Raw genomic sequence first — 57,671 nt, 5'->3', positions numbered from 1 at the left:
AGGCCGGCGCCCTGCAACGCGGCAGCGAACACCCCTTGGCCAAGGCGGTGCTGGACGCCTGTAATGATCAAGGTTTGCCGGTTGCCGATGTGAGCGCCAGCCAATCCCTGACCGGACGCGGCATTGCCGGCACCCTGGACGGTCGGCAACTGGCCCTGGGCAATCGGCGCATGCTCGATGAAACCGGCTTGAAGCCAGGTGACCTGGCCGCCAATGCCAGCGCCTGGGAAGCCGAAGGCCGCACCTTGTCCTGGCTGATCGAGCAAAGCCCACAGCTTCGCGTGCTGGGCCTGTTCGCCTTTGGCGACACGCTCAAAGAGGGTGCCCTGCAAGCCGTGCAACAGCTCAAGGCGCGGCATATCAGCAGCCATTTGCTGACCGGTGACAACCGCGGCAGCGCCCGCGTGGTGGCACAAGCGCTGGGCATCGATGATGTGCACGCCGAAGTATTGCCCGCCGATAAAGCCGCCACCGTCGCCGAGCTGAAAAAGACCGGCGTGGTGGCCATGGTCGGCGACGGCATCAACGATGCGCCGGCCTTGGCCGCAGCAGATATTGGCATTGCCATGGGCGGCGGCACCGACGTCGCCATGCACGCGGCCGGCATCACCTTGATGCGCGGCGATCCGCGCCTGGTGCCCGCGGCCCTGGAAATCAGCCGCAAGACCTACGCGAAAATTCGACAGAACCTGTTCTGGGCCTTTGTGTATAACTTGATCGGCATTCCGCTGGCCGTATTCGGCCTGCTCAACCCGGTATTGGCCGGCGCCGCCATGGCCCTGTCCAGCGTGAGCGTGGTCAGCAATGCGCTACTGTTGAAAACCTGGAAACCCAAGGATCTGGAGGATCACCGCCAATGAACATCGGCCAGGCAGCCCGGCAAAGCGGCTTGAGTGCGAAGATGATTCGCTATTACGAGTCGATCAACCTGCTCAAGCCGGCCCATCGCAGCGACAGCGGCTATCGCCTGTATAACGACGACGACCTGCACACCCTGGGCTTTATCAAACGCTCGCGAGACCTGGGGTTCTCCCTGGAGGAAGTCGGCAAGTTGCTGGAGTTGTGGCAGGACCGGCAACGGGCCAGTGCCGACGTGAAAGCGTTGGCTCGCCAGCATATCGAGGAGCTGGATCACAAGATCCGCGAACTGGGGCAGTTGCGCGATACGTTGCAGGACCTGGTGGAGCACTGCCAGGGCGATCACCGGCCCGATTGTCCGATTCTCAAGGAATTGGCGTCGGGCAGCTGTTGCGGATCTAACTGACCGAACGCAAAACCCAATGTGGGAGCTGGCTTGCCTGCGATGCAGGCACCTCGGTACATCAGTTGCACCGAGGTGATGCTATCGCAGGCAAGCCAGCTCCCACACAAGCCAGCTCCCACATTTTTAACCCCCAGTATGCCGGGCGATCACTGCATCCAAGGCGGCGGCGGTTCTTCCGCCGGTTTGCCCGGTGGTGCATCGTCCGCTGCGCGGATCGCCTGGCGCCGCTCTTCGTCGAGCCGCGCCGCTTCGATCTCACGCATCACGCCGCCGACGTCTGCCAACTCTTCCGGCTCGTCGAACTCGCCAGTCAACACACTGGCCGGGTGCAAGGTGCCGGCTTCGTACAGCGCCCACATCTCCTTGGCGTACTTGGTGGTCTTCAATTCCGGGGCAAATCGCCCGAAATACGAAGCCATGTTGCCCACGTCCCGCTCCAGCATGGTGAATGCGTGGTTGTTGCCCGCCGCGTCCACCGCTTGCGGCAAGTCGATGATCACGGGGCCCGTCGGCGTCAACAGTACGTTGAACTCCGAGAGGTCACCGTGCACCAGGCCGGTACACAGCATCAGCACGATCTGCGAGATCAGGAACGCGTGATACTCACGGGCCTGATCCGGCTCCAGCACCACGTCGTTGAGCCTTGGCGCCGCATCACCGTATTCATCGGCCACCAGTTCCATCAGCAATACGCCTTCAAGGAAGTCGTAGGGCTGGGGCACGCGCACACCGGCGCCGGCCAAACGAAACAGAGCCGCAACTTCGGCGTTCTGCCACGCGTCTTCGGTTTCTTTCTTGCCGAACTTGGAACCCTTGGCCATCGCCCGAGCCTGCCGGCTGTTGCGGACCTTGCGGCCTTCCTGGTATTCGGCCGCCTGACGAAAACTTCGTTTATTCGCCTCCTTGTAGACCTTGGCGCAACGTAACTCGTTGCCGCAGCGCACCACATAAACAGCTGCTTCTTTACCACTCATGAGTGGGCGCAGCACTTCGTCGACCAGACCGTCCTCGATCAGGGGTTCAATGCGTTTAGGAGTCTTCATCAGCTTTTATTGTGGGTCCTTTATTACCAAACACGCGTATGGCACTCGTTATACGGCAATCCTCGCACAGCGGGGAGAGGGTAACGAGCCTTGATCTGCTAAAGAATGCATCCAATATGCCAGATTAATCCGACAAAGCCGCTATTGCCCGAGGCGTTCGGATAATAGCCGAGATCAGCGCTCAATGATCGCCGTCACGCCTTGGCCCCCCGCCGCGCAGATCGAGATCAGCCCGCGCCCCTTGCCCGCCGCGTCCAGCAGCTTGGCCAGGTTGGCGACAATACGTCCACCGGTGGCGGCAAATGGGTGCCCGGCGGCCAGGGAGCTGCCCTTGACGTTCAGGCGGCTGCGGTCGATTGAGCCCAGCGGCGCATCCAGCCCCAGGCGGGTCTTGCAGTAATCGGCATCTTCCCAGGCCTTGAGTGTGCACAACACTTGGGCAGCGAAGGCTTCGTGAATTTCGTAGTAGTCAAAATCCTGCAAGGTCAGGCCATTTCTCGCCAGCAAGCGTGGGACGGCATACACCGGCGCCATCAACAGCCCTTCGGCACCGTTGACGAAATCCACCGCCGCCGCTTCGCCATCACGCAGGTAGGCGAGAATCGGCAGGCCACGTTCCCTGGCCCAGGCTTCGCTGCCCAGCAACACCAGGGAGGCGCCATCGGTCAGTGGCGTGGAGTTGCCAGCGGTGAGAGTGCCCTTTTCACTGCGCTCAAAAGCCGGTTTGAGGCTGGCGAGTTTCTCCAGGGTCAGGTCCGGGCGCAGGTTGTTGTCACGGGTCAGGCCCAGGAACGGCGTGAGCAAATCGCTGTGCCAGCCCTCGGCATAGGACGCGGCCATTTTCTGATGGCTTTCCAGGGCCAGTTGGTCCTGCTCGGCGCGGGGAATCTGCCAGGTCTGCGCCATCAATTCGCAATGCTGGCCCATGGACAGGCCAGTACGCGGCTCGCCATTGCGCGGCAACTCCGGCTTGAGGTGCTGGGGACGAAGTTGTAACAGGACTTTTAATTTATCCGCCATGGATTTGCTGCGATTGGCTTGCAGGAGGATTTTGCGCAGGCCCTCATTCACTCCGATGGGCGCGTCGGAAGTGGTGTCGACACCACCTGCGATCCCACATTCGATCTGCCCCAGGGCAATCTTGTTGGCCACCAGCAACGCCGCTTCCAGCCCGGTGCCGCAGGCCTGTTGAATGTCGTAGGCCGGGGTTTGCGGCGACAGGCGCGAGCCCAGCACGCACTCACGGGTCAGGTTGAAGTCCCGCGAATGCTTGAGCACCGCACCTGCAGCCACTTCGCCCATGCGCAGGCCGTGCAGGTTGTAGCGCTCGATCAAACCTTCCAGGGCAGCCGTCAGCATCGCCTGGTTACTGGCCGTGGCGTAGGGGCCATTGGAACGGGCGAAGGGGATACGATTACCGCCAATGATCGCGACACGGCGCAACTGAGTCATGGAAAGCTCCCTGTTAGGTGGTAGGTGCAATCCTGAGCCTAGACTAGGAACGACTGTCACCTATTGATGGTCCACCCTTTGAACCCCAGCAGCCGGAGAGCGTTCCATGTCTGACCGTTATATCGACTTCGCCAACTCAAGCCTTGGCCACCGCGTGGTCTCGGCCATTGGCCTGCCGTCCCCGGTACGCCTGGAGCGCTGGCAAGCCGGGCGCCTGCGCCCGGTGGAAGGCGCCCTGCTGTTGGGTGGCGGCCCGCTGGCGGCCCAGGTGCTGGGATTTGCCAATAAACTCACCGAGGCCATCTACAGCTACGGGGCCGAGCCGCTCAAGGCCACGCCCTGGATCCCCGGGCATGGCCCCAAGCTCAAGGCGGTGCTGTTCGATGCCAGCCATTTGCAACACACCGACCAACTCAAGCAACTGCGCGAGTTCTTCCAGCCGCTGCTGAAAAATCTCGATCACAGCGCGCACCTGGTGATTCTCGGTCGCGCCCCGGAAAGCCTCAGCGATCCATTCGCCGCCAGTGCCCAGCGGGCCCTCGAAGGCTTCAGCCGGTCGCTGGCCAAGGAGCTGCGCAACGGCGGCACCTTGCAGTTGCTGTATGTCGGCGAAGGCGCCGAAGCACAGTTGGAAGGCGCGCTGCGGTTTTTCCTCTCGCCGAAAAGCGCCTATATCTCCGGCCAGGTGCTGCGCCTGAGTGCCTGCCCGACCCAAGTGCATGACTGGACGCGCCCACTGGCCGGGCTCAAGGCCCTGGTGACCGGGGCTGCCCGAGGTATCGGCGCTTCAATTGCCGAAACCCTGGCCCGGGACGGTGCCGAAATTGTGTTGCTGGATGTGCCGCAGGCCAAGGCCGATCTCGACGCCCTCGCCGCACGCTTGGGCGGGCGTGGCATTGCCCTGGATATCTGCGCCGATGACGCCGCCACGCAACTGATCGAACAATTGCCAGATGGCATCGACATCGTGGTGCACAACGCCGGGATCACCCGCGACAAGACCCTGGCCAATATGACCCCGGAATACTGGGACGCCGTATTGGCGGTCAACCTCAACGCCCCACAAGTGCTGACCAAGGCCCTGCTCGACAGCGGCACCCTGCACGACAACGGCCGCGTGGTGTTGCTGGCTTCGATCAGCGGCATCGCCGGCAACCGCGGGCAAACCAACTACGCCGCGAGCAAGGCCGGGCTGATCGGCCTGGCCCAGGCCTGGGCGCCGCTGCTGGCGCAACGGGGCATCAGCATCAACGCCGTGGCCCCGGGCTTTATCGAAACCCAGATGACTGCACATATTCCTTTCGCCTTGCGTGAAGCCGGGCGGCGCATGAGCTCCCTGGGCCAGGGCGGTTTGCCGCAGGATGTCGCCGAAGCGGTAGCGTGGCTGGGCCAACCGGGCTCAGGTGCGGTCAGTGGCCAGGCGTTGCGTGTATGCGGGCAAAGCCTGCTGGGAGCGTAACTATGCTGTGGTACACATTACCTCGCAGCCCGGCACTGCCGCCGCTGTATTGGCGCGCCGCACTCAAGCGCAAGATCACCGGCACCACGCTGCCCGACTCAGGGTTGCATTGCCGGGTGCAGGTCAATCCTGCGGCAGTGACGGCCTACCGCAAGGTCTGTGGGTCTGCCGAGAGCCCGATGTTGCCGGCGACTTATCCACACATCATGGCGTTCGGCCTGCAGCTGCAACTGCTGACGGCACCGCAGTTCCCCTTCCCGCTGCTAGGGCTGGTGCACTTGAGCAACCGTATCCGCGTGTTTCGCCCCATGGGCGGGGTCAGCGATGTGCGGGTCAGTGTGCATACGCGCAACCTGCAACCCCACGCCAAGGGCGCGACCTTTAACCTGATCACCACCGTCGAGGATTCCCTGGGTTTGCTGTGGGAAGGTGAAAGCCAAATGCTCTGTCGCGGGGTGAAACTCGATGGCGAGGTACCGGAGCAATCCCTGCCAGCGCCCAGTACGGTCAGCGAGCTGACTCGCTGGAAGGCACCGTCCGACATCGGTCGGCGGTATGCCCGGGTATCCGGCGACTACAACCCGATCCACTTAAGCGCCCTGACCGCCAAGTTGTTCGGCTTCCCCCAGGCGATCGCCCATGGCCTGTGGAACAAGGCGCGCACTGTGGCGGCCCTGCATGAACATCTACCCGCGGCGAACATCGAGATCTACGTGGAGTTCAAGAAACCGGTACGCCTGCCTGGCGAGGTCATCTTGTTGAGCAGTGCCCCCGGTTCCAGCGGCGAGTTGCAACTCAAGGGCGCTGGCGATATCGAGCATATGCTCGGCAAGTGGCAGCCGATTGCCTGAAAACGGGTTAACCGGCTGATTAATTGTATATATACAACCTAAGTTATAGCGGGCTATCGATAGCCCGCTAACTTATTCAAGTCATTGATTTACATCGCATCACATTTAACAGAAACCTCACTTATATACCGTTGGTATTAATCACCAAGACGCATATCCGTGCCTGTATATAAATCGTTAATACCAAGTTGAGCGTTGCGACAAAGAGTGCCGAGGACTGTTATAGCCACAACGGACGCAAATATTGCCTGCTGAAGAACGGGTGAACTTGCGAGACCAACAAAGGCTGTACCAGGTGCTAAGGAACTCATCATGAAAACTCAAGTCGTGTTGTGGAAGGCAAGTACTGCATTGGCCCTTATCTTGGCGATGAGCCTGGGAGGCTGCAGCAGTGGTGGTGGCGGTCATAAGAGCAGCGTTGCATCCTCGTCCCCGGATGCTGGCGCCGGTACCGGTGGTGGTGACGGCGGCGGCACGGGTGGCGGCGACGGTGGTGGTACTGGCGGTGGCACGGGTGGCGGCGACGGTGGTGGCACTGGCGGCGGCACAGGTGGCGGCACCGGCGGTGGCACTGGCGGCGGCACAGGTGGCGGCACAGGTGGCGGCACCGGCGGTGGCACTGGCGGCGGCACGGGTGGCGGCACCGGCGGTGGTACTGGCGGCGGCACAGGTGGCGGCACAGGCGGCGGCACAGGTGGCGGCACTGGCGGCGGCACCGGCTCGACTACCAGCCCATTGGTCACTGGTCAGATTGCGGCCAATCTGGGCAGCACCCTCGGTAACGTCGGTACAGCGATCGGTGGCATCGGCACAACCGTTGGCGGCGTTCCGGTAGTCGGCACTGCCGCAGGCGGCCTGGTGACCAGCGTGGGCACCGCGGTTGGCAGCGTCGGCACTGGCGTCGGCACTGGCCTGGGCTCCCTGGGCACCAACAGCAACTCCGTAGGCGTTACCGTGGCCGGTGTGGCCAACGGCGTTGCCGACCTGGGCACGGGTGTTTCGAACACCGGCAAAACACTCTCGACTACCCTGGGCGGTATCCCGGTAGTCGGCGGCCTTACCGGCGGCGTCGGTGGGGCAGCAGGTGGCCTGGTGGATAAAGTTGGCCAGGCAGTCACCATGCTCGGCGATACCTTGAGTACCGCCAGCACCACCGGCCCACTGGGATCGGTCACCAACACCCTGGGCGGCAAAGTGCTGGTGCCTGTGGTCTCGCTGGTGGAAAACACCACCGGCAACCTGGGTAAAGCCACCGGCCTGGGCAACCCGGTCAATGGCCTGTTGGATAAAGTCGGCTCTACCGTCACCGGCCTCGGCACTCAGGTGGCAGGCGCAGGTGGCGCTGGCAACCCAGTGACCGGTGCCGTGGGCAGCGTGCTCAGCGGTGTCGGTGCGGTAGCAGGCACTGCGGGTGGTTATGTGGCACCGTCTGCCGGTACCGGCAGTGGCAGTGCCCCGGCATCCGGTCTGCCTGAACTGGTGGGCGGCCTGGTGGCCAACGTCGGTAACGGCCTGAATGCGGGCAACACCAACGGCACCGTCAGTGCAGGGGGTGTGGCAGGTGGCGCACTGGGCAACACCGTGGCCTCGCTCGGCACAGTAATCGGTGGCAATGGTGTGGCCAACACCGCGGCAACCGCACCGGTAGCAGGTCTGGCGACCAATGTGGGCGCGGCGCTTAACCCTGTGACTTCGGGTGTCAGCAGCCTGACCCAGAACATCGGCACCACCACCGGCATCGGCGCACCGGTCAACGGCCTGGTGACTCAAGTGGGCGGCGCAGTCAGCAGCCTCGGCGGCAACATCACTGCAGCCAATGCCAACCCAATCACCAACACTGTAGGCCAGACCGTCAACACAGTCGGTGGGGTGGTGTCCTCGGTCGGTGGCCTGGTAACCGGCGGCACCAGCGGTAGTGGTGGTGGCTTGCTCGGCGGCCTGAACATCAACGCCAACGCCAATGCCACGGCGTCTGGATCGGCCACTGCAAACACCGGCGTAGGTGGCCTGCTCAAGGGCCTGACCGGCAAGTAGAAGAATTGCACCTGGCCATTAGACGGCCTCCTCTACAGCGCCTACGCTTGGTTGAGACGAGAGATTCCAATGGGTCTCTCGTCTTTTTTATTGGAACTCCCGAACCGTGCCCAAGAACCCGGCGGGAACCTGCGAAATGCCGCTGCAGTTTTGACCATGGAGTGTCCTATGCGCGTTTTGACGCCGTTGTTATTGCTCACCCTCAGCGCTTACGTCCACGCCGAGACCCTACCCAGCTTCCTCAACAGCAACGACACCATCCGCAACCTCCCCGTACCCAACCTGCCGGCCGACGCCTACCGCCCGGTGACGCCGCAGACCCAGCTACCAGAGACCCCGGCCGCACAAGCGCAACCGTTGCTGATGGACACCAAAGTCACCATCCGCAAACTGCAGATCGAGGGCGGCACCGTGTACCCGCTGCAGGAAGTCGCCCAGGTTTTCGAGCCGTTGATTGGCCATGAAACCAACCTTGCGCAACTGATCGAAGCCACCCGCAGCATCACCCGTCGCTATCAGCAGGACGGCTACCTGTTGTCCTACGCCTTCCTGCCCGACCAACGCTTCGAGCAGGGCCTGGTGCGGGTGGTTTTGGTCGAGGGCTACATCAAGGACTACCAAGTGCAGGGCGACATTGGTTCGGTCTCGGGCTACGTCGACAAGCTGGCGCAAAAGCTCCAGGCCGAACGCCCGCTGACCCGCAAGACGTTTGAGCGTTACACCACCTTGATGGGGCGGATTCCCGGCGTGACCCTGCAAGCGCAAGTACCGCCACCGGGCACCACCGACGGTGCCGCGCATATGAATATCCAGGCCAGCCGCAAACCGTTTACCAGCAGCATGAGCATGACCGACGACAGCCGTGGCGGCCTGCAAGCCCTGATCGCCGGCACCAGCAACTCCCACACTGCAATGGGCGAACAAGTGAGCCTCAGCGGCCTGTTCCCGCCGGGGGAAGACAAAGAGCGTTACTACCGGCTCGACTACAGCCAGTTCATCAATGCCGAAGGCACGCAATTGAGCCTGTATGGCGCGCGCTATCGCAGCGACCCGAGCACCCGTATCCGCCTGGACGGCGGCTTTTCACTCAAGCCGCACCGGGAGAACGACCGCTTCTCCATCGGCCTGAGCCATCCGCTGATCGCCTCGCCCAGCGAGTCCCTGACCCTCGGCACCCGCTTCTACGGAGTGAACGACCGGACCCGCTATCAACTGGTGGGTTACCCGCAACGGTTCGACGTAGAAACCGACCTGCGCGCACTGGCCTTCGAAGGAGACTGGCGCAAGGCCGACGATCGCCAATTACGCATCCTCAGTGCCGGCCTGTACCAAGGCATCGACGGCTTGGGGGCCAAGACACGCAGCGACCTGGAAGGGATAAAGTCTGACCTGGACTTCTTCCGCCTGCGCCTGTCCGGGGTACAGAGCGACAAGTTCTTCGACAATTGGCAAGGCGTGCTCTCGGCAGCGCTGTACTGGAGCGACGCCACCTTGCCCGACAGCGAACGCGCAGTGTTCGGCGGGCAGAATTTCGGGCGTGGTTACCCGGATGACCAGGGCTCGGGCGACAAGGGCTGGGGGGTGGCCTACGAGGTCAACTACAGCTACAACCGCAGTGGCGACTGGGTAAGGATCGTGCAGCCCTACATCGTGCTCGACCGTGCCAAGGCGTGGTTCAACAACTTGCCGGTGAAAGATAGCGACATGTCCTCTGCCGCCATAGGCCTGCGGTTTGGCGATGCCAAGTACTACAACATTGCGTTGGAGGCGGCCAAGCCGATGTCGGATATGGCGCTGGACAGTTTTAACCGGCGGCCGCGGTATACGTTGAGTTTCAGCTATCAGTTGTAGGGGTGGTTTGAGCCAATAAAGGCGCGCTGACCTGTGGAGAGGGGGCTTGTCCCCCGTTGGGCTGCGCAGCAGCCCCAATAAGACTTACTGATTTTTATCAGCCACACCGAAGTGGCCGGTTTTGGGGCTGCTGCGCAGCCCAGCGGGGGACAAGCCCCCTCGCCACAATAGCCGCCGTACTCAGGTCAGCGCATCCCCCACCTTGCCAAAGAACGTCGCAATCTGAGGCCCCAGCAACTTCCCGGCCGCCAGTACCACCAACGCAATCACCACAATCAAAATCACATATTCAATCGCCGTCGCACCGTCCCGTCGGCGCACTAACAGCATCCACCACGTGCAAATCCTCAGCAGCAGGGCAGGCAACATAGAACATCTCCTCAGATGGGCGCTACGGACTGGCCAACTGCTCCCTACGCCCTGGGAAACAGATTGTTTAGGGTATCGATCAAACGAACCAGGTAGATGGGTTTGCGAAACAGGTCCAGGACCTGCAAGCGCAACATGTCACTGACGTCATCCATTTCGGCATGACCCGACATGACAATCACGGGCAGGTGCTGGCGTGAGGTGTGCTCACGCAAGCGCTTGATCAGGGAAATGCCGCTTTCCTCAGGCATGCGCAAGTCAGTGATGACCAGCGCAATATCAGGATGCAGTGTCAGCTCCTGTAGTGCATCCGTGACGGAGCTGGCACAGAAGCAAACAAAGCCCTCGTTCCCCAGCGATTCCGCCAGTTCTACGAGGGCATCTTCTTCGTCATCCACCAACAGGATCTGCTGGCGGCTCGTCACAACAGCGTTCATGAGCAATACCTTCCAAGACAATCACTGATGGGCTTGCTCAAAGCGCTGTTGCCAATCAGGTCAAGGCTGCCCCGACTTTAGCGAACATGGCCGCGATCTGAGGCCCAAGCAATTTCCCTGCTGCCAATACGACTAACGCAATAACTGCTACGAGGATCACATACTCGATCGCCGTAGCGCCCTCTTTGCGATGAAACAGCAGTTGGAGTTGAAGGTAGAGCTTCATCATGAAGGTAAGGAACATATGACTTCTCCTTTGCGCTTACTTGCGCAGATCGCGGTACTGCACGGTGATTGCTGCGTGCCACTAGAGCATTGTCAACAAACCCCACATCAACAACTGTAAGAACGGATTAATCACAAAGTAGTAGTCACAACACTGGCGTCATAAACCCGCGTTTTCAGGAGGCATGTCGATAGTTCCAAAATAAATCGTGATGGCTAATGGCATTTTGTCCTAGCTCGGCTACCGTCAAATAGCGAAATCGTTAGATGTTCATAGCTGCCTGGTTGCGAAATAAACTCGTTGGGAAAAACGGGCCCGTAGTGCAACAGGAAAGGGAGAGCCTTCATGAACAGTCGTGTCAGCATGATCCTGGCCGGGTTGTTATTAATCGGTGCGCTATTCGCAGGCTATTGGGGGCTGGTGCTGAGTCGCCCGCCTGAGCCGGTTGTCGAACCGTCGCCATCTGGCGTTTCCGTGGAAAAAACCGTCGCCGCCGTCGAAGACCAGACCCGCCAATCGGTAGTGGTCCTGGCCCATGATGTGCCGCCGTATATCGCCCTCACCGCCGCCGACCTGACCCTGGAAAGACTGCGCACGGCACCGGCCGGCAGCCTGACCAGCCTCGACCAGGCCATCGGCCGCACGCCCTTGAGAGCCCTGCCTGCCGGTACTTGGCTGGATGATTCGAGCTTCAATGCCGGTGGCCCCCTGGCCCGCATGATCCGCCCTGACGAACGCGCCCTGGCGGTCGCCGTCGATGAGGTCATCGGCGCCGCCGGCCAGTTGAGCCCCGGGGATTTTGTGGATGTGCTGCTGTTCCTGCGTCCGGAAGGCACCAACCCTGAGGCCACGGCCCAGGTCATCTTGCCGGCCCTGCGCCTGCTCAGTGTGGGCGATAACCTCGGCCCGACCAACGATGGCAAGCCGGCCGTAGCCCCGCCCACCACCGATGAAGAAAAGGCCCGCCAGGCACAACGCCAGGCAAGCCCGCCACGGACCGTGGTGTTGGCGGTGCCACAACAGTTGATGAGCCGTTTGATGCTGGCAACCAGCGCCGGCACCTTGCGCCTGGCCGTACGCAGTGCCGATGAGCAGTTGTTGAGCCAGTACTGGGCCGGCAACAACGAGGCCCCCGCCAACCTGCAAAGCGCTAATCGCGAGCTGTACCAGTTCACTCAACTGGCGATGCTCGGGGCCCCGAAAAGAGTCGCGCAAGCCGGGGGCGCCAACGAAACCAGGCGCTCCGGCATCGAGGTCATACGTGGTAACCAAGCGACCCAACAAAACCCCTGATTGAGCAAGGATGCCCTGAATGCGCCAACGTTTCGCACCTGCGTTCACTCAAATGGCCTGGGCCTTGATGCTGTCCAGCCTGCCTGTCGGCCTGGCATTCGGCGCCTCGGACACCTGCAGCAACCTGGGTGCTCTGCCGGCCGTGGTCGAGGTCGGCGAAGGCTTGCAGCAAAACCTGCAGTCACCGGTGGCGATCACCCGGCTGGCCATTGGTGACCCCAAAATCGCCGACGTACACCTCAATGGTGACCGCGCGTTCCTGCTCACCGGCGTTGCCTCTGGCGCCACTAGCCTGATGGTCTGGACCCGTTGTTCCAGCGCCCCGCGCCAGAGCATGGTGTTCGTCAAGGGCAAGGCCAGCTCAAGCCTGACCAGCATGGCCCTGTCGCCCTCCGACGACCCGTCCCTGCCGAGCCAGGTGCAGACCGATATCCGCTTTGTGGAAGTCAGCCGCACCAAGCTCAAGGAGGCCAGTACCTCGATCTTTGGCGGCACGCGCAACTTCCTGTTCGGTAGCCCGCGCACCGCCGGGATGAGCCTGCCGCTGGATAACGAAAGTTTTAACATCGGCATTGGTGGTGGGCGTTTTTCGGCGGTGATCAATGCCCTGGAACGCAGCGGTTTTGCCTACACCCTCGCGCGTCCGAGCCTGGTTGCCATGAGCGGGCACAGTGCGACCTTTCTGGCCGGCGGCGAAGTGCCGATCCCGGTGCCCAGCGCCGGCAGCGACACGATCTCCATCGAGTACAAAGAGTTCGGCATCCGCCTGACGCTGACCCCGACCGTGATCGACCGCACGCGGATTTCCCTGAAGGTGGCGCCGGAAGTCAGCGAGCTGGATTACGCCAACGCCCTACAGGTAGAGGGCATCCAGGTGCCGGCCCTGACCGTGCGCCGCACCGACACCACGGTGTCCCTGGCCGATGGCGAAAGCTTTGTGATCAGCGGCCTGATCAGCAATAACAACCGCTCCACCATCAGCAAGTTTCCAGGCCTGGGCGATATCCCGATCCTCGGCGCGTTTTTCCGCGACAGCAACGTCAGCCGCGAGGAAAAAGAGCTGCTGATGATCGTCACCCCGCACTTGGTCCAGCCCCTGGCCGCCAACGCACGCCTGCCGTCCCTGCCCGGGGAAAAACTGCGCACCTACGACCCCAACTGGTATCGCCTGTACTTCCTGGAAAACGGCAACTTCGACCGACGCACAGGACTTTCCCAATGAGCGATAGCCTGAGCCAGACGTTCCTGGCAATCACCCGCAACACCACCGACCTGGAATGGCTGCAAGGCGCCCTGGCGCCCCTGGGCCAAGTGGTCAGTGCCGGTGGTGGCAGCCTTGATGAACTGTTGGCCCTGGTGGACGTGACCTTCGCCAACCTGGTGTTCGTGGGCCTGGACCGCGAGCATGTGGTGGCCCAGAGCGCCTTGATCGAAGGTGCCCTGGAAGCCAAGCCCATGCTGGCCATCGTCGCCCTGGGCGACGGCATGGACAATCAACTGGTGCTCAACGCAATGCGTGCCGGCGCGCGGGATTTTGTCGCCTACGGCTCACGTTCCAGCGAAGTCGCCGGCCTGGTGCGACGCCTGAGCAAGCGCCTGCCACCGGTGGCACACAACGCACACCTGGGCGGCCTCACCGTGCTGTATGGCACCCAGGGCAATGCCGACGGCGCCCTGCTCGCCAGCCACCTGGCGATGGTGGTGCAAAAGAGTGGTCAACAGACCCTGCTGCTGGACCTGGGCCTGCCCCGTGGTGACAGCCTGGCGCTGCTGGGCCTGGAAAGTTCGTTCAACTTTGGCGATGCACTGCGCCACCTGCGCCGCCTGGACACCACCCTGATCAACAGCGCGTTCACCGCCACCGAGGGTGGGCTGCGCATCCTCGCCTATACCGAAAGCGACGAGCCGCTGGAAATGACCAGTGCCGCCGAGTTGTACATGCTACTCAGCGCCCTGCGCCAGCACTTCCAGCACATCGTGGTGAACCTCACCGGCCAGCGCGACAGCGAAGCCTTGCGCACCTTCGTCAGCCATTGCGACAAACTCTTGTGGTGCACCGACCAGAACGTCCTCGACTGCCGGCGCAACCTGGCGGTACTCAATCAGTGGCGGGAAAAAGGCATGAAGCTTGATCATGCCAAGCTGCTGGTGGACCGCTACCTCAAAGGTGCCGCGCCGGACACCGATGCCCTGGAAAAGAGCTTCGGCCTGGAGGCCATCGCCGTGTTGCCCTTCAGCCCCGAGGTGCGCCTGAACGCCAAGAACCAGGGGCAAACCTTATTCAGCCTGGCGCCCCGGGAGACCCTGACGCAAAACCTCAAGACCCTCGGTGAACGCCTGGCCAAGCGCTCCGAAGGTCTGGAAAAACCCTCCACCCGCTGGTTTGATCGGCTGCTGGGGACTCCCAAATGAGCAGCGAAAAACTCTTCGGCGCACCCGCCCGTGGGCTTAACAGTGCGGTGGATCACGACGGTCTGAAACTGGTGCTGCACCGCTACATCATCGACGCCATCGAAGAGTCAGGCAAAAACCTGCTGGAAGGCTCGCGCCAATCCCTGGCGCAATTTGTCATCGACAAGGTGTCGGAATACATCACGCGCATGCACCTGGCGATTTCGCGTTATGAGATGGAGCGCCTGGCCGAAGAAATCGTCGATGAGCTGACCGGTTTCGGTCCGCTGGAAGTGTTGTTGCGCGACCCCTCGGTGACCGAGATCCTGGTCAACGGCCCGCACCGGGTATTTGTCGAGCGCGACGGCCTGTTGCACCAGAGCGACCTGCGTTTTATCGACGCCCATCATGTGGAGCGGGTCATGCAACGCATCCTCGCACCGCTGGGCCGGCGCCTGGATGAGTCATCGCCGATGGTCGATGCCCGGCTGCCCGATGGCAGCCGGGTCAACGCGATCATCCCGCCGATTGCCCTGGACGGCCCGTGCCTGTCGATTCGTAAGTTTCGCAAGGACATGCTCAAGAGCAGCGACCTGGTAGCGATGCAGACCATCGACCAGGCGATCTTCGAGTTTTTCCAGGAGGCGGTCGGCAAGCGCTGCAATATCCTGATCAGCGGCGGCACCGGCACCGGCAAGACCACCCTGCTCAATATCCTCAGCCAATTGATCAACCCCCATGAACGCCTGGTGACCATCGAAGACGTCGCCGAACTGCAACTGGGCCACCCCCACGTGGTGCGCCTGGAAACCCGCCCGCCGAATGCCGAAGGGCATGGCGAGGTAAAGGCCAGCGACCTGATCCGCAACGCCCTGCGGATGCGGCCGGACCGCATCATCCTCGGCGAGATCCGCGGCGTGGAAGTGCTGGATGTGATGACCGCAATGAACACCGGCCACGACGGTTCCATGAGTACCGTGCACGCCAACAATGCCCAGGACGCGCTATTGCGCCTGGAAACCCTGGTGGGCCTGACCGGTCGCGTGGTCGCGGAGAAAACCCTGCGCCAGATGATCTGTGCGGCCTTGGATGTGGTGATCCAGCTGACCCGCATGCCCGATGGCCGGCGCTGCGTCAGTGAAGTGGTGGAGGTCGTGGGGGTGCGCGATGACGTGTATGTCACCAACACCCTGTTCCGCCATGACCGGCGCACCGGCTTTGGTTTCCTGCGCGAGGCGGTCAACCCGGCGGGTGACAAGCTGCGCCGCGAATCGGCCTTGCCGCTATAGGAGCGTCACCATGACCGGCGCCATCTTGATGTTCAGTTGCGTGATCCTGATTGGCGTGTCGCTGCATCTGTTCCTCAGTGGCCTGCGCCAGGCGGAAACCGATCGGGTCCTGGAGCGGCTCGCCGAAGGGCAACCGCTGCTGGCCGAAGAGCGCGGCCGCTGGGTCGGCCTGGAGCGCATGTTCCAGCGCGCGGGCCTGGGCAAGCCCACCGACAGCCTGGGCCTGTGGGTGACCTGCTGGGTGTTGGGCGCGCTCCTGGGCTTGCTGGTGTGGAGCTGGGTCGGGTTGGCCGCAATGTTAGTGCTTCCGCCCCTGATACTGCGGCTGTACATCGCCTGGCGCTATCGGCGGCGGGTTAAACGGATGGTCGAACAATTGCCGCAAGTCCTCGACCACACCGTGCGCAGCCTGAAATCCGGGCGCACCCTGGCCGATGCCCTGCTGGGTGCCATCGACAGCACCGAGGCGCCTTTGAAACCCGCCATGGAGCGTATCCAGCGCAACGTGCAATTGGGGGTCAGCCTGCCCGAGGCCGCCAGTGATTTCGCCGAATTCTACGAACAGGACGAGTTCCGCATGCTCGCCCTGGGACTCAAGGTCAACCACCGCTACGGCGGCAACGCCAGTGACTTGCTGGAGAACCTGATCAAGGTCATCCGCGAACGGGAGCAAGGCGCGCGGCAATTGCGCGCCATGACCGGCGAGACCCGCGTCACCGCCTTTGTGCTGGCCGGCATGCCGATTGCGATGGTGGGCTATTTCATGCTGATCAACCCCGGCTACCTGCTGACCATGTGGAACGACGACAGCGGCCGCTACATGCTGCTGGCCGCGCTGACCATGCAGGTGCTGGGCTGCCTGACGATGTGGCGCATGTTGCGGAGTATTTGAGATGGTTCTGCTGATCAGTGCCTTACTGTTTTTGGCTGCGCTCGTGCTGATCGCCGGCCAGTTGCTGGGCCAGCGCCGCCGCGAGCGCCTGGTCAACCAACGCCTGCAAGGCCAACTGGTACGCGGTGACCGCCTCGGCACCCTGCTCAGCCAGTTTGGCAGCAGCCAGCTGGCCCAGCGCTCGGTGAGCATGGATAACGAAACCCAGATCCTGCTCAACCGTGTGGGCTGGCGCAAAGCCAACCAGCGCTCGATCTTCGCCGCCTGCCAGATTGGCGTGCCGTTGGTGCTGGCGGGCGTGGTGCTGTTGGGCCAAGAGCTGCTCTTCCCAGGTTCCGACTCCCCTTGGATCGCGCCCCTGCTCGGCCTGGGCGTGGGCTACCTGATCCCCAAACGCATCCTCGCCAGTGCGGCCAGGGCCCGCCAGCAGCAAATTTCCCGCGAGGTGTCGACCTTCATCCCGCTGCTGCGCATCTTGTTCGAGTCGGGCATGGCGGTTGAGCAGTCCCTGCGCGTGTTGAGCGTTGAGGCGCAGCGCCTGCTGCCGGCGCTGACCCAGGAGTTGCGACTGATCCTGGCACGGGTCGACTCGGGCCTGGAACTGAGCGAGGAACTGGGCAAGACCGCCCGGCTACTGGCCGTGGACGAGTTCACCGACACCTGCATCATTTTGCAGCAACTGATCCAGCAGGGCGGCGGCGCCATGAAGTCGCTGCTGGCCCTCAAGCAACTGCTCGATGACCGCCGCCTCACCCGTTTGCAGGAGTTCATCTCGAAGATGTCGGCCAAGATGTCGGTGGTGATGATGGTCTTCCTGTTTCCCGCTTTGTTGATTGTGCTGGGGGGGCCGGCATTCATTGCGATCTCCCGGGCCCTGAGCAGTTTTTGAGGAGCGCTCGATGAAAGCACTGATTGCAGGCCTGAGCCTGCTGATGCTCGGCGGCTGTGCCAGCAACGGCCAGATGCCCTGGTCGGCGCTGATGACCCCGGGCAGTTGCACCAAGCCCAGTTCCGAGCAGGAGTTGTCATTGAACCTGGCCGACGACATGGCCAATGAAGGGAAGATGCACGCCAGCCTGGCCAACCTGCAAAGCCTGCCGGAGTCTTTGCCGCAAGTGCGCCAGCGCAAGGCCAAGGTCTACCGCCTGCTGGGGCGCAGTGAAGCGCAACCGCTGTACCGCAGCCTGCAGGGCACCTGCATGGCGGCCGAAGGTGAGCACGGCCTGGGGCAACTGGCGGCGGCCCGTGGCGACAACGAGCAAGCCCTGGCCCATATGCAACGGGCAGCGCAACTGGCGCCCACCGATGAAAAAATCCGCAACGACCTGGGGGTGGTCTACCTCAACCAACGGCGCCTGGAAGAGGCGCGCTTTGAATTCATGACGGCCATGGAGCTCAAGCAAAGCGATCAACTGGCGGCCGTCAACCTGGTGACCCTGTTGATCTATCAGGACAACTGGGGCCAGGCCGCGCAACTGGCCAGCCAGGTGGGCCTGAGCCCCGAGCAGGTCACCGAGGCCCAGGCCCGCGCCGAGAAGCTCAAGGCCGGCACGCCAGCCGCCAAGGCCAACGGCCAGGTCGCGGCGGCCAGCGATGCACCGCCCGTACTAATCAAGTAAGCGCTTGAAGGAGTCGATGATGAAATTCCATTACCTCGCCAGCCTGACGCTGCTGGCCCTGCCTCTGTCAGTACAGGCCATCGAGCCTGGGCCCTCGTCCAAGGCCCAGCAGGAAACGGAGAACTGGCTGGGGCTGCAAGTCCACGGGCAAGCCGCCTCGCCCACGGTGCAAAGGGCAACGCTCGCCGAGCGCGAACTGGCGCTGCAGCGTTTGCTGGAAAGCAAGAAATTCGCGATCCCCGAAAAATTCAACGAGGATGGCGCAAGCGCAAGCTCGGGCGGTAGCAAATAATCTAGGCGACCTCACGGCCACTGGAGAACTATCGGATGTACCCCACTCAAAATGTGGGAGCGGGCTTGCTCGCGAATGCGGCATGTCAGTCAGCCTATCTGGCTCTGACCCACCGTATTCGCGAGCAAGCCCGCTCCCACATTTGTTTTGTGCATGTCCTGAGTAATCAGTAATCCTCAGTGCGCCGTCACCCGTTGGCGCAATGCCGAATTGCTCGGCGACAACGCCAAAGCCAGTTGGGTGCGGTTGTGCATATGGGTCAGGCGCAACACCTGGGACACGTACAGCTTGACCGTGTTCTCGGTGATGCCCAGCTCACAGGCGATCTGGTAATTGGTCTGGCCCTTGCCCACCAGCCTTGCGACGTCCAGTTGCCGGGGTGACAACTGATTGAAGATCGCCGGCACCTCCAGGCGCTCGCCCTCCTCGCCTGCCCCGTCGCCATCGGCTTGTGGCGCCGGACCGCGACGGACCTTGTCCAGGTCCTGGTACAAGTCGTCGATGGATTCAGAAAGGTATTGCAGCTTCTGGTTCAGGTTGCCCAGGTGCAGGTTCTTGTGGCGCTCCTCCAGCGCGGCCTCCTGGCGCTGCAACCCTTCGAGCAATTCGTTGAGGTTGATCGGCTTCTGGTAATAATCGGAGATACCCACGCGCAACGCCTTGATCACGTCCTGCTTGTCGGCCCTGCCGGTCAACATGATGGCTTCGAATGCCCGCTGCTTGCCGGCGATTTTCTGCAGGGCCTGCACCAACTCGATACCGTCCATATCCGGCATATGCAGGTCACACAGCACCAGGCCGATCTGCGGGTCTTCACTGAAGCGTTGCACCGCCTGCTGGCTGGAGTCGCAAGGGACACAGCGATAACCGCTGCTTTCAAGAAATTCGCAAAGCTCCTCCACGATCAGCGGCTGATCATCGACCACGAGCACTTTTACTGCAGACGTAAGCTTGTTCACGCGCTACTCCATGCCTGGCAAGCCAAAAATTGACCTATCCGTTCCGAAGAACCTTCCTACTTGCTGTACAAATAAACGTAGACGTACTTTCCGACTATGTACATAGCGATATAGAGCCCCCGCGACTAATGGAGCACCAGCCAGGCCAGGGTGAAACCCACTAAAAGAAACGGCGCAAAGGGCAATTTTTTTGACGGATCCACCACCAGATAACCCAGGCGCGCCCTAACGCCTTGACTGGCAAGTGGTAACAGCCGCGGCCCGTACACCAGCCAGGCGACATTGGCTACACCGGCACCTATCAGCGACCACAACAGGTAGGTCGAATTCGACGCCAGCGCCAACGCCGCGAGCAACTTCACATCACCGGCGCCCAGGCGCCCGAGGGCGTAGCCCGGCAACGTCAACAGTAGCGCCAGGACAAATGCCCACAGCCCTTCAGACCTGGACGTACCAAGCCAGGTGCTGCCACTCCACAGCAGATAGAGCAGCGCCAGCAGCAATGCGCCGAGGGTCAGCCGATTGGCAATCAGCCGCTGGCGAACATCCTGCACCGCACACAACACCAACCAGACAAAAACCACGAGGCCTTGGATCACGTAAAAACCGTCCCTTTTTGCTGATTGATTCTATGCTGATATCAGGTAGTAGCAGTCAGGGTAGTCGCAGTGATGAAAACCAGCCTCCCTAGAAAGCAAAAAGGCGCCGTCGCCATCGAATTTGCCGCGGTGTTCGTGATCTTTTTTGCGGTGTTCTATGCCACGGTCAGCTACAGCCTGCCGCTGTTGCTATTGCAGTCGTTCAACCAGGCCACGGCCGAGGCTGTGCGCCGCAGCGTGGCATTGGACCCCAGTACCCCCAACTACAGCGCGGCGCTTATCCAGCGCGCCACGCAAACCGTACAAAGCCAATTGCAGTGGATCCCCGCAACCTTCCAGTTCCAGGCGGGCCATATCAAGCCGACCTATACCGCAGGGGTGCTGACCGTCGAAATCAACTACCCCTCGGCCAATCTCAAGAACGTCCTGCCGTTTATTGTCCTGCCGGGCATTGGCACCGTCCCCAGGTTGCCGACCACGCTGCATGCCCAGTCGAGCCTGCAATTTTGAACTCTGGTGACAAAATCTTCGGCCGGCTGCTGGGCCGCAGCAACACCCAGGCCCTGGAGACGCCCGCCAGCCCACCCGCGCCGGGCTTGCACCTGCGCCTGGATCAGCAAGGTCATGTGCTGGACATCAGCCGTGCACTACAGCAACACCTGGCCCGCCACCTGGGTAACCAGGCTCAACCGCTGCTGCGCGACCTGCTGTGCCTGCCCGGCGCTTTAAGCATCGAAGGCACACCCGCCGACTGGCAGCGCCATAGCATGGACCTGGACTTCCAAGGCGCCGGCGACAGCATCTTGCACACCCGTGGCTGGATCGAGCCGGACGCCGATGGCTGGCTCCTGCGCCTGACGGATATCAGCGACCTGCTGACCGGTCGGCAATTGGCCCAGCAGCGCGAACAGAACCATCAACTCGCCAGCCAGATGAGCGAGCAACTGCGGGTGTGCAGCCTGACGCGCCTGCCCCAGGTCTTCAGTGAGCACCTGCGCAGCCTCGCCCAGCGTTGGCGCATCCCATGCGTGGCCATGGTCCTGCTCGACCAACAGGACCAGGACTGGCTGGTGTATTGCAGCTACAGCGCCCATGACGCGCCTCAGCTCTGGGAGCCGGGCCAACGCCTCGGCACCTGCCTGGACAGCCTCAACGGCAACACCCCACTGAGCCTCAAAACCCTGCAGGGCCGCAGCGAACACCCGCGCCTGCACAGTGTATTTGGCAATGCCGAAGGCCTGCTGGTGCCATACCGCGATAGCCAGGGCGTCGCCGCCTGGTTGCTGTGCGGCTTCTACAGTGGCCACCCCGACGTCAGCGAACGCGACTGGCTGAACCTTGCCGCCGCCCTCGCCGCACCACTGCTCAGCCGCCTGCGCGAGCAGCGCCATCACCAGCAGCTGGAACGGGTTGAAGCCTTGCAAGGCCTGCTCGGCACCGGCTGGTGGGAACTGCTGGCCAGCGGTGAAGAGATCCTGCTGGCGCCGCAACTGATGCGCAGCCTGAGCCCGGAAGATGCGCCGACCAAACAGGTGCTGGGCAACTGGCTGGAGTTGATTCACCCCGCCGACCGCCAGGAGCTCAACAGCCGCCTGCAAGACCTGCAAACCCTGGGCAAACCGCTACTGACCAGCGTGCGCCTGCTGCGCAGCGACGCCAAGCAGAACCCCATCTGGTACCGCGTACAGGGCCAGGTGCTGGGCACCGGCGAACATCGGCGCTGGATCGGTTTCATGCTCGACATCAGCGACATCAAGAACCAGCAACTACAGGCCGCCGCCGCCCATGCCCGCCTGGACAACCTGATCGCCAGCTCCCCGGCGGTGATCTACGTGCAGCGCTACGTCAACGGCGCGCTGCACCCGGCATTCTTCAGCGACAGCCTGCTGCCGCTGCTGGGCTGGACCCTGGCCGAATGCACCCACGACACCTCCGTGGAATGGGTACACCCCGAAGACCGTGACCTGTACTTCGAACGCACCCGGCAATTGCTGCGCGAAGGCAGCGTGCGCAGTCGCTACCGCGTGCGCGATCGCCAGGGCAATTACCACTGGCTGCTGGACGAAGCCAAGCTTTTGCGCGACGACCTTGGCTTGCCGGTGGAAGCCGTCGGCCTGTGGCTGGACGTCACGGAAGCGACCCTGGCGGCGCAACAGATCAAGGACAGCGAAGAGCGCTATCGCATCCTCGTCGAAGACTCGCCGGCCATGATCTGCCGCTACCGCCCGGACCTGACCCTGACCTTCGGCAACACGCCCCTGGCCAACTACCTGGAATGTACGCCGGCACAATTGCCAGGGGTCAACCTGGGCCACTGGTTATCTGAAGAACAGCGCAACGCCTTCGTAAAACGCATCGGCCAGTTGAGCCCGGAATTCCCCGTCAGTACTGCCGAAATCAGCCTGCAACTGCCGGGGCGCGAACATGCGTGGTGGGTGTGGTCCGACCGTGGCGTGTTCGACGAACACGGCCAACTGCAGGAAATCCAGGCCGTGGGCCGCGACAACACTGAAGTGCGCCGCTCCCAGCAGCAACTGACCCAAAGCGCAAAAATGGCCACCCTCGGCGAAATGGCTACCGGCCTGGCCCATGAGATCAACCAACCGCTGAACGTGATGCGCATGGCCATCGTCAATGTGCTCAAGCGCCTGGGCAACGGCGACGTACAGATCGACTACCTGACCGAAAAACTCCAGCGCATCGACGCCCAGGTCCAGCGTGCGGCCAGGGTGGTGGACCATATGCGCGTGTTCGGCCGCCGCTCGGAGGTCGAGCAACAACCCTTCGACCCGGCCCAGGCGGTGGAAGGTACCCAGTCACTGCTGGGCGAAGGCCTGCGCGGCAAGGGTGTGGACCTGCGCATCACCCCCATGGACTTCAGCGCGCAGGTCAACGGCCATGTGGACCAACTGGAACAGGTACTGATCAACCTGGTAGTCAACGCCCGCGACGCGCTGATGGCACGGCACGAAAAAAACCACGACTTCCACCCATGGATCGCGCTGTACAGCGAACACGACAGCCGCCATGTGCGCCTCTTTGTCGAAGACAACGGCGGCGGCATCGATGCACGGTTGCTGGAGCGCATCTTCGAGCCGTTCTTTACCACCAAGCCGATAGGCGTCGGCACCGGGCTGGGGTTGTCGGTGAGCTACGGCATTGTGGAAAACATGGGCGGACGCCTGAGCGTCGCCAACAGCGAACACGGCGCGCGGTTTTGTGTGGAGTTGCCGGTGGTGGGTGGGAGTTAGATGACGAGGTAGGCGCGGCCCATGTGGCAGGTGAGGTTGGCGCCGACGTCTGCGTTGCCCAGGTTTATGCCCAGGGCAGCCAACAGCGTATTGACGATAGGGTCCAGCAGCGGGGATAAAAGCCCTTGAACGAGCCCGACAAGGGTTGTGGTGATCGTGGCCAGGAGCGCCGCGACACCCGCCAATGCTCCATTCGGAATCGCCGGGGCGGGAGGCGGTGCGTACGTCACCTGAAGTCCATTCAACGTGCTACCCAGACTGTTGATGATGTTGACACTGGAAATACTTTTGTAGGTCGGCGGGAGGTTCATTTCTGCCACCGGGGAATAAAACAGGCTTTCTGTTCTCTGCCCTACAGTTGATTGCGCCTTTAACAAAAACCCGCCGCCGACATTGGCTTTGCGTGGGTCGCAGCCTCCCAACAAAGTGCAGTGCTGGGTACCGATATCAATGAGGCGGACCGGCTGGACATCCACTGGTGTCGATGAGGAGAACGCCTTGGCCGGGTCAATTTTACCGACTGCCAGGGTGGCCAAAGAACTGGTGGCCTGGGCAGTTAATGTCTTGGTTGCGGAGGTTGCACAGGTGAAGTCGGTAACATGGCTTTCGCCACTGGCAGCCTCGATGTAAATGTCCAGCGTGCTGGCAATATCAATATCTGTGCGCTCGCAAGACAGGGCACATAAAAGAGCATTTACGATAGCTGCCAGATCCAGATTCAAAAGCCCCTTCACTACCTTGATCACCGGGTCGGTCAAGCCTGCCAGCCCCGATATCACAGAAGAAACCGTCCTCAAAATCGGCGCATCCACCGAGATCAACGTGCGTACTTGTGCAGTGCGCACGGAAATCTGATTTGTCCCCGTAGCCAAGCCAGCCTTGGCCAGCGCGGGGTTGCCGATGGCGGATAGCTGTGGCGGCTCCATGACTTTGGTTTTGACTGAGAAGGTGGCGACCAGTGGCACGCTCAATTGAAAATCTGCCCTCACCAAACTATTGCCATTGGAGAGCTGGGCCACGCCCTGCAGCAACTGGAACAACTGCACATCCGTATTCAAGGCCGCTGTGGGCGTGCCCGTCGCGACATTTAACAAATCGCCCAGTTTGAGCACCTTGGTATTCGGTGCGATGGCTTCGATGGCAAGCACGTTGGTGATCGTCGCCGCGACCGCGGAACCGTTGGTTTGGAGCACCTTGACCGCCGCGTCGATCAATTGCGTCGCCGAAACCGCGGTGTTGAGCAGCGTCGCGTAGTCACCCGCCGCCACATTCGCTTGAATAGCCAGTTGGTCCAGGTAACTGAGCAGGTTCACATTGGTATTGATCAAGCCCTGCCAACCCACGGCGGTCAGGGACAGGCCACCACCAAGCAAGCCACCGATGGTTTTGTTCAAGATGTCTGATTGAGCCGAATTGACCGTCAGCAGCGAACTACGAATCGTCAATTGCGCCACCGGCGGCGCCAGCGCCGCCACCGCTGTCGCAGTCAACGTAGTACTTGCGTTGTACGTCCCGCTGAACAACTTCCACACCCCATTGGCGATACCCGTGGTGACGGTGCGGCTCGCGACTACGCGGATGGCCTCATTCTTGGTGGCATCCGCCGTAAAGACACGGGTGTTGAGGCCATTGGTCAACAACGTCCCACACGTCACCGCCAGGGCGCGGCTGGGGTCGTTGGCGACGACGGTGAAGCCATTGCGGGTGGCGTTCTGCTTGGCGTAGTCGACGGCGGTGGTGCTGCCTGCACACTGCCCGCCGCGGTTGGCGGCTTCCAGGGCGGCGGTGTCGGCAACGGCCTGCAGCTTGCGTTTTTCCAGGTACAGGCGACCGCTATCGACCACCAGCAACAGAAATACCAGGGCCAAGGCCAAGGTCCCGGCGAACACCAGACCGATTGCGCCACGTTGGCCAGAACGAAGTCGGGGAGACATCGAGCACTCCTTTGCCGGCGAACTGCCGAGCGCTTACTCTCCTGTAATGAACAGCAGTGTAGACAAGGCTTGGAAGGTGCGCTGGCAAGTTGCCACTTTGGCGACTGACGGAACCCTCAAGGCCACACACAACACCTGTGGGAGCTGGCTTGCCTGCGATGCGGGCGCTGCGGTGTAACAGGTACACCGCGGCGATCCCATCGCGGCCTCGCTGGGGCTCGACGGCTCCCACATTTGATCGGTGTTTGTGACACAGATCGGGACTGGCCGAGTAAGACTTACCGTGGCGGGTAGTTGGACAGCACCTTGGTCACCGTCGCCCGGATCGCCGCGCTGCGGTCTTGGGGGCTGGGGGAGCTGCTCATCATCTGTTCATCGCTGCCGCGCCACACCAGCTTGCCGTCCTTGCCGTCGAGCAGGTCGATCTGGAGGGTGGCGACCTTATAGGTGACGTTGCGCGTTTCGTTGTACATCGGCGCGCCCCAATAGCCATTCCACGGTCCACCCCAGGCGCCGCCGTAGTTGGTGGTGACTTGTTGCTGGCGATCTTCGACGATCAGGTAGGCCTGCACGTTCACGTCAGCCTTGGCCCCGGGGGCGGCCGGGCGCAGGCCGCGTTGGTCGAGCTGGTCGGCCACCGCCTGGCGGATGCGCTGTTCGGTAAGGTCACTCTTGATCCGCGGATCGTCAGGACGGTACTGCAACGCCGGATCTTTCCAGGCCCAGCTACGGTAGGCACCAAAGTCGCGGCTGGCGTCAAAGTCGTGGTTGACCTGATTGGTCTGGCAACCGCCCAGCAGCACGGCAAAAGCGAGCAAAGCGATACGACGCAACATGGTAGTTCTCCAAAGGGCAAACCGAACCTGAGATGAGAATAGCTGTTAACTCGGAGGATACGCCGTCATCGCCTTCTGCACAGCCTGGCGCAAGGCATCACCACGTTCACTCAAGCTGCCCTGGCTGCCCGTTTCGGCGCTGGCGCTCCACACCGGCTGGCCCGTGCGGGCGTCGAACAGGTTGACGCGCACCACCACGACCTGCACTTCATAGGTGCGCACAATCGGCACCGAGTTGTACATGCCGTAGCCGTTGCCATAGCGATTGTAGCCACCGTAGCCATAGCCATAATCGTCCTGCACCTGGCGCAGGCGCTTTTCCAGGTGCACGTCGGCGCTGACCAGCAAGTCCGGCGCACGCTGGTCATGTACCGGGCGCAGGCCGCGCTGGTCGAGGGCACCGCTGACGGCTTCGGCGATCTGCGCAGGATCGGCCCAGGCCGAGCCCGCCGGCAATTGGCCGTTGCGCCAGGCCCAGTTGCGGTAGGCGCCATAGTCGCGCACCGGCGCCGGGTAGGCGCTGGCGTCAAAGGTGTTGGCGGCCTGGGCAGGCGCCGGCGGCATGGGCTTGGACGCCGCAACATACGGGTTGTTGCTGGAGCAGGCACCCAGCCCCAGGCACAGCAGGATCAATGCACAGCGCTTCATTTCGATCTCCGCAGACTGGGCCGCTTAAACCGGACGGCAGATCCAGTGCAAATAACGCCCAAGTCCGGCAAAGCTTGGGTGACGACGGTGAGCGAGTTCCATCTCCAACAAGTCCTGCAAATCGGCGCGGGCCTGGAATTCCACCGGCATGTAGTCGTGAAATACCCGTACCCCGCTCTGGCTTTCGACCTGCCACAGGCCTTCAAGTTGCGCCGCCAGTTCACGCGGGTCCAGGGGCTGTTGCGGGGTCAGGCTCTGTTTTTCGCCGGCCATGTCGTTCTTGCGCATCTTGCGAAAGTGGCCCTTGAGCAAGTTGCGATAAATCAACGCATCACGGTTATAGAACGCCAGGGACAACCAGCCGCCCGGCGCCGTCAACTGGTGCAGCACCGGCAGGATCGCGTGGGGTTCAGCCAGCCATTCCAGCACGGCGTGGCACAGCACCAGGTCATAGGGCTCGGTGAGCTGACCCAACAGCTCCTGCCACGGTGCCTGGATGAAGGTTGCCGTCTGCCCCGCCTCGGCGAAACGCTGGCGGGCGCCTTCAAGCATCGGCTCGGCGGGTTCGGCCAACGTCACCTGATGCCCGCGCTCGGCCAGCCACAGCGACATATGGCCCAGGCCTGCGCCGATATCCAGCACGCGCAAGGGGCGATCCGGCAGGGCCTCGATCAGGTCGGCCTGCAACACGGCCAGGCGAATCGCGCCCTTGGCACCGCCGTAGATCTTCTCGGCAAATCGCGTGGCCAACTGGTCGAAATGACGATCACTCATGGGCAAACCGCCGTTCGTTGTCAGCCAGCTTGGCGCTTACCACCTGGTTCATATCCAGGCCCAGCTCACCGCACAGCAGCAGGAGATAGAGCACGATGTCACCCACTTCCTGGCCGGCGTGGGCGAGTTTGTCGGCGGGTAACTGGCGGGATTGGTCTTCGCTCAGCCACTGGAAGATTTCTACCAGTTCAGCCATTTCGACACTGGCGGCCATGGCCAGGTTTTTCGGGCTGTGGAACTGTTTCCAGTCGTTGTTATCGCGGATGCGATGCATGCGTTCGGTAAGGTGTTCGAGATTCATGGGGGGCTCCTGAAGAGGTATAGCTTCGGGCTCAAGGGCGGGGATGGCAAATAAATTTGCGGCGCGCTCAAGGCCGCCATCGCAGGCAAGCCAGCGCCCACATTTGACGTTATTCAAAAATCAAACTGTGGGAGCTGGCTTGCCTGCGATAGCGATCTAATCAACCACGCTGAACTCAACCCGGGCCGTCTGCCCCGCCTCATCGAGCACACTCAGTTGATAGCGCCCCAACTGCTCCAGGCTGGCATTGATACTGTCCTGGTTGGCACTGTCGCCCAGCGGCGCCCCGTTAAGGAACCACCAGCGCCGCCCACTGCCGCCCAACGCCGATAGCTTCAAGCGCAACTGCTGCTGGCTGCCCGCCGGCAAGCGCAGTTGATCTCCCTCCCGCACGCCCACCACCGACAACGGCGACGACGCCGCCAACGCCGGTGGCGGGCAATCCGGGTCTGGCGCGGGGATGCGAGCGTCACGCCGCTCGATCTTCGGCAGCCACGGCTCCAGCGGTGCCGGCCACAGGGCAATATCCCGCGATACCGCGCCCGGACAACTGGCGGCCACGCGTAAGCCTTTGGCGTTGACCCATATGGTTTCCATCAAGCCGACACCCAACGGCTGATCCAGTGCCTGCAAGGTCGGCGGCGTGGTGTTGTCCAGGGTCCAGGCAAAGCGCTGGCGCCGGCAATTGGGGTCGCTACGCCCCATGGGCTGGCCCAGGGGCCAACAGATCGCCGCCACGCCGACATTCATCGGCACGGCTTTGACGGGCGCGGTAATACCGCGCTGGCTGTCGCGGTTGGTCAGCACGTCGTGTACTTGCAGCATCAACGGCGCCGCCGAGGCCAGGCCAAACTGGCCCGGCACCGGGGTGCCGTCCGGGCGGCCGATCCACACCCCAATCAAGTAGCGTGGCCCGACCCCGATGGCCCAGGCATCGCGAAAGCCGTAGCTGGTGCCGGTCTTCCAGGCCAGCACCGGGCGCTGTACCAACTCGGCCCGGGGATCACGATCCGGCCGTGCCTGGCCACTGAGGATGCGCCGCACGATCCACGCCGAACCTGGCGATAACAGCGGACGTTCCTTGAGCGCATCCCCAGGCTGCAAGCGGATCGCGGCGCTCTTGCCGTCACGGGCCAACGCGCTGTAGCCGCCGACCAGGTCCTCCAGGCGGCTGCCGGCACCGCCGAGGATCAACGCCAGGTTCGGTTCAGCCAGCGCCGGCAACGCCAGAGGCATGCCGCCGATGCGCATCTCCCCGGCAAAACGCTTGGGCCCGTAGGCTTCCAGCAGTTGCACCGCCGGCAGGTTCAATGAGCTGGAGAGCGCCGTACTGGCCGGCACCGCACCGGTAAAGCCCATGGAGAAATTGCCCGGCCGGTAATCGCCATAGCGCCGTGGCACATCCTGCAGCAGCGATTCGGAATGAATCAGCCCCGCGTCCAGGGCCATGCCATACAGGAAGGGTTTGAGGGTCGAGCCCGGCGAGCGCAGGGCGCTGATCATATCCACATGGCCAAAGCGCCGTGCATCGTTGATGTCCACCGACCCCAGGTAGGCGCGCACGGCCATGCTTTCTTCCTCGACCACGAGGATGGCCGCCGAGGTGTGCTCCGGCAGGCGTGCGCGCCAGCCCAGCAGCAGGTCTTCGAGACGGCGTTGCAAGGTTGCATCGACAGTGGTGCGAATCAGCGGCGGGCTGTCAGGACGGTTCAGGCGGCGCGCCAGCAGCGGCGCCAGGCTGGGTTCCAGGCGCGGCGCCAGCAACAGGGGTTCTTCCAGGGCCTCGTCGACCGCCGACTGCGGCCAGACCCGAAACTCGGCCAGGCGCCGCAGCACTTTGTCCCGCGCCTCCTGGGCGCGCTGCGGGTGACGATCCGGGCGCAGGCGGCTCGGCGCCTGGGGCAGCACCGCGAGCAAAGCCGCTTCGGCGTGGGTCAGGTGCTGTGGAGATTTGCCCAGGTACGCCCAACTGGCTGCTGCCACCCCTTGCAAGGTGCCACCGAAGGGCGCGCGATTGAGGTACAGGTTGAGGATTTGATCCTTGGACAGGTGCCACTCCAACTGCGCCGTGCGCCACAGCTGGCGAAACTTGCCCGGCAAGGTGCGCGAATGGGGATCGAGCAGGCGCGCCACTTGCATCGACAAGGTGCTGCCGCCGGACACCACCCGCGCCCCGGAGAGGTTCTGCCAGGTTGCCCGCACCAGGGCCAGCGGGTTGACGCCGGGGTGTTGGTAGAACCAACGGTCTTCGTAGGTCAGCAGCGCATCGAGGTAATACGGCGAGACTTCACCGGTGGCGACCGGGTAACGCCATACGCCGTTGGCATCCGCGAAACGCCAGAGCGGCGTGCCATCTTCGGCCAGCACCACGCGGGCCAGGTCGTCCTTGGGCAGCGGCAAGGGCCAGAGGCGGTCGGCGAGCCAAAGCAGGGCTGTCACCACCAGCAGGCTACCCAGGGTAGCGCGTGCAACTATTCGCAAATTCAAACGGGCAAACCTCTATGCTTCAAGGGAACTCGCCCAAGGGATTGGCGACCAAAGGCTCAGGTCCGGCAGATACGCCCACCCTTTCATCAGGAAACTCATATGCAGGTAGAAAGCTTTTTCGAATGGCTGGGCCAAGCGCTCGGTTCGGTCATCCGCTTTATCGTCGACGGGCTCAGCGGACTGTTCGGCGCCCTGACCAATGCCGGTGGCAATTTTATCGATGGCCTGTCCCGCACCCTAGGCATGGATACCTCGATCATCAGCATCATCACCCTGATCATTGGCCTGATGCTGCTGTACTCGGCAGTCCGGGCATTTATGCGGGCCTCGATCATCATGGGGATTATCTGGTTGCTACTGGGGCTGTGGCTGCTCAGTTGGGTTGTGCATTAACACCCCTTATCTGTGGGAGCGGGCTTGCCCGCGATAGCGCTATTTCAGCCGATACATTCGGCGGCTGATACACCGCTATCGCGGGCAAGCCCGCTCCCACATTAAAGATCAAACCTGCTCCCACAGGTAGCGCGCTTAACGCCCCTTGATCACCATATCCGCCAGGGTTTCCCCCACTGCCTGCCAGTTCGGCCGGTACATCGACTCCACTTGCGGTGGCGGTACGCGATATGTCCCAGGTGTGACCGCGCGAGCCAGGTACAGCAGGTGCGTGGTGCCGTAGCCGTCCAGGTTCAGCGCTGCCACGTAACGATCATCGCGATACTCCTGATGCTTGATCGACGCATTCTGCATCGACTCACGCCACTCCTTGACCTGGCTGCTGGCGTTTTCCAGGCTGGCAGCGCTTTGTCCCAGGTTCTGGTTCTCCAGCTCCAGGCCAGCCGGCAGCAGATCGACAACCAATGCATCCGGTACCCGTTGCTTCTTGGCGCTGACCGCAATATGCACCAGCACCAGGTCGCCACTGCGCAGGCTTTGCAGGTTCAGCGGCTGGCCATTCATCCCCAGGTATTCGCGGCGGATGCTCAGGTTTTCACCGCCCGCCGCTGGCGCCTGCTGTGGATAACCGGAAATGCTCAGTTGCTGGTAAATCGGCTCGCTGCCTGGGTTGCGCAAGGTCAGCGGGGAGGCCAGCAACGGCCCTTCCAGCTTCAGGCCGGACTGGCCGTTGTTCAGCTCGCGGGTTTCGCCGCCGCTGCTCAACTGGGCAGTCCAGTTGGTTTCCGGCTTGCCCAGCAAGCCACGGCCGGCGAGGAACAACGAGTTGCGCTCCTGGGTCGACAACCATGGGCTGGCCGCCATCTGGTCCGACAGCTCGAACAGGCGCTCTTCACGCTTGCCCTTGGCCAGGTCGTTTTCTTCGAGCAAGGCCAGGATCATCGCCTGGTCACGCAGCGGGCTGCCGTAGTCGGCCAGCCATTCATTGGCCTTGCGCTGTACGGCAAGACCCGCCAGCAGCGCCTGATCGGCACGCGGCTGATCGCCCATCTTCTGCAAGGCAATCGCCAACTGCACCAGCGGCAGGCCCGAACGCGCATCGCTGCGGCGCTCGAACAGGCTGCGCAAGGCGCCCAACGGTGCCTGCTGAGTACGTGACAGCACCAGGCCGGCATAGGCCTGCACGGCGAAGCGTGTGTGGTCGGCGTTGTCGCTGTAGTCGACCTCGATCAGGTTGCGTTCCTGCACGTAGCGCAGCAGGCGTTCGCTGGCCTTCTTCAACGCTTCAGGCGGTACCGCAAAGCCCTGGTCGCGGGCGCGCAACAGGAAGTCGGTGACGTAAGCCGTCAGCCAGTACTCTTCCTCGCCATCGGCGCCCCACAAACCAAAGCTGCCGTTGTAGCGCTGCATGCCCAATAGGCGTTCGATACCCAGTTCGATCTTGCGCTTGCGCTCGGCATCCGGCTCGCCGGTCAAACCCAGGCGCGCCAGCACGGTGGCATCGGCATACAGCGACGGATACAGGCCGCTGGCGGTTTGCTCCAGGCAACCGTATGGGTAGGCCTTGAGTGCACGAATCTGCTCGCCAAGGTTCAACGGTGGCCGGCTCGACAGACTCAACAGCGCCTCACGCCCGGCGGGTTCAAACAAGGCCAGCTCCGCATCCGGCAGGCTCCAGGCTTCATCCTTGAGCACCGCGCGATATTGCTTGAGCAACGCCGGATAAGCCGGGCGCACGCCCAATGTCCATTCACGGGTAAACGCCGGCAGGTTCTCGCCCGGCAGGTCCAGGCCATTGACCGTGACCTTGACCTTGCCCTGGCCGAAGCCACCCAGCGCGCGCACCGGAATCTGCAAGGTGGTGCGCTGGCCCTCGGTCAGTTGCACGCTGTGCGATGGCTCGCCCAGCAGGGTCAGTTGACCTTCGGCGGTCAGTTGCACATCCAGCTTCTGTGCCTTGCCCGACAGGTTGGACAGGTCCAGTGCCAGGCGCGTCTGGTCGCCGCCGGCGAGGAAGCGCGGGGCCGACAGTTCGGCAATCAAAGGCGCGGCGATCACGGTCTTGGCTTCGGCCATGCCGTAGCGGTCGTCACTCCAGGCCTGGGCCATCAGACGCAGTTCGCCGTTGAAGTCGGGGATATTGACGCTGACTTCGCCCTCGCCTTTGTCGTTCAAGGTCACCGGCGCGCTTTGCAAAGCGACGATGGTGACGCTGGTGTCCGGGCGCTTGCCGCCCTTGGCCAGGGCCGCGTCACCACCAAAGGCCAGGCTGGCCAGGCGGCCCTGGCCGGCTTCGATCAACTGCCCATAGATATCGAACTGGTCCACACCGTAGGCCTTGCGGCCAAACAGGCTGGAGTAGGGATCCGGGGTTGGGTATTCGGTGATGTTAAGGATGCCCACGTCCACCGCTGCCACCAGCACATGCACCTGTTTGGGCACGCTGCCATCGGCATTTTTTGCCGCGACCTTGACCGTCAGCGGTTGTTTGGGGCGCATTTTTTCCGGCGCGGTCAGGGTCAGGCCCAGTTTGCGCTGGGTACGATCCAACGGCAGATGCAGCAAGCCCACGGCGCGTTTAGGCGTGATGTTGGCCTTGCGCTCACCCGGGCGAATCACCAGCGCACTCACGTACAGGTCATGGCGCGACCATTTCGGGTCGAGTTTCACCGCAAAGCTCTTGCCTTCGGCCGGCACGTCGATCTCTTGCCACCACAGCGGGCCTTCGCTGGACTCCACCAACAGGTAGCCTTTACCAGCCGCCGGCGGGGTGACGGTGACGTTGGCCGTATCGCCATCGCCATACGCCGGTTTGTCCAGCGCCAGCTTGACCTGATCGGGGCGCACGGCGCCGCCTTCGGTGTTGTCCTGGGCCTGGTAACCGGCCCAGAAGCGCTTGCTGCTGATCAGGCCGGTCTGCGGGTCTTCGACTTCGACGCGGTACGGGCCCCACTCCACCTGGAAGCTGACCTTGGCCGTGTCGCCGGCCTTGATGTTGACGGTCTGCTCATCGAGGTTGAGGAATTTCTCGTTGTAGTGATAGCTCCAGCCATCGTTGTCCGAGTAGTTCCAGTAGTAGTCGCGGCGCTCGCGAACCAGGCGGACCTTGAGGTTGTCGACCGCGAGTTTCTGGCCCTGCTGGTTGGCCAGCAGCACTTCAAACTCCGCTGGGCCGTCGCCATTGGTTTCCTTGCCATCGAACAGGCCACGCAGGCCGGGCAGTTGCTCGGCCGGCCAGACCGGCTGCACCAGGCGCCGGGTGATCGGGCGCCCGCCAGACTCTTGCAGGCTGGCCTGGACGATCAGTTGCAGCGGCGACTTGGCTTCGCTCCACTTGCTTTCCAGGGTGAGTTTTTCCTCGCCCTTGGCGTCGAGCACGCTTTCATCCAGTTCAAAATCCTGGCTCAGTTCTTCTTCAGTCACCGAGCCAAACTCATAACCGGGCAGCGACTTGACCGCCTCGCGCAACGGCCGCACATACACTTGCCCGCTCAGGCGATTGCCCGCCGCAGGGGCGCCGTAGAGGTAGCGGCCATTGACCTGGATAACCGCATTGTCTGCAGGATTAAGCGGTGTATCGCTGCCCTTGAGCTCCAGGGCCAGGCGCTCGGGCAGGAAATCTTCGACGAGGAACTCGTACAGTTGCGGCTTGCCGTCACCCAGGTCGAACACCAGTTGCCAGCGCCCGGTCGGCGCTTCGCCGGCCAGTTGCAGTTGGTATTGATAGAGGCCGGAAGCATCGGCATCCCACACGAATTTGCGGCTGACCTGCTCATCCGGGCGGCGTACTTCAACACTCACCGGTTGCGGCTTGACGGCATTGCCGTCCTTGTCGCGCAGCAAGGCATTGAGCAGCACGGTTTCGCCAGGGCGGTACAGGTCGCGCGGGCCGAACACAAAGAATTGCAGGGGGTGCGCGGGCTGGCCGCCGATATCGAACTCGGCCAGGTCCAGCGCTGCGCTGTCGAGGCGCAACAGGCTGGTCTGCTCGCCCTGTTTGGCGAGCAATACCTGGGCCTTTTTCGGCAGCGGCAGTTCAGCATGGCCGCCCTTCTCGGTCTTGCCCTGGCCCAACACGCGGCCTTCGGCATCGAGGATTTCCAGCTCGACGCCATCCAGCGCCTTGCCGCCCTCCAGCGCCTGGGTGAACACATCCAGGCGGTTGGCGTAACGGTGTACCGACAGACCGATATCACTGAGGGTGAACAACGTGGCCGGTTGCGAATAGTTGTAGGTGCCCGAAGCACGCATCACCGCCAGGTACACGCCCGGCTGTTGCAGTTGCTTGAGGCCGGCGATGGGCAACAACAGGGTTTCGCGGGTATTGCGCGCAGGATTGAGGTCGAAGCGGCCGCCGTAGACCAGGTCGGCCATGGGCAACAGTTCACGGGATTCGTAGCTTTGCAGGCTGGTATTGCGGCCCCACTGGGCGAGGAACGCCGGCAGCGACTCGGGTTTGATGCGGAAGAATTCGACGTCGATCTTGTCGACATTCAACGCGATCACCGGCAGGCCTTCGGCCAGGCGGGTCGGCAACAGGGTGCCACGGCTGGCGAAGCCGACGGTGGCTTGCAGGTCGCGGGTTTCCAGGCGTGCCGTGTATTCAGCGGCGAGCTTGGCGTCGTTGACCCCACGCAGCCCGGCGTCCACGGTCAGCACCAGCTTGCGCTGGGGCTCCAGGTGACGCAGGCGCAATTCCATCAGGTTGTCGGAAAGCTCCCAGGCACCGTCGACCTTGCCGGACTTGCTGTCCACCAGGTGCAGTTTGTCGGCGAACTTCTGCTCGGGATCCAGCGGGATTGAAAAACTCACCGACAAGGTGCTGGCGCCATCCAGTTGCACCTCAGACACGTCCACCACGCTTAACTCACGGCCGGCATAACGCTGCTTGAGCGTCGCCACATCCACCGCGGCCTTGGCCGGCTTTGGCGCCGTCACCGCCGCCGCCGCAGGGGCAGTGGGTGCAGCCGGTTTGTCGGAAGAATCGCAGGCGCTCAGCAGGGCCAGCGCACAGGCCAGGAACAATCCTTTGTTAAGCATGGGGCACTCGTTGTCGGGGTGTCTGAGGGGTGAACTATATATCAGTGCCAGCCAAGTGGCTGTGGCGCTGCTCACATTGACCGACGGAGGGCGGTTTGGTTCTCAACTACCTCAGAAGCGTAGAAAATCCCCTGTGGGAGCGGGCTTGCTCGCGAATGCGGTGGATCAGCCAATATACAGGTTGACTGACCCACCGCATTCGCGAGCAAGCCCGCTCCCACATTTGGATCTGCGCCGCTGTTGAGGGCCAGTTACAATGCCGCCCCCCCAAGGAGCCCGAATGTCCACCTTAATCACCGACTGGCGTCACCGTCCCACCCATCGCCGTGTCTGGGCCCTGGCCGCGCCGATGATTCTGTCGAATATCTCGGTGCCGCTGGTGGCCTTGGTGGACAGCATGGTCATCGGCCACCTGCCCCACGCGCACCAGTTGGGCGCGGTGGCCGTGGGGGCCAGTTTGTATACCTTCCTGGCCTGGGCCATGGGGTTTTTGCGCATGGGCACCACCGGGTTCGCCGCCCAGGCGGCCGGGCGTAATGATGGCGCGGCGCTGCGGCAAATCCTGTTGCAAGGCCTGCTGTTGGCGCTGGGGTTGGCCATGGTGCTGGGCACGGTGGGCATTCCCCTAAGCCATCTGGCGCTGGAATGGATGCAGCCTTCGGCCGAGTTGAATCAACTGACCCGCGAGTTTTTCCACACCCGCCTGTTCGGCTTACCTGCGGCGCTGGCCACTTATGCGCTGGTGGGCTGGTTCCTCGGCACGCAAAACGCCCGGGCGCCGCTGGCGATTCTTTTGACCACCAACCTGGTGAATATCGCCCTGAACCTGTGGTTTGTACTGGGCCTGGACTGGGGCGTGGCCGGTTCGGCGCGGGCCTCGGTGATTGCCGAATGGACCGGCGCCCTGCTCGGCCTGGCCCTTACGCAAAAAGCCCTGCGCGCCTACCCCGGGCATATTGCCTGGGCGGCGCTCAAGGTCTGGCAAAGTTGGCGCGCGCTGCTGGCGGTCAACCGCGACATTTTCATTCGCAGCCTGGCGCTGCAATCGGTGTTTTTCATGATCACGGTGCAAGGCGCTCGGCTGGGCGATGCCACGGTCGCGGCCAATGCCCTGCTGCTCAACGGGCTCTTGCTGACGGCCCATGCGCTGGATGGCCTCGCCCACGCAGTGGAAGCACTCTGCGGCCACGCCATCGGCGCCCATGATCGCCAGGCATTGCGCCGCTCGCTGGTAGTCGCCTGCGGCTGGTCGCTGATCGCCAGCCTCGGCTTTGTGCTGCTGTTCACCTTCGCCGGCCACTTGTTTATCGCCATGCAAACCGATATCCCCAGCGTGCGCGCAACCGCCGATATCTACCTGCCGTACCTGGCGGTACTGCCGTTGATTGCGGTGTGGAGTTATCTGCTGGACGGTCTGTTTATTGGCGCGACCCGCGCGCGGGAGATGCGCAATGGCATGTTGCTGACGGTGCTGATGATGCTGCCAGTTGCCTGGGCGTTGCAGGGGTTGGGTAACCACGGGCTGTGGATAACGTTCCTGCTGTTTATGGCGGTGCGCAGTTTGACGTTGTGGGCGATTGCCTGGCGGCTGAATCGGCAAGGGCTTTGGCTGGGCGCCAACTAGTGTGGGAGTGGGCTTGCCCGCGATGACGGCAGATCAGTCAGCACCTGTATTGACTGATCCACTGCTTTCGCGGGCAAGCCCGCTCCTACACAAGCGGGCTCCCACCGTTTGGATCGCTGCCTGCCGGTCTTAGGAGGACAGGTAGGACGAGCGGGTCAGGCCCAGGCGCAGCGCATCCAGGAACTGGGTGCGCTCGGCTGCCGTGATCTTCGCGCTGGCGCACTTGTCACGGTAGTGGGTCATCAACTCCTCCGGCGACAAGTGCACGTAGCGCAGCATGTCTTCGATGGTGTCGTGGGTCTCGATCCCGGCGCTGTACACCGTGCCATCGTCACGCTGGTAGATGTTCACCGAGTCGGTGTCACCGAACAGGTTGTGCATGTCCCCGAGGATTTCCTGGTAGGCGCCCACCAGGAAGATCCCCAGCAGGTAGTCTTCGCCTTCGTTCAAGCCATGTACCGGCAGGCTGGTCTCGATGCTTTGCTCGTCGACGTATTGCTTGATCTTGCCGTCGGAGTCGCAAGTCAGGTCCTGCAGCACCGCACGGCGCAGCGGCTCTTCGTCGAGGCGGTGCAGCGGCAGGATCGGCAGGACCTGGCCGATGGCCCAGGTGTCCGGCAGGCTCTGGAATACCGAGAAGTTGCAGATGTACTTGTCGGCCAGCTTGTCGTTGAGTTCGTCCAGCACCTGGCGGTGCGAGCGCTGGCGGGCCTTGAGCGAGTTGTGCAGGCGACGGCACACGGCGAAGTAGCACTGTTCGGCCAGGGCTTTTTCCGCGAGGGTCAGCTTGCCGTCGGCGTACTGGGCGGCCACGTCGCTCATGTAGTGGGTGGCGCGCCAGTAGGTTTCGGTGACCATTTCAATGTCGGTCGGGCCCAGCAGGTCGACCAGCCATTGCACGGTTTCGGGCAGGCTTTCCTTGTTCTCGATCACCGGCACGTCGTCGTTGTGTTTCTCGACGTCGGTCACCTGCACCACCAGCATGGCGTGGTGGGCAGTCAGGGAGCGGCCGCTCTCGGAGAAGATGTTCGGGTGCGGCAGGTTCTGCGCATCGCAGAATTCCTTGAGCATGCCCACCACCACGCCGGCGTAGTCGTCCATGTCGTAGTTGATCGAGCTGGCGTTGCGCGAGTGGGTACCGTCGTAGTCCACACCCAGGCCGCCACCGACGTCGATGTGGTCCACCGGCAGGCCGAGGTTGCGCAGCTCGCCGTAGTAGCGGATGGCTTCCTTGAAACCATGCTGGTAGTCCGCCAGGTTGGCGATCTGCGAGCCCATGTGAAAGTGCAGCAGGCGGATGCCCTGGTCCAGGCCAGCAGCGCGGAAGCGCTCGACCACCGACAGCAGTTGCGCCGCCGACAGGCCGAACTTGGACTTCTCACCACCGGTGTCTGCCCACTTGCTCGACGCCAGGGACGACAGGCGCACCCGCAGGCCGACCTGTGGCTTGACCTTGAGGTTGGCGGCTTCTTCGATGACCAGGCCCACTTCGGACTCTTTCTCGATCACGATGAACACGTTGTGGCCCAGCTTCTGGCCCATCAGCGCCAGGCGGATGAACTCACGGTCTTTGTAACCGTTGCAGACGATGGTGCCGCCCTTCGGTGCCAGGGCCAGTACGGCCAGCAGCTCGGGCTTGGAGCCGGCTTCCAGGCCGATGGACACGTCCTGGGTGGCGATGATGTTCTCGATCACCGCTTCCTGCTGGTTGACCTTGATCGGGTACAGCGCGGTGTATTTGCTCTGGTATTCCAGGCGCTCGATGTTCGCGTCGAAGGCACCGGTCAGCTGGCGCACGCGGTCTTGCAGGATATCCGGGAAGCGCACCAGCAATGGCAGGGACAGGCCGCTTTTGCGCAGCTCGTCCACTTGCTCGTACAAATCGATGGGCGAGCTGTTCGGGCCGTTCGGACGGACTTCAACGCGACCGGCATCATTGATCGCGAAATACCCGGCCCCCCAATGGCGAATCCCGTAAACACTGCGGCTGTCCGCAACTGTCCATTGGCTGCCATCGTCTTTGCGTGTGCGTCGTACGGACATCGAAGTCCCCTATATAAAGTCGAAGAGCGCCACCCAAGTCAGAGGCTGGCGCAGTCTAAAGAGTGAAAATGACGATTTGCCTGTGAGAGGGGTAGACCCCACTTGCAGGACAGAGTTTAGACACCGGTCAGGAACAGGCTCTGTGAAACCATGGAGACGACGAGCGCGCTCGTCGGTGCGGGTTTCACAGAGGCTGCTAGCCGCCGGATTTCTTCGCCTTGTATCCGAGCTTGATCAACTCGGCCAACAGCAACTCGACGTGATCGCCCTGGATTTCGATGATCCCGTCTTTCAGGGCGCCACCGGTGCCACAGCGCTTCTTCAGCACGGTGGCCAACTCCTTGAGTGGCTCGGCGGCCAGGGGCACGCCGGTGATGGTGGTCACCGTCTTGCCGCCACGGCCCTTGCTCTCGCGGCGCACGCGGGCAATGCCGTCACCTTCGGGAATCAGGGTCTGTTTGCAGGTACAGGCGTCCACGGGCTGGCGACAGTCCGGGCAATGCCGACCTGCGTCGGTGGAAAACACCAGGCCACCAAGGGCGGCGAAGGATGCGGCTTTTTTGGCCACCGGCAATCCTCTTGGGAGGATGAAGACTGGTCAGTGCCCGCAATGGGCGGCTGACCGCGAAGCCCCACTCAGGCAGGGGCAGCGCTACCGAACCGCTCAGCCCTCCCCGCCCCCTGTAGGAGCGAGCTTGCTCGCGAAAATCGTCAACGATAACGCGGGCATTCAGGCAGCACGCGGTGACATTGGGTTTTTCGCGAGCAAGCTCGCTCCTACAGGGGCCGGGGAGACGCGGTGGCGGTTCGGCTTGAAAAGTCGCGCAGTGTAACGGCAAAAAGCCTGATTGCTAAGAGCCAAATGGCGCCAATTTATGCAACTTTAGCGACGCGCGGCCAGATAGCGTTTTAATGCGGCCAGGGAGTCGGGGCAATAGGGCTTTCGCTCGATATCCTCAAGCACCGCCTCGATGCTCATAAAGCGCGCTTCCAGCACCTCTTCGGGCTGCAGCTGCAGCGGCCCATCCCAGACCGCCGAGAACGCCGAGCACCAGAGCCGGTTGCCCGTATCCTCGAAAAAAAAGTGGTCGTGGGCAGCCAATTCAACACCACTGACGCCCAACTCTTCTTCCAGCTCACGGGCTGCCGACTGCTCATAGGTTTCGCCAGCCGCCACCATCCCGCCTGCCGCCACGTCCCAGTAACCGGGATAGATGGCTTTGCTCAGGGTGCGCCGGTGCACGCACAACTCGCCCTTTGAGTTGAATAGCATGATGTAGGTACCGCGGCCGATCAGCCCGCGTTCACGCAGGTCGGCGCGCACCAGAGCGCCGAGCAGGTTGTCCTGCTCGTCGACCCAGGCGATATGTTCGGCATCCGAGGCCGCGCGGTGCGCGACCTCCTTGGCGCTATTGACCACGACTCAACCCTGGTTCAGCAGTTGACGCAAGTCGATCACCGCGGCGTTGGCGCGGGAGATGTAGTTGGCCATCACCAACGAGTGGTTGGCCAATACGCCATAGCCGCTGCCGTTGAGGATCATCGGGCTCCACAGGGTTTCCTGCGACGCCTCCAGCTCACGAATGATCTGGCGTACGCTGACGGTGGCGTTTTTCTTGGCCAATACGTCGGCAAAGTCGACTTCGATGGCACGCAACAGGTGGGACAGGGCCCACGCCTGGCCACGGGCTTCATAGAACACGTTGTCGATCTGCATCCATGGGGTTTCCACCACTTCTTCATCGACCTGCGGCACTTCGCCCGGCGCCAGCGCTTCGGTTTTCAACGCGGTGTTGAGCTTGACCCGGCCCACACTGGCCGACAGACGCTGCGACAACGAACCCAGGCGAGTGGCGACGTCGCCCAGCCAGTTGTTCAGGTTGTCGGCACGCGCATAGAACAGGGCGCCTTTCTGGTTGGGGTCGGACAGGCGCGCTTGGTAGCGGTTCAGGGAGTTGATGCCTTCCTGGTACTCCGACTCACTGGAAGGCAGCACCCAGCTCTTGTTATCGAAGTTGAAGCGCGGCTCGGCCTTGGCCAGGTCGGCGTCTTCAGCCGATTGCGATTGCGAGCGGGCGAAATCCTTGCGCAGGGCGCGGGTCAGGTCACGCACCTGCACCAGCACGCCATATTCCCAGCTGGGCATATTGTCCATCCACAGCCCAGGCGGGAAGCGGTCGTTGGAAATATAGCCACCCGGCTTGTTCAGCAGGGTGCCCACCACGGTCTTGACGGTTTCGACGGTGGTAAAGCCGATCACCATTTGCTTGCCGTCTTTTTCGGCGGCAATTTGCGCGTTTTGCTGGACCGGGAACAGCGCCGGCTCCTGGCTCCAATACCAACCCAGGCCACCGGTGACCAACAGGTAAATTACAACCAGGGTCAGCAGGGCACGACTCATCAGCAAATTGCGAAAATAGCTGCGGGAGGCCGACTTGGGCGCAGGGCTTGGGCCTGGGGCGCTGCCTGCACGGTTTTTCCAGTCCAGCATGGCGGATATCCTTTCAGTCACTTGAGTTCAATAGCTACGACCACAACCCTACCCCATCGTGCCCGTCTGTGCGGGGCTTTTAATCAAGGTGGCGTAAAGCTGGCACTCAACTATAAAGGATGGGCGCTGATGCGCCTACGCGACCCAACAGTCAGCAAATGAATCATCTGGACGTTGCAGTTAATTGACGTATGACACTCGTGCGAATGAAAAGAGGTGCTAGCATAGAGCCACCAGTCGACCTCAGCATGCACCCTTACCTAGTAGTCAGGATATGACCGAGCCAGAAGACCCCAGCCGTGAGCGTCTCAAGCACCACTTTGCCCAGCGGGTAATTCATCAGGCGCGTCAAATTCTTGAGATCTGGCAGCGTTTGCAGCGCAGCGAATGGTCGAACGCCGAATTGAACGAGCTCAGCGAGGCCAATCTGCGCCTGCTGCGTTTTGCCGAGCGCTTTGAGCAACCCGAGCATGGCCAACTGGCCCGGCACATCATCGAGTCGCTTAAAGCCGTGGATGAAAACCGCGGCCGCCTGAGCAGCAACCTGATCACCGACCTCAACCGCTTGATGCAGCGCCTGTCCCGTACCGGCCTGCGCCAGGGCGATCAGTTGGACCAGACCTTCCTGCCGCCGATGCGCAAGCCCATCTACGTGATGCTGGCCGATCACGACCGCGCCGAGCGCCTGGCCAAGCAACTGGAATTCTTTGGCTTGAGCGCGCAGTCCCTGGACAGCGTGGCGGCCTTCCGTTCGTCCATGGCCGAACGCCTGCCGGCCGCGATTGTGATGGACGTGGACTTCTGCGGCACCGGCCTGGGCCTGAAGCTGGCCGCCGAAGCCCAGGAAGGCCTGGAGCAGAAACTGCCGCTGCTGTTCTTCAGCCTGCACGAAACCGACACCCCCACCCGCCTGGCCGCCGTGCGCGCCGGGGGCCAGGAGTTCCTCACCGGCACCCTGGAAGCCTCCAGTCTGCTGGAAAAAATCGAAGTCCTGACCTGCGTCGCGCAGTACGAACCTTATAAAGTGCTGATCATCGACGACTCCCGCGCCCAGGCGATGCACACCGAACGCTTGCTCAACAGCGCCGGGATCGTCACCCGCACCTTGATCGAACCGATCCAGGCCATGGCCGAACTGGCGGATTTCCAGCCCGACCTGATCATCCTCGACATGTACATGCCAGCCTGCACCGGCACCGAGCTGGCCAAGGTGATTCGCCACAACGACCGCTATGTCAGCGTGCCGATCATTTACCTGTCGGCCGAAGACGACCTGGATAAACAGCTGGACGCCATGAGCGAAGGCGGCGACGACTTCCTCACCAAGCCGATCAAGCCGCGCCACCTGATCACTACCGTGCGCAACCGCGCGGCACGCGCCCGTCATCTCAAGGCGCGGATGGTGCGCGACAGCCTGACCGGCCTGTACAACCACACCCACATCCTGCAACTGCTGGAAGACTGCAGCTTCCGCTCGCGCCGCGAGAACAAGCCGCTGAGCTTTGCCATGCTCGACATTGACCACTTCAAGCGGGTCAACGACAGCCACGGCCACCCCATGGGCGACCGCGTGATCAAAAGCCTGGCGCTGTTTCTCAAGCAGCGCCTGCGCAAGACCGACTATATCGGCCGGTACGGCGGCGAAGAATTTGCCATTGTCATGCCCGACACCGACCTGGACGCCGCCTGCAAGGTGCTCGACGAAATCCGTGGGCGCTTTGCCGAAATCCATTACCCGGCCCAGCCCCAGGATTTATGGTGCACCTTCAGCGCCGGCGTGGTGCAGCTATGTGACGGCTCCGACAGCCTGATGATGGCCGCCCAGGCCGACGAAGCGCTGTACCGCGCCAAGGACGCCGGGCGTAATCGGGTGCATGCTTCGGGTGAATCAAGGCAAAGTGCCACTTTTTCACCAGATTCCACTCAGTCCGTCATAACCCTGTAACGAAAACGCAATAACTTCAGGCACTTACTCCTTCTGCCGTTGGTTGAAACCACGCATGCGCCTGAAGCTGCTGACGAATCTGAACACCCTTCTGCTGGTCGCCGTTTGCCTGGCCCTGGGCGCTACGCTCTGGTGGTCGCAACGGGCCCTCGAACGCCCTTATCTATTGATGGAGCGTTATCTGGGCCTGTCCCAGGCGTTCCAGAACCAGACCGCGCGCAATATCGACGACTATCTGGCCAGCGGCGACGCCTTGCGCCTGAGCGCGGCCGGCCAGAGCCTGGAAAACCTGTTGCTGCACCTGGATGAATTGCCGCCTGAGCTGACCGAAAAACTGCGGCCCGGCCTGCTCGACCTCGATGGCTTCAGCAAGACCGACCTGCTGGCCGCCGGCAAACTGGCCGGCGACCCACAAGCCTTGCTGCTGCAAGCCGAGCGGGAACTGGGGGCCAACCTGGAGCAACTGAGCCAGTACGCCATGGGCGTCAACTCAGCCGATGCAGGGCGTTATCTGCCGCCGCTGATGGCGGCCTCGCAGCACCTGGCCAAGCTGTCCCTGGCGCGGGACAAACTGGTGAGCAGCGGGCGCAGTGAATTGGCCGCCGACGTGGAACATGAGCTGACCAATATCCGCAGCCAGGCTGACCTGCTTGAGCAACTGCCACTACTGGGCGTGACTGCCAGCAGTGCCTCCAACAGCGATGACTTTTCTGCGTTGATGGGCCTGGAAAGCAGCGAAACCGCCACCGCCGAAGACACCGGCGTCAATCTCAAACGCGAACTCAACAGCCTGCTCACACGCTACCCGGCAGAGCTTGCGCGGACCCGTGAACAAATCCATAAGCGCGCAGAACTGGCCGCTGCCACGCACCTGAAAATCGACACGGTGCAGCAAGCCATCGCCGCGCTGGAGCCCGAGGTGCGTGCCCAGCACGGCAAGATCCAGGGCGAGGTGCGGGTGATCCAAGGCGTGATGATTGGCCTGATCCTGTTGATCGCCCTGCTCATCGACACCCTGCAACGACGCCTGGCACGAGTGCTCACCAGCCTGGCGCCGGCCCTGTCGACCTGGGCCGAGGGCGATTTCAGCCAACCGATCGCCCTGGGTGCGACCAACCGCGAACTGCATGACATTGAAGCCTCGCTCAATCGCCTGCGGGCTTACCTGGTGAACCTGGTGGGCACTATCCGCGCCAACGCAGAGGAAGTCGCCGGTAGCAGCCGCGCCCTGGCCGAACTGAGCGGCGGCCTGCATGACGGCGCCGAACGCCAGGCCGGGGACACTGCGCAAATCCGCGATTCGTTGGGCGAACTGGAAGCCACGATCCAGCAGGTCGCCGGCGACGCCAGCCAGGCCGCCGGGGCCAGCCGCAGCGCCGGCGACGCCGTGGAGCATGGCCAACGGGTGATCGGCTTGAGCCTGACCGGCCTGCACGCACTGGTGGGCGAGGTGCAGGACAATGCGCAGATGATCGAAAAACTCGCCGAAGAGTCCGCCACCATTGGCAGCGTGCTGACGGTGATCCGCTCGATTGCCGACCAGACCAACCTGCTGGCGCTCAATGCCGCCATCGAAGCCGCCCGCGCCGGTGAAGCCGGGCGCGGGTTTGCCGTGGTCGCCGACGAAGTGCGCTCCCTGGCCCAGCGCACCGCAGGCGCCACCGCCGAAATCCAGACCCTGATCGCCGGCCTGCAGACCGCAGCAAGGCAGTCGGTGGAGGGCATGCGCGCCCAGGTCGAACATGCCGAAGCCACCGCTCAACAAGCCCAGGCCGCCGACGGCGCGCTGGACGAAATCGTCAACGCGATCCAGACCATTTCCGACACAGCCATCCGCATTGCCGATGTCACGGCGCAGCAGAGCGGCGCCGTCAGTGAGATCCGTGATAACAGCGAACGCATCCACCAGTTGGGCGAGGACAACCTGCTGCGCATTGGCCAGGGCCGCAGCCAGGGCGAGCATTTGTTGGTGCTCGGCGGGCAGCTTAATACGGCCGTGCAGGCCTTCCGCGTCTGACGCCATCTCCCAAATCAGATGGGAATCAAAAATGTGGGAGCGGGCTTGCTCGCGAATGCGGTGGGTCAGTGATGGACATGTTGACTGATACACCGCATTCGCGAGCAAGTCGAATCGTCGCACCGCCGCTCCCACATTTTGATCTCCTGCGTACTCGGGACCGTATTACCAATGACCGGATCGTGCGCCTCGGTCACATACTTTGCGCAATCCTCGCTAATCGTGCTGGCTATTGCAGAGAACTGGACAGTCACAAAGGCTTTGCGGCATAGTCGCCGGGTTCTGACGTACCCACATCCAATAACAAGGAACAGCCGATGGCGACCTTACTGGTTCTGCACGGACCCAACCTGAACCTGCTCGGCACCCGCGAGCCGGGTGTATACGGTGCAGTTACCCTCGAACAGATCAACCTCGATCTGGAACGACGGGCCCGTGAAGCCGGCCACCATCTGCTCTACCTGCAAAGCAATGCCGAGTATGAATTGATTGATCGCATTCACGCCGCGCGCAGCGAAGGCGTGGACTTCATCCTGATCAATCCCGCCGCTTTTACGCACACAAGCGTTGCATTACGTGACGCGCTGCTGGCGGTGAGCATCCCATTCATCGAAGTGCATTTATCGAACGTGCATAAACGCGAAGCTTTCCGCCATCACTCTTACTTCTCCGACGTAGCGGTAGGAGTGATCTGCGGCCTTGGCGCCAGCGGTTACCGACTGGCCCTGGAGGCCGCCCTGGAACAAGTTGAAGAACAGGCTAAACGCCCCTGACCGACCCTTGGGAGTTGATGATTCATGGATATCCGTAAAGTTAAGAAACTGATCGAACTGCTGGAAGAATCCGGTATCGACGAGCTGGAAATCAAGGAAGGCGAAGAGTCCGTACGGATCAGCCGTCACAGCAAGACCCCGGCCCAACAGTTCTACGCACCACAGATGCAAGCACCGGCTCCTGCCGCTGCTGCTCCGGCCGCCGCACCTGCTGCTGCCGCAGCTCCCGCCGCACCGGCCGCGCCAGTGCTCAACGGTTTCGTGGTCAAGTCGCCAATGGTCGGTACTTTCTACCGCACCCCGGCACCGACCTCGCCAGCCTTCGTTGAAGTGGGCAAGACTGTGAAAGTGGGCGACACCATCTGCATCGTGGAAGCGATGAAAATGATGAACCACATCACGGCCGAAAAAGCCGGCGTCATCGAATCCATCCTGGTAGAAAACGGTCAGCCGGTTGAGTACGACCAGCCGCTGTTCACCATCGTTTGAACCGCGGAGCGCCTTCGATGTTGAAACCTGCGAAGAAACTGCAAAAAGTCCTGATCGCCAACCGCGGCGAGATCGCGCTGCGTATCCTGCGCGCCTGTAAGGAAGAGGGCATCAAGACCGTCGCTGTTTACTCGACGGCCGATACCGAATTGATGCACGTGAAACTGGCGGACGAAAGCATCTGCATCGGCCCGCCACTGGCCACGAACTCGTACCTGAAGGTCTCGAACATCATCGCCGCGGCTGAAGTGACCGGCGCTGATGGCATCCACCCTGGCTACGGCTTCCTCGCGGAAAACGCCGACTTCGCCGAACAGGTGGAAAAATCCGGCTTTGCCTTCATCGGCCCGAAAGCCGAGACCATTCGCCTGATGGGCGACAAGGTTTCGGCCAAGGACGCCATGATCGCAGCCGGCGTGCCAACCGTTCCAGGCTCCGACGGCCCGCTGCCGGAAGACGAGGAAACCGCTCTGCGCATTGGTCGTGAAGTCGGTTACCCGGTGATAATCAAAGCCGCCGGCGGCGGTGGTGGTCGCGGCATGCGCGTGGTGCACAAGGAAGAAGACCTGATCGAAGCAGCCAAGCAGACTCGCTCGGAAGCGGGCGCCTGGTTCGGCAACCCGATGGTCTACCTGGAAAAATACCTGACCAACCCACGTCACGTGGAAGTCCAGGTACTGTCCGACGGCCAGGGCCACGCCATCCACCTGGGCGACCGCGATTGCTCGCTGCAACGTCGTCACCAGAAGGTCCTGGAAGAAGCTCCGGCGCCGGGCCTGGATGAAAAGGCGCGTCAGGAAGTCCTGGCACGCTGCGTCAAGGCTTGCATCGATATCAACTACCGTGGCGCCGGGACTTTCGAGTTCCTCTACGAGAACGGCCGCTTCTACTTCATCGAGATGAACACTCGCGTGCAGGTAGAGCATCCGGTTTCGGAGATGGTCACCGGTATCGACATCGTCAAGGAGATGCTGAGCATCGCCGCTGGCAACGTGCTGTCCTTCACCCAGGACGACGTGAAGATGCACGGCCATTCCCTGGAGTGCCGGATCAACGCCGAAGACCCGAAAACCTTTATCCCAAGCCCTGGCCTGGTCAAGCATTTCCATGCACCAGGCGGCAACGGCGTGCGTGTGGATTCGCACCTGTACAGCGGCTACAAGGTTCCGTCCAACTACGACTCGCTGATCGGCAAGCTGATCACCTGGGGCGCCACCCGCGACGAGGCCATGGCCCGTATGCGCAACGCCCTGGACGAAATCGTGGTCGACGGCATCAAGACCAACATCCCACTGCATCGGGATCTGGTTCGTGATGAAGGCTTCTGCGAAGGTGGTGTGAACATTCACTACCTGGAACACAAGCTGGCCAACCAGTAAGTTTGTGCTCCACTCACAAAACCGCCTTCGGGCGGTTTTGTTGTTTATGGATGCACACAATCCAAATGTGGGAGCGGGCTTGCTCGCGAATGCGGTGTATCAGTCAACATGTCCATCACTGACCCACCGCATTCGCGAGCAAGCCCGCTCCCACATTTTGCTCCATGTACACCCGCTGCAGCGCATATCGTCGGCACTGTCGTCTTCTGGCCTGCTCTCGCGTAAACTTGCGCCCTTTCGCAGCCCCACCCCGCTGCACACTCATTTTTTCAAAGGTGCCCGCCATGCCTTGGCTGCAAGTCCGTCTCGCCATCAGCCCAGAACAAGCCGAAACCTATGAAGACGCGTTCCTTGAAGTGGGCGCCGTGTCGGTGACCTTCATGGACGCCGAAGACCAACCGATTTTCGAGCCTGAGCTGAACACCACGCCGCTGTGGTCGCACACCCACCTGCTGGCCCTGTTCGAAGACGGCACCGACGCCGCCAGCGTCTTTGCCCATATGGAACTGCTGACCGGCGGCCCGCTGCCCGAGCACCACAGTGAAGTGATCGAAGACCAGGACTGGGAACGCAGCTGGATGGACAACTTCCAACCCATGCGTTTCGGCCAGCGCCTGTGGATCGTGCCAAGCTGGCATGCCGCCCCGGAGCCTGAGGCCGTCAACCTGCTGCTGGACCCGGGCCTGGCATTCGGCACCGGCACCCACCCGACCACCGCCCTGTGCCTGGAATGGCTCGACGGCCAGGACTTGCACGGTTGTAACGTGCTGGACTTCGGCTGCGGCTCGGGCATCCTGGCCATCGCCGCGCTGCTGCTGGGCGCCAAGGAAGCGGTCGGCACCGATATCGACGTGCAGGCCCTGGAAGCTTCCCGCGATAACGCCGGGCGCAACAACATCCCTGAAGACAAATTCCCACTGTACCTACCGGAGCAGTTGCCCCAGGTACAGGCCGACGTGTTGGTCGCCAATATCCTTGCCGGGCCACTGGTCTCGCTGGCCCCGCAACTGTCGAGCCTGGTCAAGCCTGGCGGGCGCCTGGCGCTGTCGGGGATCCTCGCCGAGCAGGGTGAAGAAGTCGCCGCCGCCTATGCCCAGGACTTCGACCTGGACCCCATCGCCAACCGCGATGGCTGGGTACGCATCAGCGGTCGTCGGCGCTAGAATGAGCGCCTGCATGAATCGGATGGCCGCATGACCGACAGTTTCGTCACCCAGTGCCCGCATTGCCAAACCCGTTTCCGCGTCAGCCATGCTCAACTGAGCGTGGCCCGTGGCGTGGTTCGCTGTGGCTCTTGCCTGCAAGTGTTCAATGCTGCCCGCCAGTTGCTGGAGCAGCGTGCCCACGCACCTGAGGCGCCAAGCGCCGAAGCTGCGCCGCGCGCCATCAGCCAGAAGCAATGGAGCGCCGAAGAGCTGGACCTGGATAACCTGGACCTGGACGAGGAACTGGCCAAGCTGGAGCGCCGGGAGATCCAGCACACTCAGCCCCAGGGCAGCGAACGGCGCCAAGCCAGCGCCGACCGCCGGCAAAAAGACGAGTCGATGAGCGCCAGCCGCGACACCGCCAAGGCCGAAGAAGAACAATGGGCCGCCAGCCTGTTCAGCGATCCACCAGACGAACGGGCTGCGACAATCGTCCACGCCGAGGAAGCCGTCGAGCCGGCCCCAGTACCCACGGGCAAACCCTTGCGCACCGAGCCTTCGATGTCCTTCGACCTTCACGAGGTGGACGACGAGCCGACGGTGCTGCATACCGCCGACGCCCTCGACCCGCCCGAGCCAACGCTCGGCAGCGAACCGGACGAGCCTGAGCCTGAGCCTGAACCGCGCCGCAAGCGCTCCCGCACCGCCTCCAATGCCCATGACGAGATGCTGCAGGACCTGGAAGACGACCCGCTGCACCTCTACACCGGCAAACGCCCCGCTGGCTGGGGCCGCCGCCTGTTCTGGCTGACCCTGGTGCTGCTGGCCGCCGCTGCGCTCGCCGGACAGTACATCGCCTACCAGTTCGACGAACTGGCCCGCCAGGACAAATACCGGCCGTGGTTCCAGGAGCTGTGCCCGAAACTGGGCTGCACCGTGCCGTCGCGGGTCGATATCGCCCATATCAAGAGCAGTAACCTGGTGGTGCGCAGCCATCCCGAGTTCGCCGGCGCGCTGGTGGTGGATGCGATCATCTACAACCGCGCCACCTTCTCCCAGCCGTTCCCGCTGCTGGAGCTGCGCTTTGCCGACCTCAATGGCCGGATGATCGCCAGCCGGCGCTTCAAGCCCGCCGAGTACCTCAGCGGTGAGTTGGCCGGCCAGACCGAGATGCCATCCCAGACCCCGATCCATATCGCCCTGGACATTCTCGACCCGGGCAACAAAGCTGTGAACTACAGTCTCAGTTTCCACTCCCCCGAGTGATTGGCCGCGCGCGTCAAGGTTCGGACGGCAGGTTATTGACTTGCCCGTCCACGACCAAACCGCTGGCGATAAGAAAATAGCTGCTCAGATTTTATCCAATTCAGCCTTTAACCAGTCATCGAGAGCGGGTATCATGCCAACCCTTTTTCGAACTCTAATGATCCGGCCCCACAACAGGGAAGTCCTATGTCGGCGGTACGCATCGGCCCATATACATTGCCAAACGCTTTGATTCTCGCCCCGATGGCGGGCGTCACCGACCAGCCCTTTCGTCAGCTGTGCAAACGTTTGGGCGCGGGCCTTGTAGTCTCGGAAATGGTCACCAGCGACATGAGCTTGTGGAACACCCGCAAATCGCGGATGCGCATGATCCACGAAGGTGATCCCGAGCCCCGCTCGGTACAGATCGCCGGTGGTGATGCACAAATGCTGGCGGATGCGGCCCGGGCCAACGTAGAGCTGGGTGCACAGATTATTGATATCAACATGGGCTGCCCGGCCAAGAAGGTCTGCAACAAGGCCGCCGGTTCCGCCCTGTTGAAGGATGAGCAACTGGTGGCCGAGATCCTGCAGGCCGTTGTCGGCGCAGTGGATGTACCGGTCACCCTGAAGATCCGTACCGGCTGGGACCGGGACAACAAGAACGGCCTGACGGTGGCGAAGATCGCCGAACAGGCAGGCATTACAGCATTGGCGGTGCATGGCCGCACCCGCGCTGACCTTTATACCGGTGAAGCCGAATACGACACCATCGCTGCGATCAAGCAGGCGGTGTCGATTCCGGTCTTTGCCAACGGCGACATCGACTCGGCCGAGAAAGCCCGGCGCGTGCTGCACGCAACCGGTGCCGATGGCCTGTTGATCGGCCGGGCCGCCCAGGGGCGGCCATGGATCTTTCGTGAGATCGAGCACTTCCTGCGTACCGGCGAAATCATGCCGGCACCGGGGCTGATCGAGGTGGAACGTATTCTGCTAGAGCATCTGGCCGCCCTGCACACCTTCTATGGGGACGTGATGGGCGCGCGCATTGCTCGCAAGCATGTGGGTTGGTATCTCGCAACCCTGCCCGGCGCCAAAGAGTTTCGCGCAGGGTTCAATCGTTTGGATGAAACGCAAGCACAGGTCACCGCCGTTCGTGAGTTCTTTGCCGAACGAGACAAGAGCCTGAGAGCAGGGGACGGAGAAGGGGTGGCCGCATGACGATGATGACCGAGACTTTAGTGAGTGGAACAACACCCGTGAGCGACAACGTCAATTTGAAACAGCACCTCAACACGCCGAGCGAAGAAGGCCAGACCCTTCGCGGGAGCGTCGAGAAAGCGCTGCACAATTATTTCGCCCACCTTGAGGGCGCGGCCGTCACGGATGTGTACAACCTGGTGCTCTCCGAAGTCGAGGCGCCCTTGCTCGAAAGCGTGATGAACTACGTCAAGGGCAACCAGACCAAAGCCAGTGAGCTGCTGGGCCTGAACCGTGGGACCCTGCGCAAGAAGCTCAAACAGTACGATTTGCTGTAAGCATTCAATCAAACCAGAAAGGCGCCCGCGTAAAACCGGTCGCCTTTTTTGCTGACTCCTTTGCTTTTGATGGAAATTGAGATGACCGACCAGACTACCCGCCTGCCGATCCGCCGCGCCTTGATCAGTGTTTCCGACAAGACCGGGATCCTCGAATTTGCCCGGGAGCTGGAAGCCCTGGGTGTGGAAATCCTCTCCACGGGCGGGACCTTCAAACTGCTGCAGGACAACGGCGTGGCCGCAGTAGAAGTCGCGGACTACACCGGTTTCGCAGAAATGATGGATGGTCGGGTCAAGACCCTGCACCCGAAAATCCATGGCGGCATCCTCGGCCGTCGCGGTATCGACGACGCCATCATGAACGAGCACGGCATCAAGCCGATCGACCTGGTGGCCGTTAACCTCTACCCGTTCGAAGCCACCATCAACAAGCCAGGCTGCGACCTGCCGACCGCTATCGAAAACATCGATATCGGCGGCCCGACCATGGTGCGCTCGGCGGCCAAGAACCATAAAGACGTGGCCATCGTGGTCAACGCCAGCGACTACGCCCACGTATTGGAAAGCCTGAAAGCCGGCGGCCTGACCTACGCCCAGCGTTTCGACCTGATGCTCAAGGCCTTCGAGCACACGGCCGCCTATGACGGCATGATTGCCAACTACATGGGCACCGTGAACCAGGCCGCCGAGACCCTCAGCACTGAAGGCCGCAGCCAGTTCCCGCGCACCTTCAACAGCCAGTTCATCAAGGCCCAGGAAATGCGCTACGGCGAGAACCCGCACCAGAGCGCGGCGTTCTACGTGGAAGCCAAGCCTGCCGAAGTGGGGATCGCCACCGCGACCCAACTGCAAGGCAAAGAGCTGTCCTACAACAACGTGGCCGATACCGACGCCGCGCTGGAGTGCGTGAAGAGCTTCGTCAAGCCGGCCTGCGTGATCGTCAAGCACGCCAACCCATGCGGCGTGGCCGTGAGCCCGGACGCCGAAGGCGGGATCCGCCAGGCCTACGAACTGGCCTACGCCACCGATACCGAATCGGCATTCGGCGGCATCATCGCATTCAACCGCGAACTGGACGCCGAGACAGCCAAGGCCATCGTCGAGCGTCAGTTCGTGGAAGTGATCATCGCGCCAAGCGTCAGCAGCGAGGCCCGTGCCATCGTGGCGGCCAAGGCCAATGTGCGTCTGTTGGCCTGCGGCGAGTGGTCGGCTGACCGTGCCGCTGCCTGGGACTACAAGCGCGTCAATGGCGGCTTGCTGGTACAGAGCCGCGACATCGGCATGATCGGCAGCCAAGACCTTACAGTTGTGACCAAGCGCGCGCCGACCGAGCAAGAGATCAACGACCTGATCTTTGCCTGGAAAGTGGCCAAGTACGTTAAATCCAACGCCATCGTCTACGCCAAGAACCGCCAGACCATCGGTGTCGGCGCGGGCCAGATGAGCCGGGTGAACTCGGCGCGCATCGCCGCGATCAAGGCTGAACACGCCGGTTTGCAGGTGGTGGGTTCGGTGATGGCTTCCGACGCATTCTTCCCGTTCCGTGATGGCCTGGACAACGCCGCAAAAGCGGGCGTGACTGCCGTGATCCAACCGGGCGGTTCGATGCGTGATGCCGAGGTGATCGCCGCGGCTGATGAAGCCGGTATCGCGATGGTCTTCACTGGCATGCGCCACTTCCGTCACTGATCCAAATGTGGGAGGGGCTTATGTGGGAGCGGGCTTGCTCGCGAATGGGGTGTGTCACTCGACACATTCCTCACAGGTCCACCGCTTTCGCGAGCAAGCCCGCTCCCACATTTTAAAGCGCTCCTGCAGCGCCTACAGAATTCGAGGTTTTTGAAATGAATGTTTTGATCATTGGCAGCGGTGGCCGTGAACACGCACTGGCCTGGAAAGTCGCCCAAGACCCACGCGTGCAGAAAGTATTCGTGGCCCCCGGCAACGCCGGTACCGCCATTGAAGCCAAGTGCGAAAACGTCGCCATCGACGTATTGGCCCTTGAGCAACTGGCCGACTTTGCGCAAAAGAATGTGTCGCTGACCATCGTCGGCCCGGAAGTACCGCTGGTGGCGGGCGTCGTGGACCTGTTCCGCAGCCGTGGCCTGGACTGCTTCGGCCCGACTGCGGGCGCGGCCCAGCTGGAAGGCTCGAAAGCCTTCACCAAGGATTTCCTGGCTCGCCACAAGATCCCGACCGCCGACTACCAGAACTTCACGGAGATCGAGCCGGCCCTGGCTTACCTGCGTGAAAAAGGCGCACCGATCGTGATCAAGGCCGATGGCCTGGCCGCCGGTAAAGGCGTGATCGTGGCGATGACCCTGCAGGAAGCCGAAGACGCCGTGCGCGACATGCTCGCCGGCAATGCCTTCGGTGACGCGGGTTCGCGCGTGGTGATCGAAGAATTCCTCGACGGCGAAGAAGCCAGCTTCATCGTGATGGTCGACGGCAAGAACGTCTTGCCGATGGCTACCAGCCAGGACCACAAGCGCGTCGGCGACGGCGATACCGGCCCGAACACCGGTGGCATGGGTGCCTACTCCCCTGCCCCGGTGGTCACCGCCCAGGTGCACCAGCGTGTGATGGACCTGGTGATCTGGCCGACCGTGCGTGGCATGGCCGATGAAGGCAATGTCTACACCGGCTTCCTGTACGCGGGCCTGATGATCGACAAGGCCGGCAACCCGAAAGTCATCGAGTTCAACTGCCGCTTCGGCGACCCGGAAACCCAACCGGTGATGCTGCGCCTGCAGTCGAGCCTGGTGCTGCTGGTGGAAGCCGCCCTGGCCCAGGCCCTGGACAAGGTTGAAGCACAGTGGGATCCACGTCCGAGCGTTGGCATTGTGCTGGCAGCCGGTGGTTACCCTGCCGACTACGCCAAGGGTGATGTGATTCAGGGCCTGGATGCGGCCGCGACACTCGAAGGCAAGGTGTTCCACGCCGGTACCGCGCTCAAGGACGGCCAGGTCGTCACCGCCGGTGGCCGTGTACTCTGCGCCACGGCCATGGGCGCCAGTGTCGATGCCGCCCAGCAGCAAGCGTACAAGCTGGCCGCCAAGATCGACTGGCAGGGCTGCTTCTACCGCAAGGACATCGGCTATCGTGCCATTGCCCGTGAGCGCGGCGAAGATCAGTAACCAGCTATCCGTTCGGCTAGGCAAGGGCCTTTGGCCCTTGCCGTCCTATTGCGGTCCCGCGCATAGTTAACCCCGTGCATCAACCTACGAAGGGATTTCGCCGTGCGCTGGCTCAGGATCGCCATAGTTTTTACTGTCAGCCTGCTGACCTTGCTCTGCCTGTTGCCGGCCCAGGCCGTCGCGCAAGGCAGTGGCTGGGCCGTATTACTCGATGAACAGGCCGACCTGCAACTGAGCGACATTCGCTCCCCCCGCTACAACAACCAATTTAGCCCCATCGAACTGGACCGGATCACCGCCGCCGAGCCCAATGGCGCGCTGTGGGTACGTTTCAGGCTGCAACCGGGCAAGCACGAGCAAGTGCTGCGGGTATTCGCGCCGGACCTGGCGCACCTCAACCTGTATGTGCTGGACGGCGACACGCTGATCGAGCAAGTGAATACCGGCACCCGCCAACCCCAGGCTGAACGTCCGCTGCCGAGCAGCGACTTCATGCTGCCCATGCCCCAGAGCCAGAAACCCCTGGATGTGTATGTGCGCCTGGTCTCGGAGCACGAACTGCGGCCGTACCTGACCCTGGAACCGGCCGTGATGGCTGCCGCCAACCAGACCCAGACCCTGGTCTATGGCCTGCTGTTCGGCTGCCTGCTGATGCTGATCCTGCACAACCTTACCCGCTACGCCTACCATCGTTCGCGCAGCAGCCTGTGGCTGGCGGCCTGCGAAGTGCTGCTGTTGCTCAGCCTGTTGCTGCTGCTCAACCTGCTGGGCCCCTGGCTGCCGAACTGGCACGCCCTGCAAACGCCGGGCGCCTATATGGCGTTGCTGCTGACCGCGCCGTGCGGCTTGATGTTCGCCTATCGCTTCTTCGCGCCACTGGGCCCGCACCCGCTGAACAAGCTGCTGATGGCCGATATCCTGCTAATCGTCCTGTGCGGCCTGTTACTGCTGTTCGTCAACACCCTGCCGCTGAACATCATCACCTATGCCCTGGTGGCACTGGCCGGCCTGAGCATGCTGTTTGTCTCGGCCTACCACTGGCAAAAAGGCTACCGGCCTGCACGCCTGTTCTTGCTCGCCATGGTGGTATTCAACACTGGCACGCTGATTATCCTCCCGGCCCTGCTGGGCCTGACCCTGGTGGCCCCGCAAGGCCTGATCATCACCCTGCTGGCGGTGATCTGCGTCAGCGGCCTGTTGATGAGCCAGGCCCTGGGCGAGCGCCAGCGCAGCATCGTCGAGGATCGCTTCAGCCTCAGCCGCGACCTGGCGGCCAGCAACGCCGAGATCGCGGCCAAGGCCGAGTTCCTGGCGAAGATCAGCCATGAAATCCGCACGCCCATGAACGGCGTACTGGGCATGACCGAATTGCTGTTGGGCACGCCTTTGTCGGTCAAGCAGCGTGACTACGTGCAGACCATCCACAGCGCCGGCAATGAACTGCTGACCCTGATCAACGAGATTCTCGACATTTCCAAGCTCGAGTCCGGGCAGATTGAACTGGACGACGTGCAGTTCGACCTCAACGCCCTGATCGAAGACTGCCTGAGTATTTTCCGCGCCAAGGCCGAGCAGCAGAACGTCGAACTGATCAGCTTTATCCAGCCCCAGGTGCCACGGGTCATCAGCGGCGACCCGACACGCCTGCGCCAGGCCCTGCTGAGCCTGCTGGAAAATGCCCTGCAAAAGACCGACGAAGGCGAAGTGCTGATCGTGGTCGCCCTGGATGAACGCAGCAGCAAACCGCGCCTGCGCATCGCCGTGCAAGACAGCGGCCTGCCAATGGAAGCCGCCGAGCGCGACGCCCTGCTGCACAGCGAACTGCACAGCAAGAATTTCCTGTCGGCCACCCGCCTGAGCG

Annotated in this window: 47 protein-coding genes and 1 pseudogene (2 of these 48 cut by a window edge); 30 read left to right on the top strand and 18 right to left on the bottom strand. The window is 62.4% G+C overall.

Going from position 1 to position 57,671, the window contains the following annotated elements; translation table 11 throughout:
* Positions 1-860, top strand: the 3' end of a protein-coding gene (locus HKK57_RS12565) for a heavy metal translocating P-type ATPase (protein WP_029297569.1). The gene continues 1,342 nt to the left of window position 1, outside the view; 860 of the gene's 2,202 nt are visible here — the last part of the coding sequence; its start codon lies off the left edge, out of view; it ends in the stop codon at positions 858-860.
* A complete protein-coding gene (cueR, locus tag HKK57_RS12560) occupies positions 857-1,264 on the top strand; it encodes a Cu(I)-responsive transcriptional regulator (protein WP_029297571.1) in 408 nt (135 codons plus the stop codon). Before HKK57_RS12565 ends, cueR begins: the two co-directional genes overlap by 4 nt.
* A gap of 146 nt (positions 1,265-1,410) precedes the next feature.
* Here cueR and HKK57_RS12555 read toward each other — a convergent pair whose 3' ends face one another.
* Both HKK57_RS12555 and HKK57_RS12550 read right to left on the bottom strand, forming a co-directional pair.
* Entirely contained in the window at positions 1,411-2,307 is an 897-nt protein-coding gene (locus tag HKK57_RS12555; RefSeq protein ID WP_029297573.1) for a PA4780 family RIO1-like protein kinase, read from the bottom strand.
* A gap of 174 nt (positions 2,308-2,481) precedes the next feature.
* Positions 2,482-3,759, bottom strand: a complete 1,278-nt coding sequence (locus HKK57_RS12550) for an acetyl-CoA C-acetyltransferase (protein ID WP_169390239.1) — start codon at positions 3,757-3,759, stop codon at positions 2,482-2,484.
* Positions 3,760-3,865: 106 nt separating this feature from the next.
* Between HKK57_RS12550 and HKK57_RS12545 the strand changes: the two genes are divergently transcribed.
* The 4 genes from HKK57_RS12545 to HKK57_RS12530 all read left to right on the top strand — a co-directional run bounded on the left by HKK57_RS12545 (position 3,866) and on the right by HKK57_RS12530 (position 9,954).
* On the top strand, positions 3,866-5,218 hold the full coding sequence (locus HKK57_RS12545) for a 3-oxoacyl-ACP reductase (RefSeq protein ID WP_029297577.1): 1,353 nt from the start codon (positions 3,866-3,868) through the stop codon (positions 5,216-5,218).
* Between the two features lie 2 nt (positions 5,219-5,220).
* The gene (locus tag HKK57_RS12540; protein ID WP_169390238.1) at positions 5,221-6,069 is read left to right on the top strand and encodes a MaoC family dehydratase; all 849 of its coding nucleotides are present in this window, start codon (positions 5,221-5,223) and stop codon (positions 6,067-6,069) included.
* Positions 6,070-6,381: 312 nt separating this feature from the next.
* Complete coding sequence (locus HKK57_RS12535) at positions 6,382-8,103, top strand: collagen-like triple helix repeat-containing protein (RefSeq protein WP_237150392.1); 1,722 nt, start codon at positions 6,382-6,384, stop codon at positions 8,101-8,103.
* 168 nt (positions 8,104-8,271) lie between these two features.
* Complete coding sequence (locus tag HKK57_RS12530; protein ID WP_169390237.1) at positions 8,272-9,954, top strand: ShlB/FhaC/HecB family hemolysin secretion/activation protein; 1,683 nt, start codon at positions 8,272-8,274, stop codon at positions 9,952-9,954.
* 180 nt (positions 9,955-10,134) lie between these two features.
* Here the strand turns inward: HKK57_RS12530 and HKK57_RS12525 are convergent, their stop codons facing one another.
* Genes HKK57_RS12525 through HKK57_RS12515 form a run of 3 tightly spaced genes read right to left on the bottom strand, consistent with a single transcriptional unit; the run spans position 10,135 to position 11,004 of the window.
* Positions 10,135-10,323 (bottom strand): Flp family type IVb pilin, encoded by a 189-nt coding sequence (locus tag HKK57_RS12525; protein ID WP_029297585.1) that lies wholly within the window; start codon positions 10,321-10,323, stop codon positions 10,135-10,137.
* A gap of 44 nt (positions 10,324-10,367) precedes the next feature.
* A complete protein-coding gene (locus tag HKK57_RS12520) occupies positions 10,368-10,760 on the bottom strand; it encodes a response regulator (RefSeq protein ID WP_029297587.1) in 393 nt (130 codons plus the stop codon).
* Positions 10,761-10,815: 55 nt separating this feature from the next.
* Positions 10,816-11,004: a Flp family type IVb pilin gene (locus tag HKK57_RS12515; RefSeq protein ID WP_029297589.1), complete on the bottom strand. Its 189-nt coding sequence runs from the start codon at positions 11,002-11,004 to the stop codon at positions 10,816-10,818.
* A gap of 327 nt (positions 11,005-11,331) precedes the next feature.
* Here HKK57_RS12515 and cpaB point away from each other — a divergent pair, with 327 nt between their 5' ends.
* Genes cpaB through HKK57_RS12475 form a run of 8 tightly spaced genes read left to right on the top strand, consistent with a single transcriptional unit; the run spans position 11,332 to position 18,762 of the window.
* A complete protein-coding gene (gene cpaB, locus HKK57_RS12510; protein ID WP_169390236.1) occupies positions 11,332-12,279 on the top strand; it encodes a Flp pilus assembly protein CpaB in 948 nt (315 codons plus the stop codon).
* A gap of 19 nt (positions 12,280-12,298) precedes the next feature.
* Positions 12,299-13,501, top strand: a complete 1,203-nt coding sequence (locus HKK57_RS12505) for a type II and III secretion system protein family protein (protein ID WP_029297593.1) — start codon at positions 12,299-12,301, stop codon at positions 13,499-13,501.
* On the top strand, positions 13,498-14,691 hold the full coding sequence (locus HKK57_RS12500; protein ID WP_029297595.1) for an AAA family ATPase: 1,194 nt from the start codon (positions 13,498-13,500) through the stop codon (positions 14,689-14,691). The genes HKK57_RS12505 and HKK57_RS12500 overlap by 4 nt, the downstream gene beginning before the upstream one ends.
* On the top strand, positions 14,688-15,959 hold the full coding sequence (locus HKK57_RS12495; protein WP_070994311.1) for a CpaF family protein: 1,272 nt from the start codon (positions 14,688-14,690) through the stop codon (positions 15,957-15,959). The genes HKK57_RS12500 and HKK57_RS12495 overlap by 4 nt, the downstream gene beginning before the upstream one ends.
* Before the next feature lie 10 nt (positions 15,960-15,969).
* Positions 15,970-16,851 carry a type II secretion system F family protein gene (locus HKK57_RS12490; protein WP_169390235.1) on the top strand — a complete coding sequence of 294 codons (882 nt, stop codon included), beginning with the start codon at positions 15,970-15,972 and terminating at the stop codon, positions 16,849-16,851.
* A 1-nt stretch (position 16,852) separates the two neighbouring features.
* Positions 16,853-17,740 (top strand): type II secretion system F family protein, encoded by an 888-nt coding sequence (locus HKK57_RS12485; RefSeq protein WP_070994310.1) that lies wholly within the window; start codon positions 16,853-16,855, stop codon positions 17,738-17,740.
* A gap of 10 nt (positions 17,741-17,750) precedes the next feature.
* Positions 17,751-18,470: a tetratricopeptide repeat protein gene (locus HKK57_RS12480; RefSeq protein WP_169390234.1), complete on the top strand. Its 720-nt coding sequence runs from the start codon at positions 17,751-17,753 to the stop codon at positions 18,468-18,470.
* Between the two features lie 19 nt (positions 18,471-18,489).
* The gene (locus HKK57_RS12475) at positions 18,490-18,762 is read left to right on the top strand and encodes a DUF3613 domain-containing protein (RefSeq protein WP_169390233.1); all 273 of its coding nucleotides are present in this window, start codon (positions 18,490-18,492) and stop codon (positions 18,760-18,762) included.
* A gap of 176 nt (positions 18,763-18,938) precedes the next feature.
* Here the strand turns inward: HKK57_RS12475 and HKK57_RS12470 are convergent, their stop codons facing one another.
* Entirely contained in the window at positions 18,939-19,721 is a 783-nt protein-coding gene (locus tag HKK57_RS12470; protein ID WP_169390232.1) for a response regulator transcription factor, read from the bottom strand.
* Positions 19,722-19,846: 125 nt separating this feature from the next.
* Entirely contained in the window at positions 19,847-20,320 is a 474-nt protein-coding gene (locus HKK57_RS12465; protein ID WP_169390231.1) for a prepilin peptidase, read from the bottom strand.
* A 72-nt stretch (positions 20,321-20,392) separates the two neighbouring features.
* Here HKK57_RS12465 and HKK57_RS12460 point away from each other — a divergent pair, with 72 nt between their 5' ends.
* Together HKK57_RS12460 and HKK57_RS12455 are read left to right on the top strand one after the other, a co-directional pair.
* Positions 20,393-20,830 (top strand): TadE/TadG family type IV pilus assembly protein, encoded by a 438-nt coding sequence (locus tag HKK57_RS12460; protein WP_029297611.1) that lies wholly within the window; start codon positions 20,393-20,395, stop codon positions 20,828-20,830.
* Positions 20,827-23,571: a PAS domain-containing sensor histidine kinase gene (locus HKK57_RS12455; protein WP_169390230.1), complete on the top strand. Its 2,745-nt coding sequence runs from the start codon at positions 20,827-20,829 to the stop codon at positions 23,569-23,571. The genes HKK57_RS12460 and HKK57_RS12455 overlap by 4 nt, the downstream gene beginning before the upstream one ends.
* Here HKK57_RS12455 and HKK57_RS12450 read toward each other — a convergent pair.
* From HKK57_RS12450 to pbpC, 6 genes are all read right to left on the bottom strand, one after another.
* Positions 23,568-25,505, bottom strand: a complete 1,938-nt coding sequence (locus tag HKK57_RS12450) for a pilus assembly protein TadG-related protein (RefSeq protein WP_169390229.1) — start codon at positions 25,503-25,505, stop codon at positions 23,568-23,570. The two genes, HKK57_RS12455 and HKK57_RS12450, sit on opposite strands and share 4 nt — an antisense overlap.
* 278 nt (positions 25,506-25,783) lie before the next feature.
* The gene (locus tag HKK57_RS12445) at positions 25,784-26,341 is read right to left on the bottom strand and encodes a DUF4136 domain-containing protein (protein WP_029297617.1); all 558 of its coding nucleotides are present in this window, start codon (positions 26,339-26,341) and stop codon (positions 25,784-25,786) included.
* A gap of 45 nt (positions 26,342-26,386) precedes the next feature.
* Positions 26,387-26,989, bottom strand: a complete 603-nt coding sequence (locus HKK57_RS12440) for a DUF4136 domain-containing protein (RefSeq protein ID WP_029297619.1) — start codon at positions 26,987-26,989, stop codon at positions 26,387-26,389.
* A 24-nt stretch (positions 26,990-27,013) separates the two neighbouring features.
* On the bottom strand, positions 27,014-27,763 hold the full coding sequence (locus HKK57_RS12435) for a methyltransferase domain-containing protein (RefSeq protein WP_169390228.1): 750 nt from the start codon (positions 27,761-27,763) through the stop codon (positions 27,014-27,016).
* The gene (locus HKK57_RS12430; protein ID WP_092233183.1) at positions 27,756-28,064 is read right to left on the bottom strand and encodes a MazG-like family protein; all 309 of its coding nucleotides are present in this window, start codon (positions 28,062-28,064) and stop codon (positions 27,756-27,758) included. The genes HKK57_RS12435 and HKK57_RS12430 overlap by 8 nt, the downstream gene beginning before the upstream one ends.
* Positions 28,065-28,220: 156 nt before the next feature.
* Positions 28,221-30,551 (bottom strand): peptidoglycan glycosyltransferase PbpC, encoded by a 2,331-nt coding sequence (gene pbpC, locus HKK57_RS12425; protein ID WP_169390227.1) that lies wholly within the window; start codon positions 30,549-30,551, stop codon positions 28,221-28,223.
* A gap of 99 nt (positions 30,552-30,650) precedes the next feature.
* Here pbpC and HKK57_RS12420 point away from each other — a divergent pair, with 99 nt between their 5' ends.
* Positions 30,651-30,944: a hypothetical protein gene (locus HKK57_RS12420; RefSeq protein ID WP_029297627.1), complete on the top strand. Its 294-nt coding sequence runs from the start codon at positions 30,651-30,653 to the stop codon at positions 30,942-30,944.
* A 135-nt stretch (positions 30,945-31,079) separates the two neighbouring features.
* On the opposite strand, the gene HKK57_RS12415 is transcribed toward HKK57_RS12420, so the two are convergent.
* The gene (locus HKK57_RS12415) at positions 31,080-35,984 is read right to left on the bottom strand and encodes an alpha-2-macroglobulin family protein (RefSeq protein WP_169390226.1); all 4,905 of its coding nucleotides are present in this window, start codon (positions 35,982-35,984) and stop codon (positions 31,080-31,082) included.
* Positions 35,985-36,264: 280 nt separating this feature from the next.
* On the opposite strand from HKK57_RS12415, the gene HKK57_RS12410 reads away from it, so the two are divergent.
* The gene (locus HKK57_RS12410; RefSeq protein ID WP_169390225.1) at positions 36,265-37,608 is read left to right on the top strand and encodes an MATE family efflux transporter; all 1,344 of its coding nucleotides are present in this window, start codon (positions 36,265-36,267) and stop codon (positions 37,606-37,608) included.
* A gap of 129 nt (positions 37,609-37,737) precedes the next feature.
* On the opposite strand, the gene speA is transcribed toward HKK57_RS12410, so the two are convergent.
* The 4 genes from speA to HKK57_RS12390 all read right to left on the bottom strand — a co-directional run bounded on the left by speA (position 37,738) and on the right by HKK57_RS12390 (position 42,142).
* Positions 37,738-39,651: an arginine decarboxylase gene (gene speA, locus HKK57_RS12405; RefSeq protein WP_029297633.1), complete on the bottom strand. Its 1,914-nt coding sequence runs from the start codon at positions 39,649-39,651 to the stop codon at positions 37,738-37,740.
* A 196-nt stretch (positions 39,652-39,847) separates the two neighbouring features.
* Positions 39,848-40,219 (bottom strand): translation initiation factor Sui1, encoded by a 372-nt coding sequence (locus tag HKK57_RS12400; protein WP_029297635.1) that lies wholly within the window; start codon positions 40,217-40,219, stop codon positions 39,848-39,850.
* A gap of 315 nt (positions 40,220-40,534) precedes the next feature.
* Positions 40,535-41,071, bottom strand: a complete 537-nt coding sequence (locus tag HKK57_RS12395; RefSeq protein ID WP_169390224.1) for an NUDIX hydrolase — start codon at positions 41,069-41,071, stop codon at positions 40,535-40,537.
* A gap of 3 nt (positions 41,072-41,074) precedes the next feature.
* On the bottom strand, positions 41,075-42,142 hold the full coding sequence (locus HKK57_RS12390; RefSeq protein WP_029297639.1) for a DUF2333 family protein: 1,068 nt from the start codon (positions 42,140-42,142) through the stop codon (positions 41,075-41,077).
* Positions 42,143-42,416: 274 nt separating this feature from the next.
* Between HKK57_RS12390 and HKK57_RS12385 the strand changes: the two genes are divergently transcribed.
* From HKK57_RS12385 to HKK57_RS12330, 12 genes and pseudogenes are all read left to right on the top strand, one after another.
* Positions 42,417-44,087, top strand: a complete 1,671-nt coding sequence (locus HKK57_RS12385; protein WP_029297642.1) for a response regulator — start codon at positions 42,417-42,419, stop codon at positions 44,085-44,087.
* A gap of 1,501 nt (positions 44,088-45,588) precedes the next feature.
* Positions 45,589-46,104: pseudogene (locus HKK57_RS27310) on the top strand (methyl-accepting chemotaxis protein); the annotation flags it as partial.
* A 317-nt stretch (positions 46,105-46,421) separates the two neighbouring features.
* Positions 46,422-46,877, top strand: coding sequence for a type II 3-dehydroquinate dehydratase (gene aroQ, locus HKK57_RS12375; protein ID WP_029297648.1), 456 nt, complete (start codon positions 46,422-46,424; stop codon positions 46,875-46,877).
* Between the two features lie 24 nt (positions 46,878-46,901).
* Positions 46,902-47,366, top strand: coding sequence for an acetyl-CoA carboxylase biotin carboxyl carrier protein (accB, locus tag HKK57_RS12370; RefSeq protein WP_029297651.1), 465 nt, complete (start codon positions 46,902-46,904; stop codon positions 47,364-47,366).
* Positions 47,367-47,383: 17 nt separating this feature from the next.
* The gene (gene accC, locus HKK57_RS12365) at positions 47,384-48,745 is read left to right on the top strand and encodes an acetyl-CoA carboxylase biotin carboxylase subunit (RefSeq protein ID WP_003188188.1); all 1,362 of its coding nucleotides are present in this window, start codon (positions 47,384-47,386) and stop codon (positions 48,743-48,745) included.
* A 284-nt stretch (positions 48,746-49,029) separates the two neighbouring features.
* On the top strand, positions 49,030-49,908 hold the full coding sequence (gene prmA / locus HKK57_RS12360; protein WP_104911498.1) for a 50S ribosomal protein L11 methyltransferase: 879 nt from the start codon (positions 49,030-49,032) through the stop codon (positions 49,906-49,908).
* Positions 49,909-49,938: 30 nt separating this feature from the next.
* Positions 49,939-51,156 carry a DUF3426 domain-containing protein gene (locus HKK57_RS12355; protein ID WP_169390222.1) on the top strand — a complete coding sequence of 406 codons (1,218 nt, stop codon included), beginning with the start codon at positions 49,939-49,941 and terminating at the stop codon, positions 51,154-51,156.
* 186 nt (positions 51,157-51,342) lie between these two features.
* Positions 51,343-52,356 (top strand): tRNA dihydrouridine synthase DusB, encoded by a 1,014-nt coding sequence (gene dusB, locus HKK57_RS12350; protein WP_029297661.1) that lies wholly within the window; start codon positions 51,343-51,345, stop codon positions 52,354-52,356.
* On the top strand, positions 52,353-52,673 hold the full coding sequence (gene fis, locus HKK57_RS12345; protein WP_003186237.1) for a DNA-binding transcriptional regulator Fis: 321 nt from the start codon (positions 52,353-52,355) through the stop codon (positions 52,671-52,673). Before dusB ends, fis begins: the two co-directional genes overlap by 4 nt.
* Before the next feature lie 81 nt (positions 52,674-52,754).
* A complete protein-coding gene (gene purH / locus HKK57_RS12340; RefSeq protein WP_070994300.1) occupies positions 52,755-54,362 on the top strand; it encodes a bifunctional phosphoribosylaminoimidazolecarboxamide formyltransferase/IMP cyclohydrolase in 1,608 nt (535 codons plus the stop codon).
* A 155-nt stretch (positions 54,363-54,517) separates the two neighbouring features.
* A complete protein-coding gene (gene purD / locus HKK57_RS12335) occupies positions 54,518-55,810 on the top strand; it encodes a phosphoribosylamine--glycine ligase (RefSeq protein ID WP_029297678.1) in 1,293 nt (430 codons plus the stop codon).
* 102 nt (positions 55,811-55,912) lie between these two features.
* Positions 55,913-57,671: the 5' portion of a hybrid sensor histidine kinase/response regulator gene (locus HKK57_RS12330; RefSeq protein ID WP_029297680.1), read on the top strand. 1,019 nt of this gene lie beyond the right edge of the window; 1,759 of the gene's 2,778 nt are visible here — the first part of the coding sequence; it begins with the start codon at positions 55,913-55,915; its stop codon lies off the right edge, out of view.

It is taken from the genome of Pseudomonas sp. ADAK21, from assembly GCF_012935735.1.
In the GTDB taxonomy this organism is placed as follows: Bacteria; Pseudomonadota; Gammaproteobacteria; order Pseudomonadales; family Pseudomonadaceae; genus Aquipseudomonas; species Aquipseudomonas proteolytica.
This window is presented reverse-complemented; position numbering and strand designations above follow the sequence as displayed.

Bases quoted from the DNA above. Each gene is read 5' to 3' on its own strand.
- HKK57_RS12390 (WP_029297639.1), bottom strand. From the start codon at position 42,142: ATGCTGGACTGGAAAAACCGTGCAGGCAGCGCCCCAGGCCCAAGCCCT.
- HKK57_RS12550 (WP_169390239.1), bottom strand. From the start codon at position 3,759: ATGACTCAGTTGCGCCGTGTCGCGATCATTGGCGGTAATCGTATCCCC.
- HKK57_RS12415 (WP_169390226.1), bottom strand. From the start codon at position 35,984: ATGCTTAACAAAGGATTGTTCCTGGCCTGTGCGCTGGCCCTGCTGAGC.
- HKK57_RS12475 (WP_169390233.1), top strand. From the start codon at position 18,490: ATGAAATTCCATTACCTCGCCAGCCTGACGCTGCTGGCCCTGCCTCTG.
- HKK57_RS12440 (WP_029297619.1), bottom strand. From the start codon at position 26,989: ATGAAGCGCTGTGCATTGATCCTGCTGTGCCTGGGGCTGGGTGCCTGC.
- HKK57_RS12520 (WP_029297587.1), bottom strand. From the start codon at position 10,760: ATGAACGCTGTTGTGACGAGCCGCCAGCAGATCCTGTTGGTGGATGAC.
- purH (WP_070994300.1), top strand. From the start codon at position 52,755: ATGACCGACCAGACTACCCGCCTGCCGATCCGCCGCGCCTTGATCAGT.
- HKK57_RS12450 (WP_169390229.1), bottom strand. From the start codon at position 25,505: ATGTCTCCCCGACTTCGTTCTGGCCAACGTGGCGCAATCGGTCTGGTG.
- HKK57_RS12435 (WP_169390228.1), bottom strand. From the start codon at position 27,763: ATGAGTGATCGTCATTTCGACCAGTTGGCCACGCGATTTGCCGAGAAG.
- HKK57_RS12480 (WP_169390234.1), top strand. From the start codon at position 17,751: ATGAAAGCACTGATTGCAGGCCTGAGCCTGCTGATGCTCGGCGGCTGT.
- prmA (WP_104911498.1), top strand. From the start codon at position 49,030: ATGCCTTGGCTGCAAGTCCGTCTCGCCATCAGCCCAGAACAAGCCGAA.
- cueR (WP_029297571.1), top strand. From the start codon at position 857: ATGAACATCGGCCAGGCAGCCCGGCAAAGCGGCTTGAGTGCGAAGATG.
- HKK57_RS12500 (WP_029297595.1), top strand. From the start codon at position 13,498: ATGAGCGATAGCCTGAGCCAGACGTTCCTGGCAATCACCCGCAACACC.
- HKK57_RS12355 (WP_169390222.1), top strand. From the start codon at position 49,939: ATGACCGACAGTTTCGTCACCCAGTGCCCGCATTGCCAAACCCGTTTC.
- HKK57_RS12490 (WP_169390235.1), top strand. From the start codon at position 15,970: ATGACCGGCGCCATCTTGATGTTCAGTTGCGTGATCCTGATTGGCGTG.
- cpaB (WP_169390236.1), top strand. From the start codon at position 11,332: ATGAACAGTCGTGTCAGCATGATCCTGGCCGGGTTGTTATTAATCGGT.
- HKK57_RS12525 (WP_029297585.1), bottom strand. From the start codon at position 10,323: ATGTTGCCTGCCCTGCTGCTGAGGATTTGCACGTGGTGGATGCTGTTA.
- HKK57_RS12545 (WP_029297577.1), top strand. From the start codon at position 3,866: ATGTCTGACCGTTATATCGACTTCGCCAACTCAAGCCTTGGCCACCGC.
- aroQ (WP_029297648.1), top strand. From the start codon at position 46,422: ATGGCGACCTTACTGGTTCTGCACGGACCCAACCTGAACCTGCTCGGC.
- HKK57_RS12445 (WP_029297617.1), bottom strand. From the start codon at position 26,341: ATGTTGCGTCGTATCGCTTTGCTCGCTTTTGCCGTGCTGCTGGGCGGT.
- HKK57_RS12460 (WP_029297611.1), top strand. From the start codon at position 20,393: ATGAAAACCAGCCTCCCTAGAAAGCAAAAAGGCGCCGTCGCCATCGAA.
- HKK57_RS12485 (WP_070994310.1), top strand. From the start codon at position 16,853: ATGGTTCTGCTGATCAGTGCCTTACTGTTTTTGGCTGCGCTCGTGCTG.
- HKK57_RS12535 (WP_237150392.1), top strand. From the start codon at position 6,382: ATGAAAACTCAAGTCGTGTTGTGGAAGGCAAGTACTGCATTGGCCCTT.
- HKK57_RS12555 (WP_029297573.1), bottom strand. From the start codon at position 2,307: ATGAAGACTCCTAAACGCATTGAACCCCTGATCGAGGACGGTCTGGTC.
- accB (WP_029297651.1), top strand. From the start codon at position 46,902: ATGGATATCCGTAAAGTTAAGAAACTGATCGAACTGCTGGAAGAATCC.
- HKK57_RS12420 (WP_029297627.1), top strand. From the start codon at position 30,651: ATGCAGGTAGAAAGCTTTTTCGAATGGCTGGGCCAAGCGCTCGGTTCG.
- accC (WP_003188188.1), top strand. From the start codon at position 47,384: ATGTTGAAACCTGCGAAGAAACTGCAAAAAGTCCTGATCGCCAACCGC.
- HKK57_RS12385 (WP_029297642.1), top strand. From the start codon at position 42,417: ATGACCGAGCCAGAAGACCCCAGCCGTGAGCGTCTCAAGCACCACTTT.
- fis (WP_003186237.1), top strand. From the start codon at position 52,353: ATGACGATGATGACCGAGACTTTAGTGAGTGGAACAACACCCGTGAGC.
- HKK57_RS12515 (WP_029297589.1), bottom strand. From the start codon at position 11,004: ATGTTCCTTACCTTCATGATGAAGCTCTACCTTCAACTCCAACTGCTG.
- purD (WP_029297678.1), top strand. From the start codon at position 54,518: ATGAATGTTTTGATCATTGGCAGCGGTGGCCGTGAACACGCACTGGCC.
- HKK57_RS12530 (WP_169390237.1), top strand. From the start codon at position 8,272: ATGCGCGTTTTGACGCCGTTGTTATTGCTCACCCTCAGCGCTTACGTC.
- speA (WP_029297633.1), bottom strand. From the start codon at position 39,651: ATGTCCGTACGACGCACACGCAAAGACGATGGCAGCCAATGGACAGTT.
- HKK57_RS12540 (WP_169390238.1), top strand. From the start codon at position 5,221: ATGCTGTGGTACACATTACCTCGCAGCCCGGCACTGCCGCCGCTGTAT.
- HKK57_RS12505 (WP_029297593.1), top strand. From the start codon at position 12,299: ATGCGCCAACGTTTCGCACCTGCGTTCACTCAAATGGCCTGGGCCTTG.
- HKK57_RS12410 (WP_169390225.1), top strand. From the start codon at position 36,265: ATGTCCACCTTAATCACCGACTGGCGTCACCGTCCCACCCATCGCCGT.
- dusB (WP_029297661.1), top strand. From the start codon at position 51,343: ATGTCGGCGGTACGCATCGGCCCATATACATTGCCAAACGCTTTGATT.
- HKK57_RS12495 (WP_070994311.1), top strand. From the start codon at position 14,688: ATGAGCAGCGAAAAACTCTTCGGCGCACCCGCCCGTGGGCTTAACAGT.
- HKK57_RS12430 (WP_092233183.1), bottom strand. From the start codon at position 28,064: ATGAATCTCGAACACCTTACCGAACGCATGCATCGCATCCGCGATAAC.